The organism is Streptomyces sp. NPDC088747, assembly GCF_044751025.1.
Lineage (GTDB): Bacteria > Actinomycetota > Actinomycetes > Streptomycetales > Streptomycetaceae > Streptomyces.
Genome location: NZ_JBIVKZ010000027.1, coordinates 57,672 through 115,342, shown reverse-complemented (window position 1 = coordinate 115,342; position 57,671 = coordinate 57,672). Strand labels below are relative to the sequence as shown.

Annotated in this window: 38 protein-coding genes and 3 pseudogenes (2 of these 41 cut by a window edge); 24 read left to right on the top strand and 17 right to left on the bottom strand. The window is 68.0% G+C overall.

All coding sequences use genetic code 11. The features are described from left to right. On the bottom strand, positions 1-456 hold the 5' portion of the coding sequence (locus ACIP79_RS41090; RefSeq protein WP_401232742.1) for a 1-deoxy-D-xylulose-5-phosphate synthase. The gene continues 1,419 nt to the left of window position 1, outside the view; the window shows 456 of its 1,875 coding nt (coding positions 1-456); it begins with the start codon at positions 454-456; its stop codon lies beyond the left edge, outside the window. Between the two features lie 891 nt (positions 457-1,347). On the opposite strand from ACIP79_RS41090, the gene ACIP79_RS41085 reads away from it, so the two are divergent. The 3 genes from ACIP79_RS41085 to ACIP79_RS41075 all read left to right on the top strand — a co-directional run bounded on the left by ACIP79_RS41085 (position 1,348) and on the right by ACIP79_RS41075 (position 3,499). Then, complete coding sequence (locus ACIP79_RS41085; RefSeq protein WP_401232739.1) at positions 1,348-1,581, top strand: hypothetical protein; 234 nt, start codon at positions 1,348-1,350, stop codon at positions 1,579-1,581. Positions 1,582-1,702: 121 nt separating this feature from the next. After that, complete coding sequence (locus ACIP79_RS41080; protein ID WP_401232736.1) at positions 1,703-3,136, top strand: ABC1 kinase family protein; 1,434 nt, start codon at positions 1,703-1,705, stop codon at positions 3,134-3,136. Between the two features lie 192 nt (positions 3,137-3,328). Further along, positions 3,329-3,499 carry a hypothetical protein gene (locus ACIP79_RS41075; RefSeq protein WP_401232733.1) on the top strand — a complete coding sequence of 57 codons (171 nt, stop codon included), beginning with the start codon at positions 3,329-3,331 and terminating at the stop codon, positions 3,497-3,499. A 477-nt stretch (positions 3,500-3,976) separates the two neighbouring features. On the opposite strand, the pseudogene ACIP79_RS41070 reads toward ACIP79_RS41075, so the two are convergent. Beyond that, positions 3,977-4,280: pseudogene (locus ACIP79_RS41070) on the bottom strand (hypothetical protein); the annotation flags it as partial. Between the two features lie 1,830 nt (positions 4,281-6,110). Continuing rightward, positions 6,111-6,798, bottom strand: a pseudogene (locus tag ACIP79_RS41065) (DUF2637 domain-containing protein); the annotation flags it as partial. A gap of 705 nt (positions 6,799-7,503) precedes the next feature. Here ACIP79_RS41065 and ACIP79_RS41060 point away from each other — a divergent pair. Beyond that, positions 7,504-7,833, top strand: a complete 330-nt coding sequence (locus ACIP79_RS41060; RefSeq protein ID WP_401232730.1) for a hypothetical protein — start codon at positions 7,504-7,506, stop codon at positions 7,831-7,833. A gap of 172 nt (positions 7,834-8,005) precedes the next feature. Here ACIP79_RS41060 and ACIP79_RS41055 read toward each other — a convergent pair whose 3' ends face one another. After that, positions 8,006-8,422, bottom strand: coding sequence for a hypothetical protein (locus tag ACIP79_RS41055; protein WP_401232727.1), 417 nt, complete (start codon positions 8,420-8,422; stop codon positions 8,006-8,008). 83 nt (positions 8,423-8,505) lie between these two features. Then, complete coding sequence (locus tag ACIP79_RS41050) at positions 8,506-9,369, bottom strand: hypothetical protein (RefSeq protein WP_401232724.1); 864 nt, start codon at positions 9,367-9,369, stop codon at positions 8,506-8,508. 154 nt (positions 9,370-9,523) lie between these two features. On the opposite strand from ACIP79_RS41050, the gene ACIP79_RS41045 reads away from it, so the two are divergent. Both ACIP79_RS41045 and ACIP79_RS41040 read left to right on the top strand, forming a co-directional pair. After that, a complete protein-coding gene (locus ACIP79_RS41045; RefSeq protein ID WP_401232721.1) occupies positions 9,524-13,867 on the top strand; it encodes a hypothetical protein in 4,344 nt (1,447 codons plus the stop codon). Positions 13,868-13,995: 128 nt separating this feature from the next. Next, a complete protein-coding gene (locus ACIP79_RS41040) occupies positions 13,996-17,025 on the top strand; it encodes a hypothetical protein (RefSeq protein ID WP_401232718.1) in 3,030 nt (1,009 codons plus the stop codon). Between the two features lie 47 nt (positions 17,026-17,072). Here ACIP79_RS41040 and ACIP79_RS41035 read toward each other — a convergent pair whose 3' ends face one another. Continuing rightward, positions 17,073-17,912, bottom strand: coding sequence for a carbon-nitrogen hydrolase family protein (locus ACIP79_RS41035; RefSeq protein ID WP_401232715.1), 840 nt, complete (start codon positions 17,910-17,912; stop codon positions 17,073-17,075). Positions 17,913-18,311: 399 nt separating this feature from the next. Between ACIP79_RS41035 and ACIP79_RS41030 the strand changes: the two genes are divergently transcribed. From ACIP79_RS41030 to ACIP79_RS41005, 6 genes are all read left to right on the top strand, one after another. Continuing rightward, positions 18,312-21,959, top strand: coding sequence for an NACHT domain-containing protein (locus ACIP79_RS41030; protein ID WP_401232712.1), 3,648 nt, complete (start codon positions 18,312-18,314; stop codon positions 21,957-21,959). An 839-nt stretch (positions 21,960-22,798) separates the two neighbouring features. Then, positions 22,799-23,143: a hypothetical protein gene (locus ACIP79_RS41025; RefSeq protein WP_401232709.1), complete on the top strand. Its 345-nt coding sequence runs from the start codon at positions 22,799-22,801 to the stop codon at positions 23,141-23,143. A 62-nt stretch (positions 23,144-23,205) separates the two neighbouring features. After that, positions 23,206-23,823, top strand: coding sequence for a restriction endonuclease (locus ACIP79_RS41020; protein ID WP_401232815.1), 618 nt, complete (start codon positions 23,206-23,208; stop codon positions 23,821-23,823). Between the two features lie 307 nt (positions 23,824-24,130). Continuing rightward, positions 24,131-25,390 (top strand): helix-turn-helix domain-containing protein, encoded by a 1,260-nt coding sequence (locus ACIP79_RS41015; protein ID WP_401232706.1) that lies wholly within the window; start codon positions 24,131-24,133, stop codon positions 25,388-25,390. Between the two features lie 33 nt (positions 25,391-25,423). After that, the gene (locus ACIP79_RS41010) at positions 25,424-25,924 is read left to right on the top strand and encodes a hypothetical protein (RefSeq protein WP_401232703.1); all 501 of its coding nucleotides are present in this window, start codon (positions 25,424-25,426) and stop codon (positions 25,922-25,924) included. A gap of 49 nt (positions 25,925-25,973) precedes the next feature. Beyond that, positions 25,974-26,834, top strand: a complete 861-nt coding sequence (locus ACIP79_RS41005) for a nucleotidyltransferase domain-containing protein (RefSeq protein WP_401232700.1) — start codon at positions 25,974-25,976, stop codon at positions 26,832-26,834. A 158-nt stretch (positions 26,835-26,992) separates the two neighbouring features. Here ACIP79_RS41005 and ACIP79_RS41000 read toward each other — a convergent pair whose 3' ends face one another. The 7 genes from ACIP79_RS41000 to ACIP79_RS40970 all read right to left on the bottom strand — a co-directional run bounded on the left by ACIP79_RS41000 (position 26,993) and on the right by ACIP79_RS40970 (position 37,705). Next, positions 26,993-28,183 carry a Helicase associated domain protein gene (locus tag ACIP79_RS41000; RefSeq protein ID WP_401232812.1) on the bottom strand — a complete coding sequence of 397 codons (1,191 nt, stop codon included), beginning with the start codon at positions 28,181-28,183 and terminating at the stop codon, positions 26,993-26,995. A 1,425-nt stretch (positions 28,184-29,608) separates the two neighbouring features. Then, positions 29,609-30,808 (bottom strand): endonuclease domain-containing protein, encoded by a 1,200-nt coding sequence (locus ACIP79_RS40995; protein ID WP_401232699.1) that lies wholly within the window; start codon positions 30,806-30,808, stop codon positions 29,609-29,611. A 144-nt stretch (positions 30,809-30,952) separates the two neighbouring features. Continuing rightward, positions 30,953-32,089, bottom strand: a complete 1,137-nt coding sequence (locus ACIP79_RS40990; RefSeq protein WP_401232697.1) for a TniQ family protein — start codon at positions 32,087-32,089, stop codon at positions 30,953-30,955. Positions 32,090-32,230: 141 nt separating this feature from the next. Further along, a complete protein-coding gene (locus ACIP79_RS40985) occupies positions 32,231-33,262 on the bottom strand; it encodes an AAA family ATPase (RefSeq protein WP_401232694.1) in 1,032 nt (343 codons plus the stop codon). Next, complete coding sequence (locus ACIP79_RS40980; RefSeq protein ID WP_401232691.1) at positions 33,250-35,412, bottom strand: transposase; 2,163 nt, start codon at positions 35,410-35,412, stop codon at positions 33,250-33,252. The genes ACIP79_RS40985 and ACIP79_RS40980 overlap by 13 nt, the downstream gene beginning before the upstream one ends. After that, positions 35,409-36,206: a TnsA-like heteromeric transposase endonuclease subunit gene (locus ACIP79_RS40975; protein WP_401232810.1), complete on the bottom strand. Its 798-nt coding sequence runs from the start codon at positions 36,204-36,206 to the stop codon at positions 35,409-35,411. The genes ACIP79_RS40980 and ACIP79_RS40975 overlap by 4 nt, the downstream gene beginning before the upstream one ends. A 467-nt stretch (positions 36,207-36,673) precedes the next feature. Continuing rightward, positions 36,674-37,705 (bottom strand): hypothetical protein, encoded by a 1,032-nt coding sequence (locus tag ACIP79_RS40970; protein ID WP_401232688.1) that lies wholly within the window; start codon positions 37,703-37,705, stop codon positions 36,674-36,676. A gap of 848 nt (positions 37,706-38,553) precedes the next feature. Between ACIP79_RS40970 and ACIP79_RS40965 the strand changes: the two genes are divergently transcribed. The 8 genes from ACIP79_RS40965 to ACIP79_RS40930 all read left to right on the top strand — a co-directional run bounded on the left by ACIP79_RS40965 (position 38,554) and on the right by ACIP79_RS40930 (position 49,536). Further along, entirely contained in the window at positions 38,554-40,188 is a 1,635-nt protein-coding gene (locus ACIP79_RS40965) for a helix-turn-helix domain-containing protein (RefSeq protein WP_401232685.1), read from the top strand. A 183-nt stretch (positions 40,189-40,371) separates the two neighbouring features. Then, entirely contained in the window at positions 40,372-40,968 is a 597-nt protein-coding gene (locus ACIP79_RS40960) for a helix-turn-helix domain-containing protein (RefSeq protein WP_401232682.1), read from the top strand. 26 nt (positions 40,969-40,994) lie between these two features. Continuing rightward, a complete protein-coding gene (locus ACIP79_RS40955; RefSeq protein ID WP_401232807.1) occupies positions 40,995-43,130 on the top strand; it encodes a hypothetical protein in 2,136 nt (711 codons plus the stop codon). Further along, positions 43,130-43,855 carry a helix-turn-helix domain containing protein gene (locus tag ACIP79_RS40950; RefSeq protein WP_401232679.1) on the top strand — a complete coding sequence of 242 codons (726 nt, stop codon included), beginning with the start codon at positions 43,130-43,132 and terminating at the stop codon, positions 43,853-43,855. Before ACIP79_RS40955 ends, ACIP79_RS40950 begins: the two co-directional genes overlap by 1 nt. A gap of 398 nt (positions 43,856-44,253) precedes the next feature. Then, the gene (locus tag ACIP79_RS40945; RefSeq protein WP_401232676.1) at positions 44,254-44,943 is read left to right on the top strand and encodes an HNH endonuclease family protein; all 690 of its coding nucleotides are present in this window, start codon (positions 44,254-44,256) and stop codon (positions 44,941-44,943) included. A gap of 2,663 nt (positions 44,944-47,606) precedes the next feature. After that, complete coding sequence (locus tag ACIP79_RS40940) at positions 47,607-47,780, top strand: hypothetical protein (protein ID WP_401232673.1); 174 nt, start codon at positions 47,607-47,609, stop codon at positions 47,778-47,780. A 419-nt stretch (positions 47,781-48,199) separates the two neighbouring features. Then, positions 48,200-48,589 carry a hypothetical protein gene (locus ACIP79_RS40935; RefSeq protein ID WP_401232670.1) on the top strand — a complete coding sequence of 130 codons (390 nt, stop codon included), beginning with the start codon at positions 48,200-48,202 and terminating at the stop codon, positions 48,587-48,589. A gap of 137 nt (positions 48,590-48,726) precedes the next feature. Then, positions 48,727-49,536, top strand: a complete 810-nt coding sequence (locus ACIP79_RS40930; protein ID WP_401232669.1) for an SAM-dependent methyltransferase — start codon at positions 48,727-48,729, stop codon at positions 49,534-49,536. Between the two features lie 31 nt (positions 49,537-49,567). Here ACIP79_RS40930 and ACIP79_RS40925 read toward each other — a convergent pair whose 3' ends face one another. From ACIP79_RS40925 to ACIP79_RS40915, 3 genes and pseudogenes are all read right to left on the bottom strand, one after another. Further along, positions 49,568-50,485 (bottom strand): DUF5753 domain-containing protein, encoded by a 918-nt coding sequence (locus ACIP79_RS40925; RefSeq protein ID WP_401232666.1) that lies wholly within the window; start codon positions 50,483-50,485, stop codon positions 49,568-49,570. 81 nt (positions 50,486-50,566) lie between these two features. Then, complete coding sequence (locus ACIP79_RS40920) at positions 50,567-50,800, bottom strand: DUF397 domain-containing protein (protein ID WP_401232663.1); 234 nt, start codon at positions 50,798-50,800, stop codon at positions 50,567-50,569. A 260-nt stretch (positions 50,801-51,060) separates the two neighbouring features. Next, positions 51,061-51,916: pseudogene (locus tag ACIP79_RS40915) on the bottom strand (IS256 family transposase); the annotation flags it as partial. Positions 51,917-52,098: 182 nt separating this feature from the next. On the opposite strand from ACIP79_RS40915, the gene ACIP79_RS40910 reads away from it, so the two are divergent. From ACIP79_RS40910 to ACIP79_RS40895, 4 genes are all read left to right on the top strand, one after another. Beyond that, positions 52,099-52,560, top strand: coding sequence for a GFA family protein (locus ACIP79_RS40910; RefSeq protein ID WP_401232661.1), 462 nt, complete (start codon positions 52,099-52,101; stop codon positions 52,558-52,560). Positions 52,561-52,625: 65 nt separating this feature from the next. Beyond that, positions 52,626-53,891 carry an IS701 family transposase gene (locus tag ACIP79_RS40905; protein ID WP_401232659.1) on the top strand — a complete coding sequence of 422 codons (1,266 nt, stop codon included), beginning with the start codon at positions 52,626-52,628 and terminating at the stop codon, positions 53,889-53,891. 590 nt (positions 53,892-54,481) lie between these two features. Next, a complete protein-coding gene (locus ACIP79_RS40900) occupies positions 54,482-55,534 on the top strand; it encodes a pentapeptide repeat-containing protein (protein ID WP_401232656.1) in 1,053 nt (350 codons plus the stop codon). 168 nt (positions 55,535-55,702) lie between these two features. Next, positions 55,703-55,867 carry a hypothetical protein gene (locus ACIP79_RS40895; protein ID WP_401232653.1) on the top strand — a complete coding sequence of 55 codons (165 nt, stop codon included), beginning with the start codon at positions 55,703-55,705 and terminating at the stop codon, positions 55,865-55,867. Positions 55,868-56,284: 417 nt separating this feature from the next. Here the strand turns inward: ACIP79_RS40895 and ACIP79_RS40890 are convergent, their stop codons facing one another. Further along, on the bottom strand, positions 56,285-57,671 hold the 3' portion of the coding sequence (locus ACIP79_RS40890; RefSeq protein WP_401232650.1) for a UvrD-helicase domain-containing protein. Its footprint extends 77 nt past the window's final position; only the last 1,387 of its 1,464 coding nucleotides appear in the window; its start codon lies beyond the right edge, outside the window; it ends in the stop codon at positions 56,285-56,287.

The following is a 57,671-nucleotide window of genomic DNA, read 5'->3' as shown; positions in this document are numbered from 1 at the left end:
GCGTCCGCGCAGTTCGTTGGCCTTGGCCAGGCCGTCGGCGTAGGAAAGGGATGTGGAGGCGTGCGAGTTCTCACACCAGTCGTGCACCGACTCGGCGCGTGAGGGATATCCGGACAGTCCTCCATCCTGGCGCAGGCGGTCGAAGCCGGCGGCGCGGCCGGTGAGGATCTTATGGACGTAGGCCTGGTGGCCGGTGTCGAAGAGGATCGCGTCACAGGGCGAGTCGAAGACGCGGTGCAGGGCGATGGTCAGTTCCACCACGCCCAGATTCGGTCCCAGATGCCCGCCAGCCGCACAGACCTTCTCTATCAGGAACGTGCGGATGTCCTGGGCCAGGGCTGCCAGCTGTCGGCTCGGCAGGGCGCGCACGTCATGCGGGCCGCCGAGAGTCGTCAGGTGCGCGCCCTCAAGCGCTGTGGCCGGGTTGGTTGCGGGTGACTCGGGGAGCGCCGTCATGCTGCCGTCCGGTCCCCGGTTGCGTGGCCTGACGCTGCAGACGTGCCTAACCAGGTTCGGAGTGGGGGCCGAAGGGGGCAGCGCCACGATGAGAGCGTGCACGGCGACGGGTGGATGCCGTGAGAGGGCATGGCAGTGGAGGACATGAGCAGAGGGTTCCTTCCGCAGCAGGCAAGCATCCGGAGTCGCAAGGGCTGTTAAGGCTGCGTAACTCCGAGTTGTGTGGGGGGAGCGCTTTTTACAAGTGCCCCTGTTCGGGATGTGTCAGTGCCGCAGTTGTGGGCGCACTTGAAGCACCCGGCGTAATCAGCGCCGGTCACACGCTTGTTCCGCCCGCTGTGCGCCATAACGGAGGCGGCTCGGTAGAGGCATCGGTCACCAGTGATCCCAGCTGTCTCAGCATGATGCTCCGACGTGCACTGTCTGCACGATTCGCCGCGCATCCCTCACGCACGGCGCCGACCACACCTGCTACAGCAGCATGACTGGAGTTCGGATCGTTTCTTCTGGTCTGTTTCAACACTGTCGGACAGTGCCGAACCCCGCCGCGCACGCCAGGTGGACGGAGCCGTCTCAGCACCACATCGCGTCCGGCCAGTGGCTTGCGCGCCGGTGATACCGCAGGACCCGCGCGCTCCCCCGGGGTGCTGCGCGCACTCCCGCCGCAGGGGTTGCCCTCGCAACCGTGGGTGCCGAATGGTTGAAATGAGCGATCTACGGACCAGGTAGCAGAACCCTGGGCACCTCTGGCCGCCAGCGGGCCACGGTGCCGTCTTCCGCAAAACACCAGAGGTGTGACGCTCTTTCGCCGCCGTCGCTGACGGGGGTGTTGAGACGGCCGTCGGCCGGCACCACATCGAAGCGCAGCATGCGCAGAGGAGAAAACCTTTCATGTCCAAACGGCGGAAAAACCTCATCGACGACGTCCTGGACCGGGCAAGCGACGTCGGTCGCGACTCACGCGACATGACACGTCGAGCGCTCACCGGGAAGAAAAGGAAGGAGAAGAAGAGCACTCGCAAGCTGGTGAAGCGCAACAACCGAGCGATCGAGGCGCTCGTGGTGCAACTCGATCAGTACGTCAAGCACGATCGCCAGAAGGAGAGGAGCGGCAACGCCGGCTGAGGGCGCGCGCCTGCGAGCCCTCCGCACGTCGGCCTCAGGCTGCAAGGAAAGGCAGGCCGGGGTGGCTGAACGTCGCACACGACACACAGCTCAGGCACTAGCCCGGCTCGGACTGCAGGAAGTGTCCCGGGCCACCGGCCACCGCCGCATCCGGGCTGGCCACGTTGCGGAGGGAAGCACCGAGCAGCAACGGGCGCGGGCGATCCGCGAGGCCCTGGAACAGCTCGGACCCCTGTATGTGAAGATCGGCCAGATCCTCTCCACCAGACCGGACTTCGTACCGGATTACGTGCGCGAGGAACTCGCGCTGCTAACTGACCAGGCCACTGTGCGACCCTTCGCGACCTTCGTGCCGGCACTGGAGGCGGAGCTCGGAGAGGGCTGGCGCGAGGCGTTCAGTTCGTTCGAGACCGACCGGCCGCTGGGAGCTGCCTCCCTCGCACAGGTCTATCGCGCCACACGCAGGGACGGCACCCCGTGCGTCGTGAAGATCCAGCGGCCCGGATCGCATGGGACCGTGCTCGGCGACATGGCCGTCCTGCGCCGCGTCACCCGCGTCATCGGCCGCGTGGCGCCACGGTTCAACGAGGTCATCGACACCGGAGCGATGCTTGACGTCATCTTCCGGGCCATGAGCGATGAGCTGGACTTCACGCGGGAAGCCGCCAACATGAAAGACGCCCGGAGGGCCGCGAAGGAATTCAAGACGATCAAGGTGCCCAAAGCACTCCTCGCCACTCCGCGGGTGCTCATCCAGACCCTTGCCGACGGGCAGGCCGCCCACCGGCTCAAGGACAACGAGCTGCGCCGCAAGCAGCGCAAAAAGATGGCCAGAGAGTTCGTCGCCTACATGCTCAAGGGATTCTTCGTCGACCGGACCTTCCACGCTGACCCGCACCCCGGCAACGTACTGGTCAGCCCGGACGGGAAAGCCCACGTCATCGACTGGGGGATGGTGGGCCGCATCGACCGCAGCATCAGCGCCGCAATGCTCGGCACGATGATCGGCATGGCCTACAACGACGGGCCGGCACTCGCGCAGTCCTGGATCCAGATGGGCTCCACCACCCCCTGGAGCGACATCGGCGGCTTCACCTCCGACATCACACGCTTCGTTCCACACATCACCAACGCCTCCCTGGCGGAACTGAACTTCGGCGTCGCCCTCACCTCGGTCCTCACCTTCTCCACCAACCGAGGCATCCAGACCTCACCCAACGTCTCAATCCTGGGCAAAGCCGTCGCCAACATGGAAGGCACCGTCCGGCACATCCACCCGAGCCTGAAACTGGCCGACAGCATCCGCGATGTCCTCAAGGACATCCTGCTGGACATGGCCCGGGACATCGCCTCACCCGAACAACTCGCGCAGTACGGCCTGCACGCCCTGCATGCCCTCACCCACGGTCCCGGCGAGGGAACACGCGTACTCAACGACATAGCCGACCGTCAGCTCACCGTGCACAACCACACCCGCCTCAGCGACAACCGGGCCAGCCGAACAGCGTTCGCTCTCATGCTGCTGGCCCTCGGGCACCGCCACCGGCCGGGCTGACACTCTTCTCGCGATCGGCCCTGCCCGACACCAACCCGACGCGCGAACCGTACGGGTGCTGCGCCGCTTTTTCGGTCCCCGAACCGCACTACAACGGTGGGCGGACACAGCCGACACAACGTCCTGGCATCCTCGGCCCTTCGTCACGGCACCACCCGGACCGCCTCGCCGCCAGCAGAAGGAGAGAGGTTCATGCTGAGCCGTCCCCGCAGCCTTCTGTTCTGGCTCGTACTGATCATCCTGCTGTACATCATCGCCACCGCCCCCACCGAACTCGCCCACTTCGTCCTGTCCGTATGGCGCGGCGCCAAGGAGTTCTTCGACTCCTTGGACATCCTCATCCATACCCTCAAAACGTCCTGACCTCGGCACACGCCCCCGCCCGCGCCCGGCACGACTGCCGAGAAGAGGGAGCCCTCGTCATGCACACCCTTTTTACCCTGCCTCGTCTCCTGGTCGGCGCAGCCCTCACCGTCTCCGGATGCGCGCTTGCCCCCCCGGTCCCGCAGACCCCGCCGGTCCCGCAGAACCCGCCCTCTATCCGCGTCGACGTCCACCTACCCGACATTCACCCCTCCCCCACTGCTCCGGCGCCCCGTACAGCCCGCGCGTCACGGCAGTCGTCAGCCCCGCCCGCCGCCGAAGCACACCCAACTCCGCCCGCCGGCCCACCGCCCGCGCCGCAGCCCCCAGGACCGGCGAGCACACTGCTACCTCCGACCAGCGCCACCGCCCTCCCCTCCTGCCCGTCTACGGCCACCCCGTCCAACACCCCGCCCGCCCCGCCACTTACGGCCACCGCACCAGTGTCGTAGAGCAGTTCCGACGACTTCCTGCTACTACATGGTCCGCGAGCAGCACACTGAGTTTGTGGCCCGTGGTGGCACCGTTGCTCCTGGCGCGGACCACGTGGGTGCTCCGACCTGGCCGTAGGCACGCGAAGCGCGGGTGATCGTTCCCGTAGCGTTTGTCCTCAGTTCGGTTTCACCCAGGAGAGAGTCGAGCCCGACGGTGAGTTCTCAAGGAGACGATTGCCTGCAGCGTCGTAGATGTACGTGGTCTTCTTGCCGTCGTCCGTGATCGTGTTGAGTTTGTTCTCGGAAGTCCAGGTCAGGTCCTGGGTGGCGTCGGGGAGGTCGCAGACTTCGGTGCTATGCACGCCACTTGCCGACCGTGTGCTCCTCGACTCCGACCTGGCGCGCCACCTCCCGGTTGGCAGCACCGGATGCACACGCACGGACGATCCGGCACCGCAGAGCCAACGCCTGCGACGTCGACCGTCGACGAACCAACTCCTCCAACCGGCCACGTTCCTGAGCGGTCAACACCAACGCAGCCTTCGGCCGCCCCATCCGAGCCATGAACAGACCCTATTCATGAAACGAATTCCTGACTCAGGACCCTAGCGGTGGTTTGTTGACGGCGGGCTCGGGCGGGAGTAGGCCGTGAGGTGAAGGCGTCAACTACGGTCTAGAGAGCCTGAAATGACGAAGCGGCTGCCGTGTCCTTCCGCGCCGGGTCCGCTGGAAGCGTACGCCGCCGGCTTCGATGATCTTTTCGGCACGCTGGCCCAGCGGCGAGGGTTTCGTGAGTACCTGGCTGGCCTGTTGCTGACCCGGGACCGCAACAAGACGCTCACCACATATCGGCACACTCGTCGTCCGCGCGGTCGCTCCATGAGAGCTGGGGTCACCCGCACGCGCGCGGGGATGGTCCCAAATCTGGACCGATGTCTTGTGGCAGCGTTCGGCCGTCGCCGTCGCCGTCGTCGCCGGGTTCAGCTCATGCGGCACGTCTGCGCTCATCGAGGTACGCGAGATCTGATGGTTGGCTGCCCTCTGCTTTTCTCGCCCGGGTCACACCTGGGGTGAGCTGGCCGACGGACTCCACGAGGCGCTTTGGTGTGGTCGGATAGCTGGCTCATGCTCGGCACCGCAGTGGTGGCTCAGGGTGTGCCAGCGGCGTTCGAATCCGGCGAGGCGTCGTTCAAGGTCAGCCGTCTGAATGGGTCTGTTGTACTGCGCGGTTACGCCGCGTTCGGCAAGGACTTTAATGACGTGGTCGAGGATGGGGCTAGGCGTAGTGGCCCGGAGTTCAGCCCATACGGTGTAGATCCGAAATTCCAGAAGATAGCGGGTGAGAGTCTTCTGCTTGATGGGATGGCCGTCACGGTCGACGGTGTGCTGCTCGGCGAGGCTCGTCGATAGCTCGCTGCCGTTCGGCTCCCGGCCGTACCGCTGCTGGAGGCGCCGCCAGGCCAGAAAGTACTGGTCAACTGTGCTGAGGCTAGGGCCAGATGCTGCGGACTGATCAGTTTCCGGTCTCGGTCCAGGGGCGGTCTCGGTATTGCTCAGGCCGTGCCCGGCGGGGTCAGTTGTATGAGGAAGGAGCTCGCGTTCGGTTCTCGTGGAGTTCGGGGACGCGGTGACCGGCGGTGGGTGGTTGCTTTCGGAGCTCGCCTCGCGAAGCTTCTGGGGATCAATGCTACTGGCGAACTCGTCCTTCTCATGGGCGGGCAAGGGAGGGCTGGCCGCGCCTGCCGCGCCTTCGTTATCGGAGACAGGCACGCTCGGCCTTGAAATTTCCGGATACAGGTTGAATTGCTCAACTGCCGGGATCGAGGGCTGTTCCACCTCCTGTTCTCGGGTGGACGAGGAGGCCGGCCCAGCGGACGAAAAGTCACCAGCTGCCCCAACGGCTGATAGGTGCACGTCCTCAGTCTCGGGGCGGGAAACCGCGGCGTGCTGGGTCTCGGGCAGGGTTTGCTGCTCGTCGTGCTCCTGGGGGTTCTGGTCTGATGCGTGCGGGAAGCCGTAGCCGTCGTGGGCGAGGGTTTCGTGGGGAGTGAGGGCGGCGATCCAGGGGTTGTCGTCTTTCGGGGCTGCGTCCGTGGAGGGTTGGAACTGGTCGGCGGCCGTTGCCACGGACTGCTTCAGAGCTGAAAGGGGTGTCGTTTCGATCGGTGTCGTGCCCGCCGGTGCGAGGGGTAGCAGCACGGGTTTGATGCTGGCCGCCGCGAGGCCTGCGGGGGCTGTCTGGGCGAGCGGGATGCCGTACTTCGCGAGTCGCAGTGGCATCAGGGACTCCACCGGGGCCTTGCGGCGCCAGGCGCGGCCGTAGCGGGAGCGCATCCGGGCCTGGTAGACGAGCCGTTCCTGCTCCAGTTTGATGACCTGTTCGTAGGAGCGCAGCTCCCACAGTTTCATCCGGCGCCACAGCAGGAAGGTGGGGAGCGGGGACAGCATCCAGCGGGTGAGGCGGACGCCTTCCATGTGTTTGTCGGCCGTGATGTCGGCGATCCGGCCGATCGCGTGCCGGGCCGCCTCGACGGAGACCACGAACAGGATCGGGATCACGGCGTGCATGCCGACGCCGAGCGGGTCGGGCCAGGCTGCCGCGCCGTTGAACGCGATCGTCGCCATGGTCAGCAGCCACGCCGTCTGGCGCAGCAGCGGGAAGGGGATCCTGATCCAGGTCAGGAGGAGGTCGAGGGCGAGCAGGACGCAGATGCCCGCGTCGATGCCGATCGGGAACACATAGCTGAAGTTCCCGAAGCCCTTCTCGATCGCGAGCTCGCGGACGGCCGCGTACGAACCGGCGAAGCCGATGCCCGCGATAACAATCGCACCGACAAGGACCGTTGCGATCAGTAGACGGTGCACCCGGCTGAACGTCACGGGGCCATCCCCGTGTCCTGCGTCGTCCTTGTGGTAGCGCCCGTGTCCTGTCGTTGCGTTCATACCGGGATGGCTCGCTGTGGGGAGTGCCTGGTGGGGCCCTGGCTGTGGAATGTGCAGGCCGCACAGGACTGTGCACCCTTGCTCAAGCAGGGGCGGGCAGTGTTGTCATCACCCAAGGGGTGGCGATACAGGGCCGGTTGGACGGCGAGGGATCGTGGGGCTGGCGAGCTCATCGGCTGTGTGCCTGTCCGGCGTGGGTGGGGCGCAGGAGGGTGTGGATGAGCTGTTCGGTCTCCAGTTCCAGCGAGAAGTCGAGGGCCCGGTTGACTTGCTGGACGCGGGCGATGTGTCGCGGCCCCTTGGAAGCGAGCAGCTCTTTGAGGCTGACCTGCGCATTGCTCAGTTCGATGAGCGGGGCGCATCAAAAGTTACTTACGGGTAGGTTTTGGGTCGTGTCGGTTGAGCCGATGTGACCTGCGGGTTTCTGGGATGTGCTCACTATGAGCGTCGACTGCTCAGGGTTGCTCGGTGGCCGGTAGTGGCGGTCGAAGGCAGGTGGGCTGGCTGGGGTCCCAGGGCACGACGGGTGGCAGCGGAGGGGTACCGCCGTCGGCACGGAACGCGTTGCGTGGGCCGAGGATGTGTTCCTGGTGCAGGCGGTGGGAGAGCGGAGCGTCGTCGAGGAGGTTGACCAGCCCGTCGCGGCCACATGGCGGCACGCTGCTGGACTTTGCGGCCAACCTCGGCATGCCCGCCGGCCAGCAAGGATTCTATCGCCGCGGTGAGCCGGGACGCGGCTTCGTTCAGGTGCAGGGGGGACACGGTGGTTGTGCCGCCGGAGTCGCCGCGTACATGGCACTTGGCGAAGAGGAAGTGATCGGCGGTTCGCGCGAGTTGGTCTTGGCGCCGTGCGTCGAACTCGTTGGCGTGGGTCAGGAAGGCGCGATTCGGTGCGAGCAAAGGCCACACGAGTTCCCGCGGCTGGTCGTCGTCCACGGGGACCGGGACGCTTCCTAGCGGGCGGCGGAGCAGGTCGAAGCCGCGCATTTCGTGCAGAGCGTGCGGTGTGAGCAGATCTCCCGGAACGCCGAGTGTTCCTGCCAGGGGCAGTTGGGAATCTGTTGTGTAGGTGAACGAGGCGAGCTGCCACCCGCCGATGTCGACGGGCGTCATCGAGGGTGAGGTTGGCTCAGAGGTACTCCCATTCGGGGAGCGGTGGACCGTACAGGTAGCCGACGGCCCGTTCCACGGCCTCGGCGATGCTGAACCGGTCACTGCTCGTCAGGGATTTCAGTGCGGTGCGTGCAGCCTGTGAGACCAGGCTTCTGGGCCCGGCACCGGGGTGCGGATCGTGCGGTTGCCGGGGAGTCCTGTCCACGTCAGCTGCTTCCGCGGCAGCGGCCGCATCAGGGAACTCGGTCTCCAGCAGGTAATCGAGCACCCGGCCGCGGGCCAGGGCTTTGGTGAGCGCGTTGAAGCGTCTTGCCCGTGTGGTGCCGGCCAACTGCCAGGACAACACCTTGATGTCTTGTGGCGTCATGCTGCGGAACCGCCGCAGAGCCCGCTCCAGTCCCTCCGGGAGATCCTGCCGCGCAACTGTCGTCATGGCGCCGACAGTAGGAGCCGTAGCCGATCAGCAGCCCTGGGACAGTCGTGCCCTCAAAGGTGTGGGCTCGGGAGTGCGGTTGCTCAGCCGGTGGCGGTCTTGGCGATCAGGTCCGCGAGTGGTTGTTGTGCGAGGTATCGAACGGCGGAGTGCGGTTCGGCGACGCCGTTGTGAACGGCTTCGTCGTGTACGTCCGGTGCGACGTGGGCCAGGCCACGTGACTGTGCGACGACGTCGCCGGCTGCGTGGAGGTTGAGCCACTCGATTCCCTGCGGGATCTGAAGGAGCCCGTCGTGGCCCAGGGCACGGCGAATGGTCGGCCAGGCCAGTGGAGAGCCGCAGGTGACAAGATGCTGCAGACCGTCCGGGCCAGGGCCGATGTCCTTGCGGGTCAGCATGTCGAACGCAATGACACTACCCAGGGAATGGGCGATGACCACTCGTGGACCGGGACGGTGCAGTTCTTCGGCGACCAGGTCCCGGATGGGGGAGCCGTAGCCCTCGTTGTCGTGGAGGTAGCGGTAGACCTGTCGAATCATCCGTAGCAGCCACCGCCCCGTGCCCCGGCCCGCTTTCTGGTCGACGGCCACCAGTACCTGGGCAAGGTGGCGGGGAACGTAGGGAACTCCGAGGCCGAGAGTGTCGACGGACAGGGAAGCGGTGTCGACGTCGCCCGGCAGGTAGGGATCGAGCGTGTCGAAGATGAAGGCCTCCTCCTCGTCCGTGACCGGGACCTCGTCTATCCACGTCTCATCCGCGCTGGGGCCCAGGTGCTGCGCCGGAGTGCGGAACAGGCGCCCGTAGTGCGACACCGTCAAGGGCGGGATGGGGCAGTGTGCCCCGTGATACCGCCGCAGCCCCCGGGCCAGGGCTCCGCCCCAGTCGGCGGAAAGCTTCACGGCGTTGGTGTTTCCCTGCCAGATGCCGTGGACACCCACGATGTGCATGCTCGCCCGCTCCCCGAAACCGTGGCCCGCTGCTGTGTCGCTCCCGATCCTATCGGGGGCGGGCCACTGCTGCCCGGCCCCTGGGGCCACGTCCCGGGCTCTGGGGGGCGGCTACAATTCCCCTTCGCGTGAACGCAGGTTGGGAGTCCCGGGAGTGGAAGCGGCAGCACGTCGGCTGGTAGTCATCGCCGTCGGCGACTACGGGCTCGAGGACGACAAGTTCACCGCCGGGATTGGCGACCAGGTAGCGACCGTGACCGGCTGGCTCACCCACCCCGACCTGGACGACGGGCGACGCTTCGACCTTCGACAAGCCGATCAGCTGACCTCGGTGGCAGACCTGCGGGCTTTCCTGGACGGCGAGTATCTGCCCGAAACTGCATGGGACGAATCGCTCGTCGTGTACATCACCGGGCACGGGGTCGCGGGCCGTTCTCATCGGCACTACCTCACGTTCGCCACTTCCGACACCGACCGGCTGCTCACCACCGCCTTCCCCACCAGCGAGCTGATCGCCGCCGTCCTGGACAGCGACGCCGAGCATGTCCTTGTCCTCGTGGACTCCTGCTTCTCCGGCGTCCTGAAGCGGGAACTCGCCGCCCTTGTAGAAGACTTGCGTGCCTCCCGGCGCAGTCTGAGCAGCCTGGCGGTGATCACCAGTGGTGACTCCACCCAGAGGCCCCGGGTGGGGGAGTTCACTCGGCTGCTGCAGATCGGCCTGGATCTCGCCAGAGATGAGTCCGCCGGTTTCACTGCATCCCACCTGTCGTTCGAGGAGTGGGAGAAACTCCTCAACACTGTCGCCGACAACAACCCCGGGTTGCTGCGCGCTCTGTGGGTGTGTCCCGACTCCCGCCGTGACAAGCCGAGCCCGTGTCTGCCCAACCCCCATTACCGTCCGCCGGAGCAGCTGGTCGCTCAGGCACGGCGTTCGCTGGCCCTTACGGCCCCCCTGGCCGAGTACTGGCTTTCCAGAGCCTCCGGCCGCACCAGCGACAGCGACACCGGCTGGTACTTCAGCGGACGTGCCACCCTCATGCGGTCCCTGACGGCTTTCGTCACCGACGGCACGGGGGTCATGGTGGTGACCGGGGCCGCAGGCTCGGGCAAATCAGCTCTCCTCGCCCGCCTCGTCACCCTGAGCGACCCGCTGTTCATGACCGAGTCGCGATTCGCCCACACGGCACAGCACATCCCCACCGACCTGCGTCCACGGCCAGGCGCCGTGGACGCAGCCGTCCTCGCGCGGGGAAACTCGGCACTGGAACTGATCGACGGCCTCCTTGCGGCCTTCGACCTCACCGTTGCGGACGAAGAGCCTCCGCTGCAAATCCTGCTCAACCACCTCGCGGACCCCGAAATCCACGACGCGAGCACCCCGGTCACGGTCGTCCTCGACGCACTGGACGAGGCAGAACAGCCCCTTGCCTGCCTGTCGGACGTGGTCGCACCTCTGGCGTGGCTACGCCGCTTTGACGGTTCGCCAGCTGTCCGGCTAGTGCTCGGCATGCGCAGCTCCGCCGTCGACGACACCAACGGCACTCTGCAGGACACCGCGGCCGACCAGCTCCTGGGAGCCCTCCACACCGTGCTGCAGCCAGGCATCGGCCACGGAGAAATACCCCTGACACACCTGCGAACCGACGGGCCGGAAACCGCCGACGACATCGCTGCCTACGCACAAGCCCTCCTGCAAGACCACCCCGACAGCCCCTACACAGCCCAGGACCCCCTCACCGGGCAAACCGCCCAGGCGATCGCCGAGGCAGTCTCCCCGTCGTTCCTCGACGCCCGCCTCGCAGCCGCGCAGCTGCGCAGTACCCTCGTACCCCAGAATGTGAACGACCCCCAGTGGCGCTCCCGCCTGCAGACGGGAACCACGGCGCTCCTGCGAGACGACCTCGCACGGGTCGCCCGCGACCACCACATCGCCCCCGTCCTCCTGCTCGCCGTCCTGCGCGCCACCGCGTTCGCCCAGGGCAACGGCCTGCCCTGGGCGGAAGTCTGGCCCGCCGTGACAGCCGCCGTCCTGAGCCCCGACACACCCGGACAGCACGACATCGACGCGGCGATCCGCCTCGTCCAGCACAGCCGGTTGATCGGTTACCTCACCACCGGCGAGGAGGACGGTCGCGCCGTCTACCGGCCGGTCCATCAGCGCGTGGCCGAAGTCCTCCTGAGGCAGCCCCACTCCCTGACCCTTGCGGCACCCGAACCCGAACCTGAATCCGAACTCGACGAGCGGCAGCGCATCCACCGCGACATCGCCACCGCCTGCGCGGAACTGGCACGCACGGCCGACCCGCTCGCCCCCCATCCCTACGTACGCCGCCACACCGTTGCCCACGCCCAGGCCGGCCATACCCTGACCGACGAGGTCATGCCGCTGCACCTCGCGGCCAGGGAAAGCTCGGGAACACTACGCGCCCGACTGGGCCTGCCGCTGCCCACCGGCGATGCCTCCCGCCGTGTCCTGACCGCAGCCGGACTGATCGAGCCCTACCTGGACGACTCCACCGACTACCTCTCCCGGCTGGGCAGCATCCGCTTCCACCTCGCCGCATCCACCAACCCCGACCCGCTCCCCGCCCCCGACCAGGCCGCGCACCACCTGCCCCTGCAGCCCGTGCGCGCGCCATGGCAGCCCCACACCAACGTCGTGGCCTCCCCTGCCGACCACATCCATGACATGCGCACCTTGCGCACCACGGACGGGCGCATTCTGATCGCGGCCGGCACCCGGCACGGCATCGGCGTGTGGGACAGCACCACCGGACAACAACTCGTTCGCATCCCCACCAGCCCCGTACACTCCCTCGCCGTCGCCATGGGAACCAGCGGCCGCCCCTTCCTCGTAGTGGGCACCACCCAGGGAGCGGCGGTGTTCGATCCGCTGTCCGGCCGCCTACTGGCGTCCCTGAACCAGAGGGGCGCCGGGACGGTAAACGTGCTGACCGATGGCCCGTCACGCTGGAAGATCGCCGTGCGCATCAACCGCGAAATGGTGCTGTGGCAGCCGAGCGAGGACCTCGTTCACCGCGTGACCTGGCCGGACGAAACCAAGCCCGCCACACGGAACCTGTGGGTCTCTGACACGCGCGGACACCGCTACCGTCTGTGCCGCACCTACAGCGGCAATCTGGCGCTGGTCGACCCCGTGACCCAAGAAACGATCATGACGGGGATCGCGAACAGCTCCGAACGCACCATGGCTGCGGCGACCGGACCGTCCGGCCACGACGTACTGGCCATCCCACGCCGCCGGGAAGTCCAACTTGTCAGCCCCTTCGACAACGAGCCCCTTGCACCTCTGCCCGTCGAAACCGCACGGGCTGTCGGCCTCGGCGACCTTCATCACCAGACGATGCTCGGTGTCGTCGCCAACGACGCAGTCACCGTGTGGCGGTTGTCGGAACGCGAGCCGCGGAACATGGGCCAGTACCCCGCGCCGTCGCGGATGACGCTGCTGAGGGGGGTGCCCGGACGCAACAGGCGGGGCTGGAAGCTGGCCTCCGCCGGTCACGAAGGCATCCTCCTGTGGGACCGGACGGACAGCCGCTATCAGCGACGTTCTCGCAAGCTGTCTCCGGTGAACGCCCCCGGCACACCGCGCCTGATGAGCGTCGTCCACGGGAACGCCGGAAACGAACTCCTCGCGGTGGCCACGGGCCGCACCGTCGCCCTGATCGACCCGTCCACCGGACACACACTGACCGAACACACCAGCCGCCTCCCCGTGCGAGCCCTGGAAGCCATCCCCGGCCCCAACGCGGAATCCGTCGTCGTCATAGAGCACGACAAGGGCATCGAGCTGTGGAACGCGGCACGCGACCGCCTTGAGCCCGTGGCAGGGCTGCTGCGCCGTTCCGTCTGGTGCGTCGTCCGTCTGCCCGACGGTGACCCCACTTTGGTGACAGGCAGCGGGGCCGGCCTGTCCGCGATGAGTCTCATGAGCGGCACGATCAGAGAAGACTTCCCCCTCTCTCACCGCCTGGACATGAGCGCATGCCTCGCCCTGCCGTCCCCCCACGAGACCACCGCGATGCTCTGGGCTGCAAAGTCGGGACTGCTGCTCTGGGACCTGGACAGCCACCAGATCACCCCGATCACCCCACGTGCCGTCGCCGTACTCTTCAAGCCCACCGCCACCACCCTGATCCCCCTCACGGCGGACCATAACCTCGTGGCTGTAGCCACCTCACGCGGCATCACCCTCTGGGACACGGCCACCTGGACGGACCTGCGGTACATCGACACACCCTTGACCACCGCTATGACCTCGCTCCCGTACAGGAACGGATCTTCCGTACTCGTGACCGCGAACGGCACCGGCGTCCGCTTCTGGGACCCGCGGACAGGGGACCTCGTCCACTCGCTGCTCACCGCCGCGCCCGTGACCAACCTTGTCCACACCGGTGTTGACGGTCATACACTCCACTTCGGTGGCCCCGCAGGCATGGCCACACTGAAGTGGATCCCCAGGGCCGCCACCTCATGACCCCACCGGGGCTCCCACCATGCCTGAGCTGGTGCAACCTCCTGTAGTCCCACCGTTGTGCGGACTTGGCTGGGCCGGGAGTACGTTGGCGGCCGGGCCCCGCGCTCACCAGCCAGGAGGACACCTTCATGCCGACCGTGCAGCAACTGCAGCAGTTCATCCGGTTCGGTCTGGAAACCCTCGGGGAGCGCAACGCCCACCACGACTTCGAGGCACTGTCTCTCGCCGTCGCCAGAAGGCGGATCGCGAGCAATCTCCTCCCGGCCACCGGACCAGTGAGTGCGGGCGGCGACCAAGGCCGTGACGGGGAGAGCTACTTCACTCAGCTGTCCCGCGAAGCCCCTGAAGCGTCCGCCTTCGCGCGACTGGCCTCGGACGAGACGATCGTGCTCGCCTGCACGGTCCAGCGCCGCAACGTCGCAGGCAAGATCCGCAACGACATCGCCTCCATCTGCTCCACCGGCACGAGAGTGCACCGGATCGCCTACTTCACTGTGGCATCCGTGCCGGTCAGTACGCGCCACGACCTGCAAGAAGCGGCACGCACCGGCTTCCAGGTGGCTCTGGACGTCTTCGACAGTCTGTGGCTGGCCAAAGAGCTTGCGGAACCGGATCTGTTCCATCTCGCCGAATCATATCTGCAGGTCCCCAGCGAGTTCGCCCCCGCTCCCGACAGCACCGACTCCCACCCCGAGTGGTACCTGAATGCCCGCAGCCGCTGGCGCGAGCAGGAAGAGTTCACCGGCCAGCTGGGGGAGTTCGCCACGCTGCGGCGCGCCCTGCGGCACGCCACCTTTCACGCCGAGGCCCGAGCCGATCTTGCGGACTGGCTGCACTGGGCCCGCCGTATGCTGCAGGTTGCCGAACCCGACAGCGTCCGCCCCAGGCTGCACTACGAGATCGCCGTCGCCCACCTGCGCGGCCTGGGCGACCTCACTCCTGCAGATCCCCTGGTCCAGGACTTCTTCGATCAGGTACTCAACGGCAACGACATGGGACTGCTGCAAGACGCCCAGGTGCTGCTGAACTACGTCTACGGGGCGTGGGCCGGGCACGAGACCGCTCTCACGGCAGAAGACCAAGACCGCTGGGCCGCCTTGCTCGGCGCGCGGATCCGGAGCCTGCTGGATGAGGATCCCGGGGTCAACCGCAGGGCCAGTCTGCACGCCCTGGCCGCACATCTGGCCCTGCGGATCCGCCCGGTCGGCCAGCCGGCAAACTACCGGCCTGAGCCGGCCGGCGACCGGGCCGAGCCGCCGCCGTACTATCTGACAGCCGAGGACATCGGCCCTCTCGACCCGCACCTGTTCACCGTGACCGATCTGCCCGAAGCAATGGAGCACCTGCAGCAGTTGTGCGACCTGCTGCCCGAGGCCCAGACGTTCCCGGTGACATCTATCGCGAACACCTTCGACATGGTCGCCCCCTTGTTGACCGCGCACACGGCCTACCCACAGGTGCGCGAGGCCCTCGACGAGGCCGTCGAACGGGCCGAAGGCGGCGTCGCCCGCGCCCGCAAGAGCCGCAACCGGGCTCTGCAGTTCCTGCGCGCTGAACTTCCCCTCGAAGCGCTCGGGGAAGTCCACAGCATGAAGATCAGCACGTGGTCCGGCGACACGCTGCCCTGGGCGCTCCAGGCGCTGCTCATGGCCGGAAGGCTCTACAGCCTGCTCCGCCTGCCGCTGGCCGCCAAGCAGTGCGCCCTGGCCGTGTGCACCGTGGCAGGAAGCTCCCAAGATGCCGCGCTGGCCCCCTACATCGCCCGTGGCCTGCTGCGGGCTGCCGACTGTGACTACCAGGCCGGCAACCTGTTGAGCTCGGCCGCGCTGTCCGAGTACGCCATCACGGCCCAGGGCCGCTTCGCCGATGACCCCTGGGACGAGGAGGAACACCCCGACTTCCACACCCTCGTGATCGACAGCAGCATGGCACTGCTCGCGGCCCGCCAGTTTCGTCCCCACCTCGTCCCGGCCCTGACCGACGTGCACGCGCGTACCGGGCTGGACGCTCTGATCGAGCCTCAGCTGGAGGGCGTTGATGAGGTGGCGCGCAGCGAAACCGAATGGATGCAGATGGCTGCGCGCAGTGGCTGCGGTCGGCCCTTCGCCGATGCAGGACCACGGCGTACCTACCACTGGGCCGCCGGGGGAGCGACCTGGCAGGTGGAGTGCGAAAACACACGGCACGCTGTGCTGGCCTGCGAGCGCTTCGTCGCCGCAGCCCAGATCCTGATCGCAGAACTGGCCCCCTTTGACCCGCTGTTGCAGCCGGCCCACATCCGCATCGACGTGCAGCTCAGCACCCCTGCACGCGAGCCCCGACAACTCCCCGACAACAGCATCAGCCGCTGGCGGGTATATCTCGAGCCCTGGAGTGACGAGACGGACGCTCACGCTCCGGAGTACCTCGCCGACCTGGCCGCGCCGCTCACCGAAATCCTTATGACCGAGTCGCTCCTTCCCCAGGAACAGTTCCTGCAGAAGGTACGGAGGGCATTCGAACAGGGACTCAACCACAAACTGATCGCCGGCAGGGGCTACGACGACCTCGCAGATCTATTGCCGGACGATTATTACCGCCAGCTCTTCAGCCTGGAACCCTCCCCAGTCGAGGAAGCCTTCCCGTTCCGCGCGACAGCCCACCAGGCACTGGGCCTGCCGCACACACCAGGCCCCGGATACGACGAGGCGAGCGCCACAGCGGCCGTGCGCCGCCGCTACGAGGCACTTCCCCTCGCGCACTACACCATGAGACGGCTGGCTGCCTTCCCGCCATTTCAGGCAACAGCCCTGGTACTACGGGCGGAGGGCTGGCGCGACTGGCACATCCTGACGGCCGTGATCAACATCGTGATCAACCACAGGTTCTTCCTGGAGACGATCGATGATTCCGCGATGAACCGACAAGAGATCATCCACAGGGCAGCAGCACTCAGACGTCCGGAAACACAGGACGACCCAATGCCACCCAATGACGCCTTCACATCGGACGCCCTCAAACGTGCACTGGCCACCAGCACGCTGTCCACGCTGCAGATTCTGGGACTGGAGCACCACCGTCAGACACCCAACTTCCCGGCCCTCTTCGAACTTCTCGGTGCGCGCTACGCGTACTGGACTCTCGACGTCCCGCACGAGAACTTCCTCGCGCCTAACTGACCCACGGCCCGCACGAGCCAGGTACGACGGTGAAAGTAGGCCGCTGGTCAGAAGCCGGTCAGGTCGTCGCTGCGCGGGTCGCAGACGTGGTGGCTGCGGTAGATGTCGCCCTGCCGGACGCTGGCCCGCCAGGGGCGTGCCTTGGTGAGGGCGATGCCGAATTCGGGCGCGTCGCGGTCCAGTTCGCCGATGATCAGCTCGGTCGCGGCGTCGGCCCGGGCCAGGACGGTGCCGTCGGGACCGATCAGTTCGGAGTTGAGGAGGGCGGTGGTCTGGGCCGGTGTGGCCATCGCCAGCCAGTAGTTGTTGATCGCGGCATGCGCCCGGGCCTTGACCTCGAAGACCGAATCGACCGGATAGGCCGACAGCAGCAGGCAGTCCACCCCGAGGCGTTCGTACTCTGCGAACAGTTCCGGGAAGTTGACCTCGATACAGACGGCGCAGCCGAACCTGAATCCGTTGACGGAAAAGATGCTCGGTCGGCTGCCCGGAGTGTAGTAGCGCAGGACCTCGGTCTGCGAGCAGTAGCGTTTGTCATAGCGGCCTGCCACCTGCCCGTCGTCGTTGATGACGTACAGACTGTTGTGCGGGCGGTGCGGCGGAGTGAGCCGGTGGGCGCTTCCCAGCACCACCCACAGCTGCAACTCGGCCGCGAGCACGGCCACGTGGCGGTGCTCCTCCTCGATCGCAGGCCAGTCCACCTGGTCCCAATCACTGATCTGCTCCTTGGCGTAGCCCGACAGACAGCCTTCGGGGAACTGGATCAGATGGGCGCCCGCTTCGGCGGCTTCGCGCATGAGCCGGCGGACCCTCAGGCCGTTGCGGCGGGCATCGTCACTGATCGTTGGCTGGGCGATCGCGATGCGAAGCGACGACGAAGCGGTCATGGACAGCAGCCTAGGCATGGCGGCGCCGCCATCCGCTCTATCCGGGTATCGCCTGGCGGGTCTCTGCCGGTGAGGGCAATGAGGACGGGCGTCCTGGACGCCGGCAGTGCGGTAGATGTGGACACGGAAGCCTTCAATTCCCCCGACGTCCGTTTCGTTTCCCGACCGGCAGAAATGAGCAGGCGTCGGCATTCCGCTCGGTCGCAGAGCGGGACGGACGCTCCCGTCCTCTGCCCGCCGTTGAACCCCGCCCCTGAGGGCGGGCCGCCGGGCGAGGCCAGCGGCGCAGGGCGGGTCTGCCGCAGAGCTGCTCCAGAGTGCTGGTGGGCCGGTGATGTCAGTGGTGCGCTTTACAGTGACTGCTCATCAGGGAGACCAGGGAGACCAGGGAGGGCGCGGGTGTTGGGCAGGGGCGCGGGGAACGGGGCAGCGGTGCCGGAGGGGCGCTACCTCTACGAGAGGCTGGGGGAGAAGACGTTCCAGCGGCTGTGCAACGCACTGCTTGCCCACGCCTTCAGCGAGACCCGCTGTTATCCGGTCGGGCATTCTGACGGGGGCCGGGATGCCGCCCGCCGCGAGGACGGCCGGCTGATCGTCTACCAGGTCAAATGGACCAGCAAGCCCCAGCAGAACGCCGTCGCGTGGCTGAAAGCGGCGGTCAAGGGCGAGGCCGACAACATCCGCCGCCTGGCCGCGGAGGGCGCCGAAGCCTACTACCTCCTGACGTCGGTAGCCGGGACGGCAGTTCCACAGCGCGGTTCCATGGACACCTTGGACGTGACCCTGGCCAAACTTGGCGCCCAGTTCGGCATCCCCATCCACATCTGGTGGCGTGCCGACCTCGACGCACGCGTGGACGCCGCGCCCACCGAGCTGAAGTGGGCCTACTCCGACATGCTCGCCGGCCAGGACCTGGTGCGCTATCTGATCGACGGAGCCGGACAGGCCGCGCACGACCACGCCCTGCGCTCGCTGGCGATGAAGGTCATCGCCACCCAGTGGGACGAGGACGCCAAGGTCAAGTTCAAGCAAGTCGAGCTGACCTCCCACCGCCTGGAGGATCTGTTCGTCGATGTCGAAGCCCTGCGGGTAGCGATGCCGACCGCGATCCGCAGGCGCGGCTTCGAGCAGATGGAGATCAACCATCTGGGCGGGGCGGCCGGTTATCTGCTGAGCACCCGCCAGCCGTTCACCCTGGTACGGGGGGAACCCGGCCAGGGGAAGTCGACCCTCGGCCAGTACCTGTGCCAGCTCCACCGGGCCGCCTACCTCGGCGACGAACAGCCCAGAGACGGCCGCAGGCCGTTCCTGGGCAGAACCCCGCTCCCTGATCCCCGGCTGCCACTGCGGATCGACCTGCGCGACTACGCTTCCTGGCTGGCCGGAAACGACCCCTTCAACGACGCAGACCGTCCTGCCCCTGCCCGGCCGCGCCGGCAGGGCTCTCTGGAAGCATTCGCCGCGCATCTGCTCACCGCCCGCAGTGGCGGCCTGCCCGCGAGCGTCGCCACGGTCAACGACATCCTCGAGCGACTGCCCGTCCTGATCGTCCTTGACGGCCTGGACGAAGTCGCCCGTCCCGAGGCCCGTAAGCGGGTTGTCGACGAGATCGACCAGTTCACAGCGCGGCTGCACACCGCCTTCCGGCCCCAGGTGATCGTCACCACCCGCCCCAATGTGGCGGGCCTGGCCGAACCCGCCTCGGAGCGGTTCGAGACGATCGCCCTGGACCGCCTGAACGAGACCCTGCGCATCACCTACCTGCACAAATGGGCGCGGGCGCGGGTAATCCCGGACAAGGAGCACCTCAGCCTGGAACGGATCTTCCGCCAGCGCTCCGCCGAACCCCACATCTCCCAACTCGCCGACAACCCCATGCAGCTGACGATCCTGCTGTATCTGATGCACAAGCGGGGCAACTCCGTGCCCGCCAACCGCACCGACCTCTACACCTCCTACATGGAGACCTTCCTCGACCGGGAGGCGGAGAAGACCACCGCGGTCGACGAACACCGCACCGACCTCGAAGAAGTCACCGCCTACCTGGGCTGGCACCTGCAGGCCGTCGCGGAGAAGGAGGGCGGCAACGGCCAGCTGCCGACCCGGGAACTCCAGCGGGCGATCCTCAACTACCTCTTCACCGTGGAGAAGAACGTTGCTCTGGTCGACGACCTCTTCACCGCCGTCACCGACCGCGTGTGGGCGCTGACCAGCAAGGTGCAGGGCACCTTCGAATTCGACGTGCAGCCGCTCAGGGAGTACTTCGCCGCCCGCTACCTGTACGACTTCGCCGGCGCCGACCAGCGCCAGTTCGACCGCGCGGAAGTCCTGCGCGAGCTGGTACGCAGGGGTTACTGGCTCAACACCTGCCGCTTCTTCGCGGGATTCGCCAAACCCAACGAACTGGCAGGCCTGGTCGAAACCCTGGAGGAGGAACGCGACGAGGGCACCCGCCCGCGCCAACTGCGCCTGTCCGCCTGGGTCCTGCTCGCCGACGGCGTCTTCAGCGGACGCCACCGCACTCAGAAGCGTGCCGCCGACCTGTTCCTCGACGACCTCAGCGTCCGCTTCATCCACCACGAATTGACCACCAACGACGACCTCCCCCTGCCCACGGCCGACCGGGGAGCCCAGTACCTGGCAGACCGGTTCCTCGCACAGGTCGCCGGCGACCCCACCTCGCCGGCGGCCACAGAACGCCTCCAGCTCGCCGTCCTCCTCCTGGACGACGCCGAAACCTTCCACGCCTGGTGGCAGCCCCACATGCGGGCGGCGCTTGGCACCGACCTGGAAACGGTCTGGCTGACCATCGGCACATCGTTCCACTGCGCCGCCCGGCTTCCCCGGCCCGATCTCGAACACCTCGCCCTGGCCGACTCCACCGCTGCTGCCGCCGCCCTGCACGCCGGCCTGGCTCCGCCGCCCGGCTCCCCGCACGAGCAGCAGCTCCTCCAGGCGGTCCTGAGCGGCCATGCGAGCGAAGCGATCTGTCCCGCACCCCACTACGCCGCCGACCTCCTGCGCATCCTGCGCCCGCAAAACTTCCTGCACAGGGCCGCTGGCAGCGGCTCCCTGCCCGTCCTGGAGAGCATCGGCCACCGCGATCCCGACCTGCCGGGCCAGCAGCGCACAGCGGCTCTGATCCGTCTGAAAGAACGCGATGCCGGCTTCGGCATCCTGCAGTCCGCCCTCACCGCAACCAAGGGGCAGAAGCAGACCACCTCACCCTGGAGCAACACAGCCCGGGCAATCAGCACCCTTCTGGGACCGTGCTGGCTGGCGGCGGAGATCACTGTGATCGGCGCCGCAGCGACCGCCTTCACCACCGGAGGCGACATCACCCCGGGATCGCAGCCCTTTGGACCCACGCCCGACTACGGCCGCCTGCTGCAGGAACTGCGCAGCAACCGCACCGCCACCCCATGGTGGACCGAACAGTTCACCGCCCACACCGATCCGCTCTCCCGCGCCACATGGACACTGGGCCTGCTCGCCATCGCCGACGAGGCCGTCGTCACGGAGCAGCTGCCCCGCATCGACGAAGCCCTGCGGACCCTCCCCGCCGATGTACGTCACGCCCTGCTCATGGCCTCAAGCCGGCTGGGTGTCACCCTCGCCCGCCCGATGTCCCCTGCAGTCCTGTCCGCCGCAGCCCTGCTGTCCACGGAGACCGCCCTCGCGGTCGCTCACTATGTCGCCCATCCCAAACAACTGCTGCAGGAGCGGGAACTGCATCCTCTGAGCGACGCCGCCCTGGCGGACATGGCCGCCTACACCACTGCTGCCTGGCCTGCCCGTATCGCCCTCACCACACGCATGAGCACCTCGCCCACCTCGCTCACCCTCGCCGCGCTGAAAGCATACGGGCCCCACACCGTGCTGCAGCCCGAGTCACCGGGCTTCGCCCCCGGCACCGCAACCACCATTCTCGAATCACCGTTCGATTACCCTATGTCCTTCGTCAACGCGGCCGACAGGACGGCACGGACCGGGTCTGACACCTACCTGGCCGATCTGGCCGACGCCGCCGGATGGTTCTCCTTCTGATACGACCCGCCCCGCGGGTGTCGGCAGATGCGGTGCCCGAACTGCCGCAAGCGTGCCCGTCGTGTGCACGCCATGTCTCAACGCGCGCTGGACGAGCGGCCGTTGGGTTCACGCCGGGCCATCGGCTGGCTGCAGGCGCGCCGGTACTTCCTTGACCGCAAACGCGCTTCCCGCGCGATGTTCGTCGAGCAGGTGCTGGATCTGCTGGCGCGCCACCGCCCTTCCAGCAGGGGGCTGGTGGGCCGGCTGCGGCCGATCGCGATCAAGTCCGGCGGCCGTCCCGCCACCCGCCTGTGCCGCCGACCGCGGCTGACTGCGGGCCGGACGCGTCTGGCTGGCGGCGCCAGCAGTGCCGGACCGCGCCCTGCGGGTGCTGGAGGCGGACGAGTTCGCCTTCCGGGGTGTGCGGACCGGCTTGTTCTCCAGGTCGGCTGACGTGACCAGTTGCTGGGCACGGTGGGGCCGGAGGGTTGGTCATGGCCGCCGAAACCGGGGCGGGCGTTGGCATCTCCACGGGCAACGCCGGAAAATGGCGCAATCCGACACCACCGGTGGGCGTGACCGTCCTCAGCGCCGGTACTGCCTGCACACGTCATGGAATGCCCACCGCCCGCCTTCATCTCTGGTCAAAGCCGCTTTCGGGGGAGAGCGGGCAGAGGCGGGCCAGCCCTGCGGGCGCAGCCGGCCGGGGCGGCGATCCGCAGCCCGCAACGCCTACAGGTGACGTGAACTAGCCCTGAAAAAAGCACAGTTGGGAGCGATCGGATGCGTCGTTGTCGGTGGCGGCCACCAGCATGGTGTGCGGCAGGGAACGTGACGACCATCTGAGGGGGGACCGCATGCCATTCGTGCGGCCGTACATGCGTTCTGACGGGAGACCGGTCCGCGGACATACCCGGTGGGCGCCGGGTGCGCGCCGGGAACTGACGATCTTCGCCTTCGCCGCGCTGGTCGTGCTCGGGCACGGCGGCAACGCGGACGCCGGGGACACATCCGGCACCCGGCCCCGACCGCAGGTTTCCTACCCGGTCCGCTACGACGGTGCCGGTGAGCAGGGCCGTGCGGTGCCGAGCCCGACGGTGTCGTATCCGATCAGGTTCGACACCCCCACCACCCGCCGGGCGGTGCCCACGCCGACGCTGTCCTACCCGGTCGACTTCTCGCGCATGGGAAGCGGACGGTGACCCGGCGTCGGCCCGCCCGCAGGCCGCGCCGCAAGCAGCAGGACGACAGCCAGTTCGTACTGATGGCGGTGATCGCGGCAGGGGTGATCGTCCTCGTGGTGGCGGTGGTCCACTGGCTGCTCGTGCACTGGTGGCTGCTGCTCGCGGCGGCTGTCGTGGCCGTGCCGGCCGGCGTCGTGTGGTGGCACCGGCGGGCGGAGCGCCTGCGCTGGGAACAGGCCCGGGCGCGCGCTCTGCGTTACGGCCTGGCCCAGTTGGACGCCCTCTCCCACCGGCAGTTCGAGTTCGCCGTGCGGGACCTGATGCTCCGGGACGGCTGCACGGACGCGGTCCAGGTCGGCGGGCAGGGAGACCTCGGCGCGGACGTGAAGGCGACCGACCCGCTGGGGCGCCGGTGGGTGATCCAGTGCAAACACCGCCGTAGCGGCGAACGGGGTGCCGCCGTGGGCGCCCCCGACCTGCAGGTCCTCAACGGCACAGGCCGCCCGGTCCACCGCGCCGACGTGGTGGTGATGCTGACCAACGGCAGGATCACCCAGCCCGGCCGCGCCTTCGCCCGCCAGCAGCGCCTCCACCTCGTCGACCGTCAACTGCTGGGAGCCTGGGCGTCACAGAGCCGGCCTCTGTGGGAACTGCTGCCCGCGCTTCCCGCACTCCGCAGGCCCTCCTCCCTCTCCTGAGAGGATCTGCTGAAGGGCCGTCACCGCAGACCCGGCAGCGCGTAAACCCTTCTGGATGGAACCGAGTTGGGCAGATCGCCAGTTTCCGGGCGAGGTGTCCGAGCCCTGGTGCAGGATGAGGGCACTGGGCTCCGTCCCTGTGCGGAAAGCCAAAACCGGGATGAGATCTGCTGCGTCGATGGGGGCGTTCGTGTTCCAGCGTCATCTTCACCGTCACGATGACGTCGATCGGGTGATGTCCGCGCTGGGGAGTGATCCTCAGTGCCTGCCGGTGTTGATCACATGGGGTGCGGCGCTGCGGCAAGACGTGGCTTCGGCACTGCGGGAGGTCATCGCGACCAGAGCGTGGCAGAGCGACTCCCGTGTCCGCAGTGCCGCGGTGAACTGGCGTGAGGAACCCCGCTTCCAGGTCTTCCTCCACGACGGGCTCGAAAAGCGCCGCAACCGCGGCCCCAAATACGAGCACCTGGACATCGCTCTGCTGACGTTCCCCGAAACCCGCGCCGCTCTCTACCGGGTGAACGCGGCGGAATGCCCGCAGCACTGCCGAACGGAGACCGGCACCTTTGCCGAGGACCGTCATGCGGACGACTACCGCGAGGCACTGTTCGGCTGGTACGCCGCCATCCAGCACGCGCACGCCTGCGTCGTGCGGGCAGCGCGCTGGTTTACGGCCGCGCAACCGTCCGACTCCCGCCGGCCGGAGACCTTCACCGACTGGATAAGCGGAACCCGGCACCGCCACAGCAGCGGTAGCGCACAGGAGACGGCCCCGGCCGCCCAGCATGCGGTGCGGGAAATCATCCTGATGATGCATGCCTGGAGCCCGCACACCTTCGAAGCCATCGACGTGGCCTTCCAGAAGGCGGAGGGACAAGACGCCTCCCACGCCTGGGGCGGCGGCTTCGAGCCCGCGGGACGGCCCGAGGCCCAGGCCGCCGTGGAAGCACTCGCGAGCGTCCTGACCCCACAAGAACGCCGGCAGGTCCGGGACGTTATCGACAGTATCGAAGCCGACGACGAGGACCGCGACATGGACCTTGCGAAGGACAGCACACGGGCCTGCACCAGCGACCGCCACAGCACCTACGGCGCCGAATCCGGCGAGCGTGAGGCTTGCGCCACGGCCCGGGCCCGCGTGTACGAGGAGGCCTCCCAGCCCTGGAGCGAAGGCGTCGACCGCACGGCCGGCGCTGCCCGCCTCGCCCGGTTCCTGCTCGGACCCCGCAACGACCGGATCAGCACCGCCCTCGCAGTAGCCCGCGCGGCCGTCGCCCGGGACACCACCGACACCACACCGCAGTTCTGGCACGACAACGCCCCACTCCTGAGGCAAGCCCGTGAAGCCGCGGGACTCGACCTCGACGACGCTGCCCGGCATCTGGGCATCAAGTCCGCCACGCTCGAGCGCTTCGAGCAGGCAGCGGGCAAGCTCCCCGGACGCCCGGTCTCCCTCGGCTACCTCCAACTCCTCACTCTGACCTGCACCCAGACGGGCCGCACCGTCCCCGACTGCATCCCGCAGGCCATCTCCCAGCCGGTGACCTCCCTGCCGACCACCTTGTAGTACGCCACCGCCACCCACTGTGCGAGGAACCCCGTGTTCGAAGAGGTACATCACCGGCCGTGTGGACGCCCCACCAAGTCCGGCGCTCCCTGCCGTGCGCAGTTCTCGGGTCCGGGCTTCGCCTGCAAACTGCACACCACCGACCACGAAAAAGCCCTCGTGGAGGCATACGGGCAAGGCCTTGAGGCCGGCCGTGCTCAAGAAAGAGAGTGGGGACAACGCGTAGAGGCCGCACAGGTCGAACGCCTTGAGCGCCAGATACGAAGCCTGCGGGAAGAACTCGACGCCAAGAACCGCCGCTTCGAGGTCGACGGCGACCAGGCTGTCACCGTCGACGGCTACGGATACCGCTGGAGCGGCTCCGGCATGCTCGAAGTCGGCGACCGTGTGCTCTTGCCCGAGAACTACGTCAGCGCCATGCGCCACGGCCCGGGCCCCTTCCCCGGGACCGTGACTGAACTAGGCACCACCTATACCGGAACTCTCAGCAGGGTCATCTCCCGAGCACCCGCCAAACCACGGCAGACCGGCTGAAAACCACAAGCTCAAAGCCGTCATCCGGACCGACCAGCGGAGGCTTTCCGTGAAACGCGAGCGCGCCACCACGCTCCTCAGAGACATGCTCGACCGGCTGGAGGGGGGAGGCTGGCCGCTGGACCTTGTCGACGAGATCCTCGTCTTCGGCTCCTACGCACGCGGCGCACTGAACCCCTCGGACGTCGACCTGGTCGTCGAGCACCGCAGGGACGACCGCCTCACCTCCGAGTTCCTTCACTCCTTGTCCTACGGCGGCGACCCCTCCGCCTCGATGAAGCGCGCCCTCAAGGGCAGAAGCCGCGGCCTGCAGATCCACTTCGGTGAACGCAAGAGCCTCGAAGCGGAAGGGTTCGAGCTGACCCTGCTGTGGACACGGGGCGAACCCGTCGATGCCGCCCGCGCCCGTCTCGCCGCCATCACTCCCGACCCCGAGGCGGGCCGGGCCCCACGCGACCACATGATCGAAGCCTTCGACGGCATCGACCGCTGGGTCCCGCGCCCGGTCCGCATCGATCTCACCGACCTCGTCGACCGCAAGGCCGCGACCATCCGCCAACTCCAGCTCCCCGACACCGAACCCGCCCACCCCGCAGCCCTCGAAGCTCTCACCCGCTGGAGCGAGACGAGCCCGCTGCGCCGCGCCGCGGCAGCCGTCCTCGCCCACCTCGAAGCCACCTCCCGCCCCCTCGACTCCGTCTACCTGCACGGGGAACCAGTCGTCGGCAGCCGCTACAGCGACACCACCTGGCAGACCGCCGTCGGCTTCGGCTGGAGCCACCACCGCAGCATCCCCCGTCACCTGCAGGAGGGCACCGACTGGTTCGAGGTCGTCCGCCCCACCCGGACCCAGCCCCTGCACACCCTCCACATCACCGTCCAGGACCGCTCCGCCCTCCCCGACCTGTGACGGCCGCCCATGCCCGGGTGAGCCGGCGTCAGCCGACGGTGCCGTCCGGCAGACCGGACGGCACGACTCCTGCCCGATGCCCTGGCCGGCGCCGTGTCGGCGAACACCCCACCATCGGATGCGCACCACACTCCCGGCGCATGCGGTGAGGGACCTCTTCACGCGGACGGGTCGAGGCAGGCGGCCAGCCGCTGCTGCCAGACGGCGTCCCCTTCGGGCAGGACAGCGCGGCAGATCTGCTGGAGGGTGCCGTCCTCGCGCCAGAGAAGAAACCGGCGCCGGCAGGCCTGGAAGGAGCCCAGAGCTGGAGGAAGCCGCCTCCACGCCTGTCCGGTGCAGGCGATGTGGACGATGCTTTCCAGGATCTGCCGTTCGCTGCGGGGACGGCCACCGGTATGCGACCGCGCGGGCAGCAGCCCGGACAGGGACTGCCAGGCGACATCGCTGATCCGCGGCCGCCACACCGGCATCCCGCCGGTCAGCGACAGCAGTTCATCAACCAGACGCCGCTGCTGTGGCAACAACAGTGTCCGTCGCGCATTCTGCTCCCGCAGCCAGGCGGTGATGTGCTCGTCGTTCGGGGCGCCGGGCCACCACTCGACACTGTCCGGGAGCCCGGCCAGGTGGTAGCGGGCGGCCCACCACATGCGTTGCCAGGCCACCGGCCAGGGTGGGTTCCACCATGCATCGAGGTCCGTCAGGCGGTGCCCGAGCCGGGTGAGCCGGCCAAGGCTGCGCTGCCGCTGGCGTTGATTTCGGAGCCAGGCCCCCAACGCGAAACCGTCAACGATGGTGGGCTGGGACACGGCCAGGTGCCCGTGACGAACCGTGTAGGCGTGTGCGACAGCCAGGCCGTCGGCGGCCGGACGCCGCCGCCCGGCCCACGTGTGGAACACCTCGACCTCGCCCGTCGACAACCCGAGCTCAGCCAGCAGCACCCGCTGCCCATCGTGCAACTGCCCGTAGCAGGAGATCTGGTGGCGCAACCACCGCTGAAGCCAGACGGGCAGCCGGGCCAGATTGTCACCCCCATGCACCGGCCCCTGCTCGTGCACATAGGTGCGGGCGCGGTACCAAGCACGCTGCCAGTCGACGGGCCAGGGCGGGTTCCACCATGCATCCAGGCGCCGAAGCTGCTGCGCCTGCTCCGCGGTCAGTGAGACCGCATCAGCACGCCGGTTGGCCAGCCACCTCCCCAGATCGAACCCTTCCCGCACCCGGCCGCCGGTGTGTGCGACGGCCAAGTGCCCGAACCGCTCCACATGAAGACGGGCCTGCTCCAGTCCTTCGGCGAACAACTGCGCATGCCGCTGCTCCAGCCCACGGCCGTGCCCGGCCCGCCGCGGCACCGCCAATTCCGCCCGCCACCCCCGAGCCGCCGGTACGCCCGGTCCTGCTGCACCTGAACCCCCACGGGCGCCTGGGCCCGCGAGAGGGGTTGCCAGCCGACGCAGGCCTGTTCCTACCGCCACCGGCCGATGCGCACTGTGCACCCACCACAACCCGTACCTCCCCTGTTGCTGCGGCGACCCCGCCGGACGGCGCCCCTCGCGGACTACCGCACGAGCAAAGGACGCCAACGGCCCGCCATCACCCTCTGCTTCCAGCTCGTCCAGCCACACCCGCCCCAGACGCTCGCCCAACACGGCAGCAAACCGCTCACCACCACCTCGGCCGCGCACCTGGGCATCCACACAGCTCCCGGCAGCCAGCTGCCGCATCCGCGGATCCACCAGAACTCCCGCGACCGCGACGACCTCCGGGAACACCACCACGTCCCGTACCAGCAGCCGCCACTGCTCAACGCCCCAGCCCACCGGATCCGGACACCAGCGGCGCGTAGCCGTAACCACCTGCTGCACACGCGGTTCCCACACCGCATCCCGCTCCCAGAACTCCCTCCGCCCCCACCACCCGCACACGACTGCGTGAGCCAGCCCGAACACTTCACGCGGCGCCGCGCCAATCGTCGTCCCAGCCTGCGCCACCCGGCCCCAACGACACTGCGCCCGGGCCAGCTCCACCCCCAAATCCCCGGCATCGACAAACTCCACCGGATGCCCCTCGCCCACATCCAGCAGCCACCGGCCATGCCGCACACACAACCGCTGCCACTGCTGCCGGTACGCCCACACCCGTCCTCCACCACTGCCCCGCCGAGCCGCGCACAGTCGGCAGCCGAACACCACCGGTCCCCACTCCGAAGCTCCCGTCCGCCACCTCGCCCACCCCTGCCCATCCCCACTATTACTGGCCAACACCGCAGGGCCGGCCGCCCAGGACGGCAACGCCCGCGCCAGATGCCCCGCTGGCACGCGACACCAGCCGGCCAGCTGCCCCTGCGCCACTTTGTCGAGGAACACCTCGCCGTCCGGACGTACACCACGTCTTCGGGGCATGGAGTTCGCCCACTGCCACCATGTCGTCAGGTCGGTCACCTGCAGCCGGTAGCCAGCCGCCACCCGGTGCAGAAAAGACCATGTGGTTTCCCCCTGCACAGGTGTCACCCGCAAGACCGCCTCCATGGGATCGCCTTTTGCTCCGGTGGGACCGTGCAACCGGACTGTCAGGTCACCCTGGCCAAGCTGGCGAGAGGCACTCGGGGCTTCTCTCGCCCACTCGGCGGTCGGGTTCGAAGTGTGCAAGCCATGACGTGTCGCGTTTCGTTGATGCCCGGCAGAAGGCGGCGTCTGTGCTGCGTTCTGCCAGGCGCCCGGCCCACGGGCGGACTTGGGGAAAGAAGTTCAGGAACAGAGCAATGAGGCGACGGGCCGTCAGCCGGATTCCTGGCCGGGGCCGTCGGCACCGGCCTCCAGGGCCTTGTCGACGAACTCCCGTACCAGCTGTCTGACCTGTGCGGCCGGCACGACCTGTTCCCACTCGGGGGTAGATGTGCACTGCCAGCAGCGCACCCGGAAACGGATCGATCCGTCTTCCTGAATCGCACCCCACGCGGAGTAGGACTGCTTCGTACACGGGCCGTGAGGGTCGGGTACGAACGTCTGCAGCACGATGTCGGGCCGGTGGCGCGGCGGCACGGTCCTGTCGCGGCGGCAGCCGTCGCACAGCAGGAGATGGCGGACCGCCCCCGGCCGGTGGATGAACCTGTAGCCGCCGCCTTCGTAGGTGTTGCAGCTGGCACACACCGGCCCGCGCACGAATCCGTGCGCGTGGCAGTGGTCCCAGTACACGGCCTGCCGAGGACTGGGGCACAACCGGCACAAGAACGCCTCCGGCTGCGAGTTCTTCAGCAGCGACGCATACAGCCGACCGCGCAGGTGGTCCTTGTAAGGGCGGGCGACGGAGGCGGCGCACGCGGGGCACAGGGTGGTGTAGCCGCTGTTGCTGGACGTGCGCCACTTCCAGACGTCACCGGTGGCGCTGCAGCGGCTGCATCGGGTGGCCTGTTCGACGCACTCGGCGGCGATCTGGTCCGCGCGGTCGAGGAGGGCAGCGTAGGCGCGCGGGACCATCCAGGTGGTGCCGGACCAGGTCAGCAGCGGCAGCGGACTGGTACAAGCGATGGGTGAACGGCCGTAGCGTTCCTTGACCTGCTCGAAGGTCGCTCCGCACCCCAGCCCGTAGCGGTTGGACAGGGTGCCGCTGAACGGCTGCTGTCCTTCGCAGCGGCAGCCGTTCGCGCTCTGGTCCTGGTAGGAGATGTGCTCGAACCAGCGGTGGGTCTGTGAGCGCCACGTCTGGTTGTGCTCGGTGGACGAGAGACGGGCGTCGACCAGGTCGTCGGGATCGAAAGGGAGCGAGGCGAGTCGGTCGCCGGCCGTGCGGATGTCCCGATCGTCCAGCCGCCACCGGCCCTTGTACTTGTAGCCGCGCACGGCGGTGTCTCCGATGAGGACGTGGTTGCTGATCTGGAAGGTGTAGCGGGACAGCGAGGCCGGCGCTGCGGGGACGGGGCAGCCCTCGGTGAGTTCCGCCAGCAACTGGTTGGCGTACTCCGGACTGATCGATGCCATGGGTGTGTCTCTCCTTCGTGCGGGCGGGGTGAGCGGGCGGGGTGTGCGGTTGTGTGGCGGCCTGCGGACGCCAACGCGATACGGCCGGGGCGGAGCTGGCTGGGCGGGAGCCGGGGCCGGGGCCGGGGCCGGGGCCGGGAGATGTCACGGGCACGGTGCTGGCCCGGGCCGCGGCGAAGGCACCGGTTCCCAGCCACCGGTGAGGAAGGCTGCCCCCGCCTCTTCGGAGAGGCTGCGGGGACGGCGGTCGGTGAGGAAGCCGACGCGTTCGCTGTACTCGGTGGGCCGTACGGCCGCCCGGTGCACCGTCCACAAGCCGTCGCTGTCGGTGCCGTCCGCAGCGGTGAGCCGGCGCAGCCACCGATGGAGCGGATCGGTTTGTGCTGCTGTCCTGGGCCTGGTGCGGGTGTAGGCGATCAGCCAGTCCGCGAGCCACGGCCTGCCGGCCCGGCGGCTGATTTCCCCGAGCAGCAATTCCGTTGCGGCGCCTGCCCCTTGGACTGCGGCGGTCTCGCGCAGCCGCTGCTGCCAGCGCGGAGCACCGAGCAGCGTGGCCACGGCGATCGTCTCCGGGTAGGACACCAGCGCATGCGGCACCACGGCCGTCGGCACGGATCCCGTGACCACGGCCAGCCGCCGTACACGGTCCTGCCAGACCTTCTCGGACCTCCACCCCTGTACCTGCCACGACCACACCACCGCCGCGGCGAGGGCCACCACGTCCGCCGCATCCGGACGGGCCCGTGCGAGAGCAGAGTGATGGCGGTGAGCGGTGAGAACCTCGGGCAGGGTCTCCAGCGGAATGCTCGCCGGCCTCCCGGGATGCGCGAGGAGCCAGCGCCGGTGACGCCGGCAGACGTGCCCGGCCGTTCCCGGATATACCAGAACCGGCTGTCCAGGCCTCCAGGCCCGCCCGGTACACGCAGGACAGGTCCCCACCCATGCCTCGCCCGGCATGTACCAGGCCGCCCGCGGGTTCTCGTCGTCCGCGAGCCGCCCGTGCGGGGCGGCGAGAGCGGGCAGCAGGCGGGCGAGCCGGGACAGGGGAAGACCGGTGGAGCGGGCCAGGGCCGTTCGCGCGGGTGTGTTGAGGAACAGTTCCAGGCCGCTGCCCGGGGTGCCCGTCACCTGTACCCGGTGCGCGCCGCTCAGGATGCCCCGTAGCAAGTCCTGCGCGGGCAGACCGTAAGGGGCGGCCATCCTGCGGAACCAGGAGCCGGTCAGTTCCCCGGCCACGGGCGGGATACGAACAAGCGTGGAGGCGGAGGCTTGCACCGGCATCGTCCTTTGCACGTGGGGGTGTTGAGGGCAGGGCGGGGCAGAGGAGCGCGGCCATGGATCAGCGCCCCGTCGGCACGGGAAGGGGGGACTACAGGGCGGGCCCGCGGCGGGAGGCCCGGGTGGGGCCTTCCGCCACGCCGGTCAGTTGCCGGGGCCTTGCCGCCGGGTGGCGCGCGCCACGTTCGTGGCCTGGACGTCGAGGAGCACCTGGGACAGCTGTTTCTTCGTGATCGCGAGGCTTCCGTCCAGGATGGAGCGGATCGCGGCCTCCCTGACAAGGAGGGAGAGACTGGCCATCACGCCGCCGGTGCGGAGATGGATGTAGGCGGCGTGGCCCACCAGCGTTCCGGGCCGGTGACGGGCCAGCCGCAGCGCCCCCTCCATGTCGCCCAGGAGCGTGCGCCACATCTTCTTCTGCTCCGGGGTGCCGTTGAGCAGCGGGGGAGTGCGCAGGAGTTTGCAGCGAGCGGCGAGCTGGGCACCGCGGGGCCCGGTCAGCAACGGTGAGTCCTCCACGTTGACACCGGCCAGCACGAACGTCGCAGGTACTCGTTCCATCAGGGTCTTGACCTGGTCGGAGGTGTCGGCGCCAGGCCGGGTACGGGTGTTGAGCAGGTGCACGTCGTCGATGAACACCAGCCGGGTGCCCCGCTCGTACAGGACGTGGCACACGGCGTTGGTGATGGTGTATTCGGTCATCCGGTCGTGGACGGGAATGCCGGCGAATCGGGCGAGGACCTTGGCCAGGTTCCTGGGCGTGTAGGTGGGCGGGACGGAAGCGAACAGCACGGGCATGGACCCCTCCAGGCCCGGCCGGCGGCGCCGTTCGCTCAGTTCGAAGGACCGACCGAGTTCCATGAGCGTGGTCGACTTTCCCGCCCCCGGCGGCCCGGACACGATCAGCCCCCGCCGGGCGGTACCCGGCTGCTTGTTGTTCACCAGCAGAGTCACCCTCAGCTCCGCCTTCGCCCGCTCCATGGAAGCCGTCTTGAGGGTGACGAACTCCGAGTGGTAATCCAGCAGCCTCGTACGGTCCCAGGACGGGTCGTCCACCGGAGGAGCGGTCACCCGCAGACGGCAGACGTACTCCTGCCACCGGACGCAGTCCGTGACCGCGCCGGGAGTGACCTCGCCGTCGGAGAAGTCGCCCACGGCAGCAGTTACGGCAGCCACTGGTCCTCCTCAAGGTCCTGGTCACTGAGGATGAGAGACCCTCCCGAGACATGGCCGGCCTGCGGCCCGTCACCGGCGATGCGCTCGTCGTCGTCCTCATCCGGCAGGGTCTCGTCGTCGGGATCCGGCGCCGCGTACACACCGGCCAGCCCGAACGACGGGGCGAGCACGTCCAGCATGCTGATCTCGCCCGCAGGCACCGGCACCGCCTCCGAGGCGCGGGACTTCGCCATCACCCGCCGCTCCACGCTGGACAGCTTCTCTTTGCCCGCGGCCCGCCGGAGGAAGGCGTCCAGGGCCAGGGCCAGTTCGGCCTCGTGTTCCTCACGCGAACCGGTGCGCTCGACCACCTTGCAGAGGTGTTCCCAGACATGGTGCGTGAACGGGAGGGCGACCGAGGTGGCGTGGATCCACGCCACCTCACGGAAACCCTCTGGCAGCCGAACCCAGATCCGGACTGGGTCGTAGGGGTTGTAGTGCACCTCCCACAGGCCCTTTTGCACCCGTACCCCGGAGTGCTGCCCGCGGTGTCCGTTGAGGCAGCTGCCGTCATAGGTGCGGTAGTCGAACCGGATACCGGCATCGGTGATCGGCTGCCAGCGCACCGGCAGCAGTTCCACGAAGTTGTCCGCCGACAAAGGCACCGGCACGTATCCGGCGACGGGCAGCAGCGCCGCCCACATCTGGTTCGGGCTGAGAGCCTTCTTCGGCATCAGTGGATGCCGCAGCCCCGCGTGCGGGCGGTGGTGCCAGTACACGAGGAACTCCTCCCACAATGCCTGGAGTTCAGCCGCGGTCCACAGCTGCTCCTGCTCGACTTTGGAACCACGCTCGCTCACATTTGAGCCGGTGTAGCCGGGCAGCCACTGGCAGAACAGCGAATTGATCGAACCGAATGACCTCTCCACATGGCCCTTGGCTGGCCCGTTGGCCGGAGGCACCGGCTGCAGCGAGATCCCCAGGCTCTCGCACGCGGCCCGGGTGGCCGCAGAGACGAACACCTTGCCCTGGTCGACCACGACCGTCTCGGGCACGATCACCGGACGGGCCGCCGCGTCCTTCAGCCGCCCGTCGATGCCAGTCAGCCGCTCGTGCGGCACGACCGAGGAGGCCATCGACAGCGCCGCGGACCAGCCGGGCCGCATCACCATCGGTGTCATCATCTGCGCCAGCAACACTGCCACGTCCGTCAGCTTGCTCCCCACCGGCCGCAGTACCCCCCACAGACCGCGCATGGCCACATCCACGGCGATGGTCAGCTCCAGCCGCCCCACCACCCCGTCGTCCAGGACCACCAGTACGTCCAGCGGCGAACTGTCCAGCATCACGATCTCGCCCGGACGCAGCGCCAGCGTCGGTGTGAACGGCGGGGCCGGACGGGCGGCTCGGGCACGCCGCTGTGCCACCGTCCCCTGCAACCCGAGGGATGACTCCACCGTGTCGAGGAGCCTGTTGAACGTGGACTGCGGCGGCACCTCGGCTGTCCGCCGGCCGGGCTCGTCGTGGTGGTCGTCCAGCCACCACTGCACCTCCCCGCGCATCCGCTTCTTCCACCCTCGCGACCGGGAGCGGGAAGCTTCGACAGGCAGCAGGACGCGCAGCGCCTCGACCACCCGGGGATCGGCGCGGGCCAGCCGCGCCGAGCTGCGACGCTTCTTGACCAGCCCCCACACCCCGTCCGCGTGGTAGCGCGCACGCCACCTGCGCACCGTCGCCCGGCTCACGCCCGTCCAGCCCTGCGCGGTCAGTTCGTCGGCCTTCGCCTGCTCACGCTGGGCCAGCGTGGTGGACGCGGGATCGTACTCAGGCCTCACCGACGCCGTGCCGTCCGGGGCGGGACGCCCCGTCTCCACCTCACGGACGTGCCGCTCCAGTTCGAACGCACGCCACTGCTCGCCCTCGGATACCGTCGACAGCAGGCCCATCTGCGGTACCCGCAGACGCGGCGGACCCCCGACCGGCTCGAACGACGCATCGCTGAGCAACTCCGCCAGCCCGAACACCGCCAGCGTGTCCTGCCCGTCTTCCTTCTCCGTCCCGGACAGCCAGACCCGCGCACCTGACACCGAGGATGCCTCGATACCCGCGACGGTCCATTCCCGGCCGCCGTAGCGCACGCCGGTGCCGGGCCTGAGCCGGGGCCCGCTCACTGCCCGCTCTCCTTACATGCCACTGCCACGGTCCGCTCGTGCAACGGGCGCTCCAGCGGCACGCTCAGCACACCCACCCACAGTGCGTGGAACACCGACGGCCACACCGCGATCGGATCACCCAGCAGCCGCACCCCCTCGGCCAGCACCGTCGGCGCCCGGAAACACTCGACCACCTCCGGCAACCGGTCCTGCGCATACCGCGGATGCCGATAGCCGGCAAGCCAGCGCACGTTGGCCTCCACCGTTGACTGCGGTGGTGCGATCAGACGGTAGTGCCAGCCTGCGGCGGCCGCAGCACGCTCCAGGTGGGCGGCCCGCCAAACCAGCCGCCGCCCCGCCCCGAACCGGCTCGCACAGTCCACCAGCAGTCCGCTGCCGTCCGTCAGACGTGCCATCAGGTGAGGCACGTGCGACACGGTCCTGCCGCTCCGGCCGCGCCACGACAGTTCCACCGGCCGGCAGGCCATGGCCGTCACCCCTGGATCATGATCCAGCATCATGAGCTGCGTGCGCATGGCCTTGAAACCGTGGTGCACCAGGCACCTGTCTGTCGCGGACCAGTACCAGCCCGGTGCCGAGCGCCGCCCCTTGCAGACAGGGAACCGCCGCACCGACAGGCACTCCTCCAGCCGCTGTTCTCCGGCTGTCTCCAGCCAGGGCAGTTCGTACTCGGTGCCGTCCGGGCGGATGAACCGTGCGGTCACGTGTGCCGGATCAGCGAAGCGACGGCTGATGCTCAGTGGCGGTGGAGAATCAGCCTGCCGGTGTGCTTCGAAAGACAGAGGGATCACGAACAACTCTCATGTAGGCAGGGAGAATCGGGACGGAAGTCACTGCTTGCAACGCAGGGCAGACGTCTGACACACGCAATGGAGACGTCAGCCGGACGCACGACGGCGAGCCGTGGTTCGCACGCCGCGCGCACACCAATAAGGCGCGCGGTCACAAGAAGCGGAAGCAGAGCGGATCCAGCGCCATCACCGATGGGAGCGCTTTGGGGCAGCAGCAGACATGGTGAGCTCTGAGTACGGCATAGCACCGTTCGTGAGGGAGCTTGCGCGTCGCCCGATAGGACATGCCCGCCAAGGCAACCAGCTCTCGTGAAGTTTCTTGCCCTCGACCAGGTGCTCAACGATCCTGTCGCGCAGCGGCCGTCGGTATGAGCGTTCACGGGAGGTAGGCACGAGCCATTCCACTCGCTGCCTTGCGCCTGTCGGCTGTCGGCTGTCGTAGGGTCAGCTGAAGTAGCCGCAGTGGATCAGGGCAGATCGCCAAAGAGAGTGTCTTGGACTGGCGGTGCGTTGCGCGGGCGGGGGAGCGGGCGGCGCTGATCCCTCGGCGGTGGGGATGTGCCGGCCGCGCCGTCGGTCAGCGCGTACCGGCAAGCGGCGCGCAGGTCGGGCAGCTCGAGCTGCGCGCCCATGAAGCCAAGGAAATCCGCGACGTTCCAGTCGATGAGAGCGCCCTGGCGAGACAGATACAGCCCCACGGATTCGATGGAGTAGCTGTCGCTGTAGTCCAGTAGAAGGTAGCCAGCGAGCTGGTAGAGCTCAGCGCGACCCATTCGTTCCGGACGGATAGTGGCTTTACAGTCGATCAACTGGCCGCGGAGTATGAAGTCGGCGTCGGCTCCTCCTACATGGAGGCTGCCGTCGAAGACTGGCCCGCAGACGCGCTGCGCGGCGGGCAGCTTCCGCAGGCCGCCGAAGGGCCCCGGATGCGCCGCCAACGCCATCTGCCGGCGAATGTCGTCGACGACGTAGGCTGGCACGGCATGGACGATTTCGTCCAGCGTCGCTCCGGGCCGACTGGAGCCCAGGCTGTTGCCGCGCACCCATCCCACGTGGCGGAAGATTGCCTCAAAGCTCGAGGCAACGTGACACAACCGCACCAGACGCTCCTCCGTCTCGGATCCGAGCTCCAACGGCTGACCGTCGCTGCTTTCGTACTGTTCCAGTTCCTTGAGTAGGACCGCCCCCGCTGCCTGCACCGTGCTGATGATGGCGGGATCCGGCCAGCCGTCGTCGTCGATGACCGCCCGCACGAGGCCTTCCTTGATCGGCTGACCGGTGGGTGCTCCGAGGCTGATCCGCAGTCGGTGGTCGATTGTGTGGCCCAGCATGCGGTATTTCGGCCGCCGCTCCGTTGTGGCAGCGGGTTTCACCGGCGCGGGATAGCGGGCCAGCCGCCTGCGGTAGTCGGATAACAGGCCATCGGTACCAGGCAGATGCTCGGCGAGGAACCGCGACATCACCGACGCCTGGTCCTTAAGGGACGAGGTGAGACTCATGGGCGCATCCTGGCGCACCCGTCCGGCAGCGCATGCGGTGTCCGGCACGGTACCGGGCGGTAGCCGAAACTTCACGCCATCCCGGCTGTAATGGGCGCACGGACGCACTGTCAGACCCGGCCGCTACAGTGCCCCGCTGCTTCCGCGAGGACACCAGTCCGAGCTCGGACCTCGCTTGACGGCGGAGCCCTCCAACCTGCGCTGATGATGGAGCGAACACCAAGATGAGGCGGGAACGTCCAGGTGGCGCCCGGCAGTGCAGTGGGCAGTCAGCCAGGCATCGGTATCAGGGGCGAGGGGCGGACGGCCGAGTGCTACACGCGTTGCGTCCCAGTAATACATGGGAACAAATGACCGAAAGAATCACGGTGCACCTAGCCCGCCTTTAAGTTCGGCGTGTGTTCAAAACGCCACCCGTGTCAGAGCACATCGGAGCCATACGCCGTTGACATGCCTGACCTATTGGCGCCGAGGCCGCTACCGCGAACTGGGCTCCTTATGCAGCGCACACGCCCGCCACAGCCCATGACAGGTGCGCCCTGCCGACACCGCGAGCAAGGGGCATGAGGGAGATTCGCCGCCCGCCAGGCGGGCTCCCTCTGGCTGTATCACCATCCACCCCACCGCCTGGTTGTCGCGCTCGCCTACCGCACTTCATCCGAGTTCTTGGCGAGCACCCCGGCCTCGGACACCGAGCCGGCTTCAGTGACGCGGACGAGTCCTTGCCAGCGCCACCAGCAAGAGCTTCCGGCTGACGAATTGAGGCCAGGCCCGCACCGTCCACGTCACCAACGCTTACCGCCACCTCTCAACACCGGCTCCACGCCGTACCGAGAAAGATTCAGACGATGAGCAGACACTCCGCGATCGACGACCTCCTCGCCACGTGCCATCCTCTGCCCGCACCCGCCGAACGCAGCCGTCTGCGTACCAGCCTTGCCCTCACCGCATGTGCAGTAGCCCACGCGGTCGGTGTCGACCCCGCCACGCTCCACGCGTGGGAAGAGGGACAGGCCGAGCCGCAAGGACCCGCCCGTGACGCCTACGCCTACTTCCTCACACGCGCCCGCACCTGCGCTGCCGATCAAGCCCAAGCTGCCAGCGAGCCCCACCTCACCATCAGCCGACCGGCGCCCGACACCCCTGCCGACTTCTTGCCGCAGCGCGCCTCGTGCGTGCTGTGCGGAAATCCGGCCACCGAACAAGTGGACGGCTATCCGCAACACCTCACCGTTGCCGAGTGCACCAAGGCAGCCACCCCCGCACCGGCCCTCAGCCTGTCCAGGCCCGAGGCGACACCCAAGCGCCTCACCCCGCGCCCCCGCTCCGGTGTATCGCAACGCTTCAGCAGCCGTCAGGACCCGATTGGAGATGCTGTCGTTACAGCCCTGGACACCCACAACGGTAATCAGCACCAAGCCGTCGCAGCACTCACCGCGCGCGCAATCCCCGACGCCATACGGCTGCTCGATGCGTGCCGAGTGGGCGCCCGATACGACATCGTCCGACACCCCGCACTACCCGAGATGCTCCGCAAGCCGTCCCCGCACGCACCTGACCGCGTCTGGGAGGCACGCCCTGACTGGCAGCGTGCACAGGCATCAGAGCGGACGGATCAGGTGGTGACACTGAACATCAACGGTGCTTTCCTAGCCGCTTTGAAGACCCATCTTCCCCTCGGCAAGCTCCAGCCCACCGCCCCTTACCCTCACGACCGGCGTCGGGCCGGCATCCATCTCATCACCCCCTCAGCCTGGGAACATGACGCCTACCTACCCGATCCTCTTGGCCCGCGCACTGAGCCCGGACCTGTCTGGATCACCGAGTCCACTCTGCGGCTCCTGCTGCGCTTATCGAGCTCTCAACATGCGCGGTGCGAACCGCCGGTCATCCACGAGTCCTACACGTCCGGGTCCACCGAGAATCTGCTTGAGAAGTTCCGCACCACTCTGCGCGACGCCCGGACCCGGGCCCTCGACGAGGAGGACACAGTCACGCTGGAGTACGTAAAGGCCCTATACTCCCGATTCGTCTCCACCCTGGGGGAGCCGACATCAAACGGGGATCTGCGCCGTCCTGACTGGATGCACATCATCCGCGCACAAGCCTTCGCCAACCTGTGGTCCAAGGCCTACAAGGCATACACCGAAGGCCTGACCCTCCTGAGGGTGCGTGGCGCGGACGAACTGCACCTGCAAGGAGAGTGGCGACGAGTCTTCCAAGAAGGGCGGGACCTCCCCCAGGTCGAACTGAAGGACACCTACGACGTCGCAACGCTGTACCCCACGGCAGAGTCGACAACGCAGAAGATCTGCAACGACCCATATATCGAGAAGCGACGCTACGAGTATGCGGGCGGACGCTACGTGGGCTGCCGCAGCTGCGGGGGAGACCTGTGCACCTCGTGCCGGACCGCCCACCTTGTGCCGGCCGACATCCCGTACGAGCACAACGACGACAACGTCTGCCCGGCGTGCCGATAGACGGCTCAGCAACCGCCACCGAGTCGATCACCGACACCGCGCACAACAAGCCCGTGTGCTTCGGCAGCGCAGCAAGGGCTCAACATCCCCTCTGCCATCTGATGACGGTTGAGGAGCGGCGGAACGACTGATAACTTCAATCCCTAATCAGATATCAGAGTTCGGTTGAAGGTAGGTGGGGAGATGCTCTTGACGACGGGGCAGGCCGCGGAGGAGCTCGGCTGCGCCGTGACGACCTTCCGCCGCCTCGTCCACGCCGGTGTCCTTCCAGGCCTGGGCCGACGGGGAGTTCGTGTAATGGTGCCGCTGGAAGCCGTCCAGCAGCTCCGAGCACGTCAGTCCGCCTCCCTGCACCATCTGCCGGGGTCCGAACTCGCGGTGCTGCGCGTCGATGTAGCCCGGCCTGTCCAGGAACCCGACCGCCGATGGATCGGCTTTGCCGCCACCCTGCCGCCCACAGACCTGGTCAAAGCGCTACGTGGCTGGTGGCGCTGCGACGCGCCGAGCGTCGCAGCGGCGGGCGTACTGCCCGTGACTCTGTCCGGCTATGTCGTGGCCGTGCTGACAGGCCTTGAGGAATGGGAAAGAAACGGGCAGGGCCAGCACGCCTTCCCACAGGCGCGGCTGGCCGGCTACGTCACCGACCTGGTCACCCCGGTCACACAGGTGACGGCTGAGAGTGAAGCCGACCGGAAACTGGCCGACCTGCTGCTGGGCACCCGGCTCACCTCCCACTCGGGTGGAGCGATCGCCTACGTGCCCACCCACACCACCGCCTGAACTGCCGCCGGTATCAAGGGATCGTGATGGACGCACAGAAGTACACCGCCGCTCTCGCCGACCTACGCGGCGTACGGGACGAGATCAAGAAAGCCCGGGCGACCCTGGCACGGCTTGAGGCACAACGGGACAAGCAGATCGGGCTCCTGGCCGGCCACGACAAGGCGAAGGCGGAACGGATCGCCCCGGCAGCTGGACTGAGCGTGGCCGCGGTTGTCGCGCTGGCTCCCGCATTGGCTCCCGACAGCCTCGCGACGGCCGAGACCACCCCACTGCGGCCTCACCCCGAGGCTCCAGCCGTCGCTACCAGCGGTCCTGCCCCGGCCGCACCCGAGCCTGCCACGCAGGCGGCAGTGCTGGCGCCCGCGGCGGAGGCTCCCACCCCAGCACAGCCCGTCGCCGAACCACCTCTGGCCGCTGCAACAGATGTCGCTCAGGACCCTGCCCTCGTGAACCCTTCAGCCGCAGACACACCGCGCGACCTCCCGTCGATCCCCGACGGAGCGGCGGGCAACAGCTGGTTTACGCACACCCCGAACCTGCTCTCCACGCCACCGAACTTCACCCAGCAGGCCCGCTCCACGGTCTTCCTGGACACCGACACCGGCGTGCTGGTGCACCGCCAGCAGACCCACCGCCTCGACCTTGGCGACGCCTCCGTCGCCGCCATCCTGACCGCCGTCTTCCACGTCCTGCCCGAGGGTGTGGAACGCATCTACATCACCGCCGGCGACCCCTGGCACCGTGACGCTGACCGCTACCCCTACCTGCGGGACGCGGTCGCCGCCTGGCTGAACGCCCCCACACCAGGCTGGCGCACCGACACCGGCCGCGGCCGCGACCGGATGGCCGGACACTTCGTCCACGCCCGCAACCCCGTCGGCCGCTACCAGCGCGACAGCGGCGAGGACCACGTCGAAATCCGTTCCGTGGGGGAGTGGTTCGACGTCGACGGCGCCGACCCGGCAACCGTCCGCGACGCCTTCGTCCTGCTGTGGCAGGCCCTGCGCCGCCACTGGAACGACGCCGTCATCATGGGCTCACCATCCCAGACCGGCCGTGACCTGTGGACCCGCACCATCCCCCAGCGCGGACAGCATGCCGAAGGCTTTCCCGTCCTGTCCGAGGAACTGCGCGGCCTGTTGCACGCCACCGCGGGCCAGGGCCGCAACGAGCTCCTCACCCCGCCCCGCGTCCCCGAGCAGCTGCCCCAACTGGTCGAGTACGACCGCACCTTCGCCTACGCCAAGCACACCTGGAAATCCCCGGTCGGCACGCCCCGCCGTATCACCGCCCACACCTTCGCCGCCTGGTCGCAGAAAGAACAGACCCGGGCCCTGTACGGCTGCGGACACTGGCAGGTGAGGGTCACCGTCCCCGACACCTGGAGCCACGTCGGCATCCTGCCCGCCCCCGCCCCAGGCGACCGCTCCTGGCACTACCCGGCCACCCCCGGCGCCACGTTCACCACCTGGGCCGGCGGCCCCGAAATCCACACCGCCCTGGCCAACCCCATCACCCCGTGGAAGATCGAAATCCTCGACGGCATCCTCTGGGACGACGGCAAACCCCTCGACGACTGGGCCAAGAAACTCAAAGAGACCTGGACCAACCTCTCCGCCCAGGCCCACTTCCAGGGCGACCCGCAGCAGGCCCGCGCCGCCCACCTCGCCTCCCGCGCCGTCCGCGCCATCCTCCTCTACGGCATCGGCGCCTTCGCCCAACGCCCCCGCATGGTCACCGGAACCACCCCCCGCACCATGGAACGCGACGTCCCCCCGGACGCCGAAATCATCGGCTTCGACGACGAACTGATCACCTGGCAGAAACCCACCGGCTTCAGCCGCGACCCCAACGCCCACCCCGAATGGGCCGCCGCCATCTGGTCCGGCGCCCGCGCCGCCCTCCTCACCCAGCGCCACCGGGACGACGACACCTACGCCGGCGCCCTGCACACCGAGCCCGGCAGCGTCGTCGCCTTCCGCACCGACGCCCTCTACCTCACCGCACCCCAACACTGGCCCCACCACCACCAGCCCGGCGACTACCTCCTCAAAGGCCACCTCACCAGCCCGGTTGCGGCACCCACCACAGAGGAAGAACTCCTCGCCCTGCGCGATGCCGGACGCACCGCCCTCACCCAGCGCGGAGGACAAGCCTGATGCCGCCACGCCCCCGCCGCAGACGCCCCGCCGCACAGAGCCAGTTGAACGAAGCCGCCCAACTCGCCGACCAGCTCCAGGCCGCCGGCTACACCAAACGCGACATCGCCCGCATCATCAGCCGCGATCCCTCCCTGGTCTCCCAGTTCTACACAAAGAACAAAGGCGCAGCCTTCGTCCCCGCCCTCCAACAGGTCCTGGCCGCCGTCCAGATGGGCGGCATCACCGACCTGCCCGAACTCGCCTCCCTCGCAAGCCGCCACATCACCCGCCGTACCACCGCCAGCGGCGCGAAAGCCCGCGTTCGCAGCAAAGCCGTCCTGATCACCCCCACCGGCACCGGCACCGGCCGCGTCGGAGCCCAGGCCATCGCCTCCGGCTCCGCCCGGCTGCGCCCCCTCATCGCCGAAGCCGCCCGCCAAGGCCTGCGCCTGGCCTTCACCGTCCGCCTCGCCAGAACCGGCTACCTGCACCCCTCTGGCAGCCGCACCGACTCTCCCGGCATCCGCCGCGCCGTCATCCAGCGCGCCGATCACACCGAGGAGCGCTCCTACGGCTCCGCCCAGACCGGCGGCCAGGACGCCGCCGACTTCGCCCGCCGAGTAGATGCCGCGGGCGGCGATGTCACCGCCGCCGTCCACCAGTGGCTGATGGAAACCGGCCGCATCCGCCCCGACGCCCACATCCTTCACCTGGAAGTGCGCACCTGGCGTCCGCACCGGTGACAAGGATCCCTGCGCGCGCAAGAAGACCACACCCCCGCGAAAGCCGGTCCGATGCCCGCGGCACTGCCTAGAACGCCGCCACACCCGGCGTCGGAGGCGGGGACTCATCGGAATTCCACGGTGGTGCAGCAACTGAGTACTGCTCCCGTACCGCCGCACGCCAACTGCGCTGCGAACGCCCGCCCGGTCACCTCAGCCGTTCCCCGCACGCCAACGCAGAGCCACCGCTCTGCCGCACTGCCGATCATGCTCGGCATCCCTGCACCGCGGCCTCGGGACTGCGCGACTATCCGACTTACCGCCCGGACGAGTGAGCCGGTGGCCAAGCACCAGGCGAGGCAGCTGACACCCCGCTACGAAGACCACGAACCATCTGTGATCTTCGAAAGGGATACACCGTGCATTTCACCCGCACCACCGTCGCCGCCTTCTCCGCTCTCGCCGTACTGATCGCCCCGGCTGCCACCGCCCACGCGGTCCCCGCCGCAGACAGGACGATTGCCGACCCCGGCGACACGGTCACCCTGCCGGTCCGCGATGCCCTCAAATCCCTGCTGATCAGGGACGAGAGCCGTACCGGATACGAGCGTTCCAAGTTCCGGCACTGGACCGACGCGGACCGCGACGGCTGCAACGCGCGGATGGAAGTCCTCCTGGAAGAGGCGGTCAACGCCCCCGAGCAAGGACTGAACTGCACACTCACCGGGGGACTTTGGTACAGCGCGTACGACGACGCCTACTTCGACAGCGCCCGCAAACTCGACGTTGACCATCTGGTGCCGCTCGCCGAGGCCTGGGACAGCGGGGCATCCGGCTGGAACACGAAGGAACGTGAGGCCTACGCCAACGATCTCCACGACACCCGTGCGCTCATCGCGGTGTCCGCGGGGAGCAACCGGTCCAAGTCCGACCAGGACCCCAGCACGTGGGTCCCGCCGTATGAGGGCTACCGCTGCCGGTACGTCTCCGACTGGGTCGCCGACAAGACCCGCTACCGGCTGGCGGTCGACCCGAGCGAGGAAGCCGCGCTCTCCGAGATGCTCACCCGCTGCCCGAACGAGCCGATCACGGTCACGCTCGCCCGGTAACGGCGGCCATGTGGCGGCGGGGCCCCGCCGCCGTAACGGTAGTGCGGAGCCCCGGCTGGACGGGGGAGACCAGCCGGGGCGGTAGGTGGTGGCGTGCGGAGGGCGGTCGCCTCGCGGCGGAAGGCTCCATGGGGCTTCAGCCGGACGATCGTCCCCATGGGCTGTAGGTGAGGCCCGGGGACACTGTCCCCTCCGCAGCCACACACTCATGAACCGTCACCTGCTTCCGTTTGTTCCGGCGCGTCGGAGCAGGTGGCCCGCGGTGTGCGGCCTCGCCGGGCCTGTTGCCGCTCCGGGACTGCCGCCCGCTGGTCACCCAGAGGAGGGCCTGTCACCAGGGGCCTGCCGGGACCCCCGTAGTACGGATATGCGTGTCCAGGCTCGGGCGCCCACGCGGTGACGGCGGGGCTAGCGAAGCAGCCGCTGGTGCGCGGCGGCCGGTCTGCGGCCACGCCTCGTCGAGGAAGACCGTGTCCCAGGGCACCCCGCATCGCCCCGATACTGTCTGGTCAGCCCGCTTGCCGGACCGGCGGGCGTTGGCATGAGGACCACCAACGTGCCCTGCGTCCCTGCGGCTCCTTCTTGCACCGCAGGTTCAGCGGTCGGGGAAGAATCCGCCGCCGGGCCAGCCGGCAACGCAGGAGGCGAAGACGGCTGTCCCCACGGCAGCAGTCCGGACAGGGCTGAGATGACATGACTCAGCCCCAGCAGTGTCTGAGCCACATCTGCCCGCTCGGTTCGGTTCAGCGCGGCAACGGCGACACCTGCGCACAACAGCACGATGGCCGCCAGAGCGGCAGTACCGAAAACAGCAAGCCAGAACGGTACGCCGAACGCGGCGCTGCCGACAGGAACAGACAGAGTGATCAATGAATAGCCTCCAAAGGGGGACGACGAAGGCCCCCGGCGGCTGGCAGATTCCGGGGGCCCTGAGGGGCGGCACATATGACAAAGGCTCCCACTCCTCAAATTCGAGGAAAAGAGAGCCAGCAAGCACTTCGGGCGCTTCTCAGCGCCCGATGAAGCAGAACTATAGCATCGATCCCGTGAGGGTCAACTGGCCAGCTCAACAGGCCCGTTGACCCCTTCGGCACCAGTGGGGAGCACCCTGCATGGCTGCGCCGCCGCAGCCCGATCGTCTGTTGCGCCAGGCTTCGTCACCGCCGGACAACCGATGCGCCGGTCTGCCGACGGACAGCGCCCGGGGCACTCTTGGAGGCGGCCGGTGTGAGAGACCAGACGCGGACGATCGCCTGATCTGCCGTGGGACGGTCGTCCAGGACGACAGTGGTGACACCGGCGCCGTCGCCCTGCTGGGCTGCGCGGCGGCAATGGTTCCCCTATGGGCTGGTAGACGGCTGTGGCCAGCGCCCAGGTTGCCATGTCCTCGGGGACGTTCCGGTGAAGGGCCCGCATCGTAGTCAGCACCGCCAGCAGTGACCGGCCCGACAGATAGGTCTCGATCTGGCCGTCCCCGCTGTCACTGATGCGGTCGGGCAGCCGAAAATGCGGGTGACCGGCCCTCTGATCGAGCAGGAACTCCCAGCATCCGCTGAGATGCGAGTGTGGGACAGGTCGGTGAGCATCTTCTCCTGGCGCCGCCGCAGTTCCCTGTTCTCCTCGCGCAGCCCGAGCGTCCCGCCGGAGACCGTGTCCAGGATCTTGCGCCGCGGCTCGTCCTGATCTCCTGGTGGAACGCGGTCAGTCCGGTTCGCCGTTACCCCCGGTCGACCAAGCCCATCCCTCCTCACGCGCAGATCGAGCAAGGCGCTGCTTTCCAGCCTTCGACGGGGACGGACAGCGGCAGCGGCCAGCCCGCAACGCCCGGTGGCTGAGTGGTCGTTGCCGCCCCGCCCTTCCGGCGCGCGGTGAGAACAGTGACACCAGCCTTCTCCCTGCGGACAAGCGCATGTCCGGCTCCTGGCCCGGTCCATAGGAAATCACTGGATTCTCCGGCTCGGACTGGGGTCCAAGTCCGCTCGCTCCAGGCGCGCCTGACCGGCCGACTCTACCGGGAGGCCTGCCGGTGCGTGCGAGGGTGGCTCCCGTGCGGGGCGGATGTCTTGTGCCGAGCCCGAATCGTGGCGGGCAAATGGTGGCCAGGTTCCCTGAAATCTTGCACGCCTTTTGCATCTGCACGTGCAGATTTGAGGAACTGGACATTCCGTCAGACCCTGTGGGGCGGTGAGAGAAACGCACATTCGCTCTAATCTGACGAAAGGTCAATCATCCTGCCCTCCGGCCTTTTGTGTGCATCGGAAAAACTCTGCAGGCAATGCGCCTCTCAGGGGACGAATGAGTGACATGGATGATCGAATATTGATCTCAAACGATCCAGAGCGGTCTACCGCGCGGAGGGTGGCCAAGCAGTGTGTTTCGATTAGCCCAACGCGGTTCCGGAGCCGTCCTGTTGCACGGCACGAACGTGTAGCGAGCCCCGTCGGGGACCGCTAATGTGACCGCGTCACCACGACAGCAGCGCTGTGGGAACGCGGTGGCCACACGCAAAAGCCCCGGGGTGGTGAGACACCCTGGGGCTCGCGCGATCAATGGAAGGAGTACAGACTCACATGATTGACCGATTTGACCGGGGACGGGTTGAAGCACCCCCTGTCATCAGCGAAATTAGCATTCCGTGCCAGTGGGGTCCACAAACTCGCCAGATGCGCATCTGGAGTGTGGAACTCGCCCTTGGACTGCTCCTCGCGGCCGGTGTCCTGGTATGGCTCTCCCTCGCAGAAGCCGAAGGGGCCGTCCTCGCTGTGGCCGGAGGCATCCTGGGAGTGGCTCTGAGGAGCCCGTCCAGCATCCGCTACCTGCGCATCCGTAGCGACTGACGATCCACGGCTCGCCCCGCTGACGACTCAGCAGGGCGAGCCTGCCTTCACGGTCTGCGGCAGAACGTTCCGCAGAACCCGGCCCATTGCTGACAGCAGGACCATTCCGGCGCAGCGCGCCGCGGAGGAGATCGGTACACCTCCGGCCTCCTCCGCGGCTCTCCTGCCGGCCGCCGACCCAATGGCACCGTCTCAGTCTCCGTACGGCTGCGTCGCTCCCGGCCGTACCCGATCCGCTGTAGAGGACGAACTCCGTGCACCCCGCCCCTCGGCCCTTAGCGGCAGACACTGCCCGCTGCCCCCGGACTGCACCCACCCCTGCCGCCTCCCTTGACTTCACTGCCTTCCTGGACCTGACCTATCCCCGCTACCTGCGCTACGCGCAAGCCCGCACCGGGGAAGCCGAAACCGCTCAGGAGGTGGTCGACGACCTCTTCGACCACCTTGCGGCCATCTGGCCGCAGGTGCTGTCCAGTTCCGGTCCCGCTGCGGTCGCCTGGCGCCTGCTGCGGTCGGCACTGGCCGGCCGTGCACGCTGCTGCTGCGCCGCCCCCGCGGGGCCCGCCCACCACGCGCTGCCCCCCATCCAGGCCGACTCCCTGGTCCTGCACCACCTCCTGGGCCTGGAGCCCCAGGAAGCGGCGGACCTCATGGGCGTGCGGCCCTCCGTCATGCAGGGCCTGATCACCTCAGCAGAGCGCGCCGCCCCCGACTGTCTGCTCGCACACCTGAACCAGAACGGCACCCAGCGCACAGCGGCCTGCGGCGCCGCCGGCTCAGTCGCGCACCACGACCGCGCGCCGCTGTAACACCCGTGGCGCTCTCCGAGCGCCGGATTCTGCCCAACGTCGCCCGTTCGTGGCCTGTGCCCGTGTGAACTGCGCCTCTACGATGAGCAGTTCACGCAAGGCAGTGGCACATCGTGCCGCATCGGGGAGGACTACCTATGGGTGAGCGCATGCCGGCGGACCGGGAAATCGACGTGACGACACCGAGCGTGGCGCGCATGTACGACTGGCTCCTGGGCGGCACGGACAACTATGCGAGCGACCGCGACGCCTGCGAGAGCCTCCTGAAGATCGCACCGAGCAGCAAAGACCTCGCCCTGACCAACCGTGCCTTCCTGCGGCGCGTCGTGCACTTCCTGGCCCAGGAACGCGGCATTCGGCAGTTCCTTGACCACGGATCGGGCCTGCCCACCCGGGACAACGCCCACCAGGTCGCCCAACGGGCGCACTCCGATGCCCGCGTGGTGTACGTCGACAACGACCCCATCGTCCTGGCCCACGGCCGCACCATGCTCGAGGAGAACGCCCAGACCGCCGTCCTGTGCGCCGACATGTGCGACACCGACCTCATCTTCGACCATCCCGACACCCGGCGGCTGATCAACGACAATGAGCCCACGGCCGCCCTGTTCGTCTCCGTCCTGCACTGCCTGCCCGACCGGGACGACCCGGCCGCTCTCCTGCGCCGGGTCGCGCAGCGTCTGGCCCCCGGCAGTTACCTGGTGGTCTGCCAGCTCGTCAGCGACGACGAAGACGTCCGTCGCGGCGTCACGGACCTGATGGCCGCCGCCACCGGCGGCCACTGGGGAAGAGTCCGCTCCAAAGCCGAGGTGACGGCGTTCCTCGAAGGCTGGGAACTACTGGAGCCGGGACTGGTCGAAGTCAGCACCTGGCGCCCCGACTCCGACCTGACGGTATGGCGCTCCGGCAACGAATGGGAAGAATGGGGCGGCGTCGTCGCCCTCTGACTCCACCCCCGCTGCGCCGAGGCGATCGTGTTCAGCCCTGCCGGTAGCCGTCGATCGCCTCAAGCAGCAGGTCCTCCGTGCGCTCACGGGGAGCGGCTCGGTCCATCAGCCGGTTCAGCACGAGCCGATACGTTTCCGTCTCGGCCGGGCGCGTGAGATAGGTGGCGTTGTCGATGCTCTCCACGTAGACGACCTCCGCCGGCCCCCCGTCGCGCAGACGCAGATGGGTGATCGGGTAAGGGGGGGATACGTCACCGCTGTTGGCGAACTCGACGATGCGGATGTTGATGCCGGGAATCCTGCCTATCTCCAGCAGCTGCTTCAGCTGGTTGCGCATCACCGCTGCTCCGCCGCGGGGCCGTCTGAGGACGCCCTCGTCCAGCAGCGCGGTGACGTGGGGGCGGTCCTCCTGCTGCAGGATCCGCTGACGCTCCATCCGCAGGGCGACCCGGCGTTCGTTGGAGGCGTCCAGGGGAAGCGCTGCCGACACCACCGCGAGCGCGTACTCCCGTGTCTGCAACAGCCCCGGCACCACGAACGCCTCGTAGGTGATGATGCGCTCGGCGCCCTGCTCGAGACTGATCAGACGCCGCAGAAAGCCGGGGGTCACATCGCTGTACTGCTTGTACCAGGCGCCGTTCTGAGACTGCGACAGAAGATATTCGATCTCTGCCATCTCTTCCGGACTGGCCCGGTAGAAGTTCGCGAGATCGCGTACGTCACGCGTTTTGGCCGGGTTGACCGCCCGCTCCAGACGGCTGACCTTCGCAGCCGACCCCCGGATCACCTCGGCGGCCTCACCCAGAGTCAGCCGGTGATCAAGGCGCAGCCGGCGAAGTCGCTCTCCCAGCAGCCGGGCTGCGGTCTCCGGTGGCGACTGCTGCCGCGAAAGAGACGTCACCGACGCGGCACGAGCCTGCGGGCCATCCGATCCGACGCGCACATACACTCCTCCGCGAGACCAACGCTTGTCCGAGTCTCCCAGAGTTGAGCTGCGAGCGGGGCCGGACAAGCACTGGCCTACGCCGAGTTACGCACTCAGCTCGTCGAACTCACCGTTGCGGGCACCGGCCACGAACGCCGCGAGTTCGTCACGCGAGTACACCAGAGCCGGGCCGCCAGGATGGCGGGAATTGCGCAGGGCGACGCGCCCATCGGGCAGCCCGGACACTTCCACGCAGTTGCCCGCGCCCTGGCTGGCTGTGCTCTTCAACCACACGGCATCCTTGATCTGGTCGGCGGCAACGCCATTCTCGTAGTGCATGCCAGTCTCCTCGTGAGGGATGAGAGCCGCCATGATTTCTCATATGCAATTGCATGGCGGGTATGCCATGCAAAGAGTAGAGGCGCCTCCGGCGGCCTGGAAATCCCTCGAAAGGGTTCTCTGAGCGCTGTGGTGCATCCAATGACGAACCCAGGCAGGCAGCATCGCCGGACCAAGCTCGCCGAGGGCCGGCCCTGGCCACCGAACTGATCCAGGCCTACCGTCGGCGGTGGTCGTGTCCCTTGACGTGATGCAGGCGATCAACCGTCGGTGGTGTTGGGGAGTGCGGGGGCGCTTTCGCCTGGCTCGGTGGGGTAGATCTGGTCCATGCTGCCTTCGGGTAGGTAGAGGCCGGGGGAAAGCGATCCACGCGTCGTGCATCTCGAAGAGCACGGTGGTGACCAGCCGCAGGAGGGCGTCGTCGTTGGGGAAGACCTGGACGACGTCGACGCGGCGTTTGATCTCGCGGTTTATCGGCTCCAGCGGGTTCGTGGACTGAACCTTCTTCCAGTGCCGTTCCGGGAAGGCGGCGAAGGCGGTGAGGTCGTCCTTGGCGTCCAGGAGCATCCGTTTGACCTGGGGAAACTGTGCGCCAAGCATGTCGGCGACCGTGTCGAGCTGGTTGCGGACTGCATCCTGGTCGGGCTGGGCGCAGATGGTGCGGATGGTCGCGGCGACCATTTCCGCGGCGTCCTTGGGGGATCACGCCGAAGACATTGCGCAGGAAATGAACCCGGCAGCGCGGGTAGGCCGAGCCGATCATGACCTTGCGGATCGCCTTGACAAGGCCCGAGTGGTGATCGCCGAGCACGAGCCGGACACCGCCCAGGCCGCGTCACGCAGGAACTGGGTCCAGAACATTTCGGTCTCGCTGTCGCCGACCATCACTCCCAGCACCTCGCGGCCGCCGTCCTCGGTTATGCCGGTGGCGATCACCACGGCCCGGGAGGCGATCTGGTGCGCGACCCGTGCCTTGCAGTAGGTCGCATCGAGGGACGTAGGGGAAGCGGGGGTGGTCCAGGGGTCGGCCGCGGAACGCGGTCAGTTGGGTGTCCAGGTTCGCGCAGATCGTGAGACCTCGCTCTTGGAGATCCCGCTGTCTGCACCCCGTGCCTTGAAGGGCTGGAGCAGCGGCTTGCCCGCCGTCCCTCGTCGTGGTTCAGACGGACCCGGGACGGACGTCCTGATCCGTGGGGTTCCTGCCCATTACTGAGGGGCTTCGCACGAATTGAGGATGCACTCTGGTCAAGCAAGAGATGCGCCCAGGGGGCATCGGCAGGAACTTGAAGGAGCAAGACATGTCGGATAACTTTACGGGCGGCTGCGAATGCGGCGCCATTACATACGAGTTGAGCGAAGCGCCCGACTTCGTCGCGAACTGCTACTGCAAGGACTGCCAGAGATCGTCCGGCGGCGTCATGGCGACCTACTTCAGCGTTGCCCAGGACGACTTCAAACTCCTCAGCGGCAGCCCGCGTCCCTACCCCTATGTGGCGGACAGCGGGAACACGCTGGAACGCAACTTCTGCCCCAATTGCGGTGACCGGGTCTTCACCGACAAGCTCTCGGGATTCCCGAGCCAGGTCTTCGTGATGCTCGGCAGCCTCGACGACCCTGAAAGCATCAAAGCGCCGATCATGGAGATCTTCACAGCGCGCCGCATCTCCTGGACCAAAGCGCTTGATGTACCGCAGTATCGCGCCCGTCCTGACGCAGACCCGCAGTCCACAGAGGGACGTATGCCTGGGGGCTGTGGCTAGTAGTGCTTGGTCAGGTCAGTTGTGGTTGAGCGTTTCCTTCTGGGTCGGTATTGCGTTGAAGGGGCGTGACTCCGGACGAGATTGCAGCTGTGCGTGGCGAGTTGGAGGACTTCGCGGCGGAGGTTTTCGAGCCGTTTGCGAGGGACGACCAGCGTCGATGGGGGCAGGTCTACCTGCGGGGCCTGCTCATGAACGGGCAGCGCAAGTCGGTCGAGCCGATGGCCGCCCGGCTGGGCGAGGACGGGAACCGTCAGGCCCTGGCTCACTTCATCACCTCCAGCCCGTGGGACCCCGCGCATGTGCGGGCCCGGCTCGCCTGGAGGATGGAGAAGGCCATCCGGCCCACCGTGCTGGTCTTCGACGACACCGGGTTCCTCAAGGACGGCAACGCCTCGGCGTGTGTGTCGCGGCAGTACACCGGCGCTGCCGGCAAGGTCACCAACTGCCAGGTGGGCGTCTCCCTGCACATGGCCTCGGATCATGCCTCGGCGGCGGTCGACTGGCGGCTGTTCCTGCCCGAGACCTGGGCGTCCGGATCCGCGAAGACGGATCCGGACAAGGTCGCCCGCCGTGCCGCCTGCGGTATCCCCGACGACATCGGGCACGTGGAGAAATGGCAGCTCGGACTCGACATGCTGGACGAGACCCGTTCGTGGGGCATCGAGGTGCCCCTGGCCGTCGCGGACGCCGGATACGGCGATGCCGCCGCCTTCCGGCACGGCCTGCAGGCCCGCGGCCTCAACTACGTGGTGGGTATCTCCACCACCCTCTCGGCCCAGCCCGGCCACGCGGTGCCGGTGGCCGAGCCGTACTCCGGGACCGGACGCCCGCCGGTTGCGAAGTACCCCGACAAGCCGCAGTCGGTGAAACAGCTGGTCATCGCGGCGGGTCGCAAAGCGGCGAAGCCGGTGCAGTGGCGTGAGGGCTCCCGGCCCGGCACCGGCCGCAGCGGCTTCAAGCGGATGTACTCGCGGTTCGTGGCCATGCGGATCCGGCCTGCCGGTCGCGAGGTCCGCCAAGCGACCGACGGCCCGGAGCTTCCCGAGTGCTGGCTCCTGGCCGAGTGGCCTGCCGACCAGGGCGAACCCGTTCAGTTCTGGCTCTCCGACCTGCCCGCAGATACCCCGCTGACCACCCTGGTCCGCCTGGCCAAGCTCCGCTGGCGCATCGAACACGACTACCGCGAGATGAAACAGGCCCTGGGCCTGGCCCACTTCGAAGGCCGCACGTGGAACGGCTGGCACCACCACGTCACCCTCGTCTCCGTCGCGCACGCCTTCTGCACCCTGCAACGACTGGCCAGAGCTCCAAAAGAAGCGGCGCCGGCCTGAGCCTCTACCGAATCGTCCGCGAGCTACAAACCCTCCTCGCGACATGGACCGGCGTCTGCCCCACCTGCCACCGCGACATACCCACGGCGATACCCGCCTGACCAAGCCCTACTAGTTCAACGTGCGTTTTGCCTCACAGTCGCCATCTCGATCTCCCCACCCCTCCAAGGCTGTGAGGTTCAATCGCCGTCGATCCCGCAGCTCGCTACAGGTCGTCCTCCGTCTCCAGCGCGGGGGGCTCCTGCTAGGTCAGGGTGTCCAGCGGCCGCGGCATCAGCCGGGTCGGGCGGGACGCGGGCCTCATCACGGCGGATGCCTCGTCGCTGAAGCCCGACCGGATCCGCCGGAACTCCTGCGGTAGCCACCGTGGAGGCAGTCGAATGGTCCTCATGTCACGACGTAGCCAGCAGCTCCGCCGGGCCAGCGAACGCGCCGCACAAGGACGCTCTTCTGCTGCTCCCGTACCACGCCTGCGCGCCGCCGTCCCGCAGTCCCGCATAGTGCCGCTGGCAGCTCGGTCGACCCCGCCCAGTCGGGTGCCTCCGGCCGCAGAAAGCAGCCCTCAAGCTGAGTCTGCGCAGCCCCAGCGGTTGGACTGGGCCCGCCGTATCGAACTGGGTGCCGTTGTCCTCGGTGTGCTCTTCTCGACCGTCGTCTCGGCGGCCGCCATCTGGTACTCAAACAATCAGGTTGATGAGCAGTTGAAGATCAGCAGTAGAGAGTTAGGCATCGCGCAAGAAGGACAGATCACCGATCGGTACACCAGGGCAGTCGAGAACCTCGGTGACGACTCCTTAGACGTTCGATTGGGTGGCATCTACGCCCTGCAGCGCATCATGGAGGACTCCGTACGCGATCACCCCACCGTCGCCGATGTCCTGGCGACCTTCGTTCGGACACACGCCACCAAGCCCCCTCTGAAGGGTAAGGAGGTCCGACCGGACGTACATGCCGCCCTCAAGGTGATCTCGTTTCGTGACCAGACTCGAGACGGAACTTTCAGTCTTGACCTGGCAGGCGCCGTGCTGCCCCTCGTCAATCTCAGGCCGCAGTTCTCCGGTGACCCAGTTCCTCCATCGACCGAAGCACAACTGTCCAGAGCGAACCTATACAAAGCGATCCTGTCCGGTGCCGACCTGTCGGCCGCGGATTTGTCTCGCGCAACACTCGACGAGGCGAAATTATCCAACGCAGATATGCGCGATGCGAACTTGTCGGGGGCGAGCCTGTTCGAGGCCGATCTGGTCCTGGCCTCTCTGGACCGCGCTTTGTTGCAGGAAGCGGTCATGCTCGGGGCGAACCTGCGCGGCGCGGATCTTCACGGAGCGGACCTGTCACGTGCGGATCTTCGAGGCACAGAATTTACCAGTGCGGATCTTGTAGGCGCGAATCTGACCGACGTGTCGCTTCGAGGCGCGGACCTGACAGATGCGGATCTTCGAGGCGCGAAATTTGACGGTGCGGATCTTCAAGGCGCGAATCTGACCGACGCCTTTGTAGATAAGGCGGACCTACTTCAGGCCAATCTTGGCGAGGCCACGACGCTCCCGACGCACCTGGCCAAAGACCCAGATATTCAGGCCCGGATCGCCATGCGGGTGAGTGTCCCCTTGCCATCGAGGCTGCCAGACTCCCAGCGGTAAGCTGATCGACCAACCGAACGCCCCCTGACCAGGGACGCCCTCCATTCGCTCAAGGACGACGGGCAGGTCCGGGCGGAGACGCGGCTGGAGTCGGACCATCAGCAGGACGCCTGGGCCAAGGACGTCTTCCCCTCTGCGTACGAGCGCCTGAAGCAGGCCGCCGCCGCGATGTCGTCGGGCACCCCTGCTCAGCCGGTCGTCGACGCGCTGACCGAACTGGTCGGGGCGCAGGCCGACACCACCGGCTTCGTCGTCCTGCACGAGTGGCTCGCCACCTGGACCGGCGCCTGCCCCACCTGCCACCGCGACATACTCACACCACTACGAACCTGACCAAGCCCTACTAGGACTTGGCCTTTGGCCCACCGTGTAGTCCGAGGTGCTCTGCTGATCAATTCCCGTGGCCGTGTCAGGCTCGTGGCCAGGCCCCGGCAGACGGTATCCGCTGGTCTGCCCAGCTTTCCTGAGGGTTCGATTCCGGTCAGCCCCTGTGGCCGGGGCGGGCACGGGCAGAGATCGTTCGAGTCAGGCGACCGATCCGTGGATGGTGTCGTAGAGGTGGGTCCAAGCGCGCTGTAGGGCCAGTTGGCCGGATGTCTTCGGGGGAGCGGCTGCGACACACAGCAGGTGCGCTCCTGCAGCTCACAGCCGTTCGCAGGCCGATTTCGTCGCTGCGGGGCGGGCCTGCTGCACGGCTGGAGCGCGACGCCTCGGAAAATTGCGCAGGTCGGCCGCAAAGGGCCCGGGTCATCAGCCGACCAGTGCGGGGCAGTCGTTGATCCAGGAGAGGCCGCCGAGGTCGAGGTGGTGGCGGGCTCGGGTGACGGCGACGTAGGCGAGGCGGGCGTCGGTGTCGCTGACGGGTTCCGGGACGGGGCGGCCCCGGCTGTCGAGCTGGTCGGTGTCTTTGGGGGGAGGGAAGTCGTTGCCGATCCGGACGGTGGGCCATTCGCGGCCTTTGGCGGTGTGGGCGGTGGAGACCGTGACGTCGGCACGGCTCTCATCGGTGAGCTGGTCGACGGCGGTGAGGATGGCGTCGGGCCCGTGGGTGTCGATGAGGTCGGCGAAGGGCTGGAGGTCGCGTCCCGCCGGGTCGTGGGCGGCGTAGTCCTGGAGCTCGCCCCAGGAAGGGAAGAGCACGAGTTCGGGGTGGGTGGTGCGGCGGCCGTTCTTGAGGTCACGGGCCGCCAGAGCGAGGGAGGCCAGCTGCTGTCCTCCGCGGGTGAGAGCGACTCGGCGGCCGGCGGTGAGCAGATGCATGACTTCGGCCATGGCGCCGATGTTGGTGCGGCACAGCACCGCGTCCGGGCGCTGGAGCGGCCCGACTTCGGTGGCGATGGCCGGGGTGCCGGTCAGCCGGAGGGGGGCTTCGGCGAGGCTAAGCCACCGATTGGCTTCTTCGGCGAGCAGGGGGCCGAAGCGGAAGGAGCGGGTCAGGGTGAGGGGGGTGGCGTCGAAGCCGGTCATTACGTCCCGGGCGCCGCGCCAGCCGTAGATGGCCTGGGCGGAGTCGCCGACCATGACGAGCTGGGCGTGGGCGCGCTGGGCGGCGAACACCTCTTCCAGAACCGGGTTGGTGTCCTGGGCCTCGTCGAGGAGGAGGAAGTCCGCTTCGATCCTCGGCTCGGTGAGGGCCCACATCTTCAGGTAGTGATCGTGTTCGAAGCGGACCACCCCCTGATCGGGATCATGCAGGTCACTCCACGCTTTGAGGGCGAACGGCAGTACCTGTTGGGCGAGCTCGGAGTGGGCACCGGCGCTGTCCAGGCCTCGCAGGGGCGGTACGTGGTGGCGGGCCAGGGTGCGGTCGGCGGAGTGACAGTACCGGGACACAGTGCGCAGCACGGTGTGGGAGAGCGTCCGGGAGCTGATTTCGTGGCCGCCGATGTGTACCGGGCGGGTGATGCCGAGGGCCTGGCCGATCTTCCAGGCAGGCTGGCGGGGGCTGTTGAGCCGAGTCGTGTAGCGGTGACCGAGGGCGGCGTAGGCCGTGGCGTGCGCGGTCTTGCACATCACGGTGCGGGGAAAGCGGCCGGCGGCGTCGCGGGCGATGTCCTTGTTGAAGGCGAGATAGCGGCCGCTGCGCTGGGTGCCGGCGGCGAGCAGGCCCAGGGTGCTCGTCTTTCCCGTCCCCGCG

Bases quoted from the DNA above. Each gene is read 5' to 3' on its own strand.
- ACIP79_RS41085 (WP_401232739.1), top strand. From the start codon at position 1,348: ATGTCCAAACGGCGGAAAAACCTCATCGACGACGTCCTGGACCGGGCA.
- ACIP79_RS41075 (WP_401232733.1), top strand. From the start codon at position 3,329: ATGCTGAGCCGTCCCCGCAGCCTTCTGTTCTGGCTCGTACTGATCATC.
- ACIP79_RS41055 (WP_401232727.1), bottom strand. From the start codon at position 8,422: ATGACGACAGTTGCGCGGCAGGATCTCCCGGAGGGACTGGAGCGGGCT.
- ACIP79_RS41050 (WP_401232724.1), bottom strand. From the start codon at position 9,369: ATGCACATCGTGGGTGTCCACGGCATCTGGCAGGGAAACACCAACGCC.
- ACIP79_RS41040 (WP_401232718.1), top strand. From the start codon at position 13,996: ATGCCGACCGTGCAGCAACTGCAGCAGTTCATCCGGTTCGGTCTGGAA.
- ACIP79_RS41035 (WP_401232715.1), bottom strand. From the start codon at position 17,912: ATGACCGCTTCGTCGTCGCTTCGCATCGCGATCGCCCAGCCAACGATC.
- ACIP79_RS41025 (WP_401232709.1), top strand. From the start codon at position 22,799: ATGCCATTCGTGCGGCCGTACATGCGTTCTGACGGGAGACCGGTCCGC.
- ACIP79_RS41020 (WP_401232815.1), top strand. From the start codon at position 23,206: ATGGCGGTGATCGCGGCAGGGGTGATCGTCCTCGTGGTGGCGGTGGTC.
- ACIP79_RS40995 (WP_401232699.1), bottom strand. From the start codon at position 30,808: ATGGCATCGATCAGTCCGGAGTACGCCAACCAGTTGCTGGCGGAACTC.
- ACIP79_RS40990 (WP_401232697.1), bottom strand. From the start codon at position 32,089: ATGCCGGTGCAAGCCTCCGCCTCCACGCTTGTTCGTATCCCGCCCGTG.
- ACIP79_RS40970 (WP_401232688.1), bottom strand. From the start codon at position 37,705: ATGAGTCTCACCTCGTCCCTTAAGGACCAGGCGTCGGTGATGTCGCGG.
- ACIP79_RS40965 (WP_401232685.1), top strand. From the start codon at position 38,554: ATGAGCAGACACTCCGCGATCGACGACCTCCTCGCCACGTGCCATCCT.
- ACIP79_RS40960 (WP_401232682.1), top strand. From the start codon at position 40,372: ATGCTCTTGACGACGGGGCAGGCCGCGGAGGAGCTCGGCTGCGCCGTG.
- ACIP79_RS40955 (WP_401232807.1), top strand. From the start codon at position 40,995: ATGGACGCACAGAAGTACACCGCCGCTCTCGCCGACCTACGCGGCGTA.
- ACIP79_RS40950 (WP_401232679.1), top strand. From the start codon at position 43,130: ATGCCGCCACGCCCCCGCCGCAGACGCCCCGCCGCACAGAGCCAGTTG.
- ACIP79_RS40940 (WP_401232673.1), top strand. From the start codon at position 47,607: ATGCGCATCTGGAGTGTGGAACTCGCCCTTGGACTGCTCCTCGCGGCC.
- ACIP79_RS40930 (WP_401232669.1), top strand. From the start codon at position 48,727: ATGGGTGAGCGCATGCCGGCGGACCGGGAAATCGACGTGACGACACCG.
- ACIP79_RS40920 (WP_401232663.1), bottom strand. From the start codon at position 50,800: ATGCACTACGAGAATGGCGTTGCCGCCGACCAGATCAAGGATGCCGTG.
- ACIP79_RS40910 (WP_401232661.1), top strand. From the start codon at position 52,099: ATGTCGGATAACTTTACGGGCGGCTGCGAATGCGGCGCCATTACATAC.
- ACIP79_RS40895 (WP_401232653.1), top strand. From the start codon at position 55,703: ATGTCGTCGGGCACCCCTGCTCAGCCGGTCGTCGACGCGCTGACCGAA.